Below are 44,835 nucleotides of genomic sequence, written 5' to 3' on the forward strand. Positions count from 1 at the left end.
TCTGTCCTCGGGCGGCACTGGGCCTCTGGGGCCGATCATCCCGTTCTTGTCATCGGCGCGGGATCTGCGTCTGAATGTGGTGCTGGCACGGCCGGTGGCGGGGGCTTCGCGGGCCCTGTACGACCAGTTGTTGCAGGCGTTGCGGGATACGGGGGCGACCGGCCTGATCATGGACGGTGACCGTGGCGAGGGCGTGCTGATCGGCGGGGTGCGGGCGGAGCATCTGCGGGCCGGGCGCGGCTGGTGGGTGCGTCGCGGCCGCAAGCCCCGCTTGGCTCAGGTCGGACATTTCACGCCGCCCGGCGAGTGAGCTTTATGGGCTCTTCGGGTTTTGGGGGCGTGGTGTTGGGGGGGGGACCTCGGGTGTGTGGGGTAGGGGGCGGTGATGTTGGCGATGACGATTCTGGTATTGGCCTGATTTCGGGATGGGGAGCTGTCTGGGTGGCCTGTCGTTGGCGCCAAGTGGCGTTAGTGGTGGCCCGAAGTGTCCGGAATCGGCACAAACGACTCCGACGTCGCGGGCAGCCGCAGGCAGAACGTTGGAATCATGCGGTATCAGAAACTGCCCCAGCGGTCACCGGCGGCCTTTGTGCCGATTTCGGACATTCCGCCCACCTGGAAGGCCGCCTGCATGCACACCACCCACCGGCAACCCACCAGCTAGACAGCGCCCAACACCGACGCACCCTCAAGCCGGAAGCGCCGCTTTACGGGCTCTTCGTGTTTGCAAGGCGTAGTGGCGCAGTGCCCCGTGGGTGCGCGGTTGGGGTGCCCGGCTACTTGATGAAGGGGATGCCGCGGAAGGGGACGACCTTGCCGCGTGAGGCCCGCACGCAGAAGGCGATGCAGATGATCACGTGGAACAGGGAGATGAGCAGCCAGGCCATCCCCAACGCGCCCCATGGGAAAAAATCATCCGTGCCACCGGGCAACGAGTCAGCGGGCAATACGCCAAACACCGTCAGCAGCGGAATGCCTGGAAAAACAATCGTGGCGAGTAGGTAGTTGATTCCCCAGCTGGCGGCGGCGGTGCCGTTGGTGCGCATGGGCTCGGGCCGCCTCCTACAACGCAAGCCGACAGCGATCATAGCGATGGACGCCACAACGGAACCCAGACCAGGAATCAGAACGAACACAAGCAGCCCGATGCACCACGCATACGCGTCGGTCGGCTGGAGTCGTGCCTGCGGGTAGTACGGCTGACCGTGGGGAGGGTACGGCACCTGCTGCGGCGTCCCGGGCGGGATCGGGTGCGGCGCCTGATATGCCGGGTATGGGCCGCCGGGTGTGGGCTGGGCCTGTGTTGGCGGCAGCGAGGCCTGCTGCTGGGGGTACTGTGGAGAACGCGGGTACTCGGGGTAGGGGCTGCTCACTGGTTCTGCTTCATCCAGTCCGGGGTCGCTTTGGGGTCGCGGGGGAAGAGCTGAAGCTCTTGGGCTACGTCCTCGGGAGTGTAGGGCGGGTTGAGGACGGGTTCGTGGTCGTAGTCGAAGTCGGAGACGAGCTGATAGTCCTGCTTGTTCATGGTGAATACGCCCCTGGTCCAGGCGCCGCCGCCCGGCCGGGCCATGGCGATGCGCACCTTGACGGCGGGTTCTACTACCTCCCTGGGCACGACGTTGTCCTCCCAGCCGCCGCGCCGCATCAGCCCGGAGGAGCGGAGTGCGCGGCTGCGCACGCCGGCGCGGGCGCCTACGGCCTGCACCTCGATTGACATCTCCTCCACGTGGGCGGAGCGCATCCAGCGTGCGCAGGCGTCGGACAGCGTCTCGACGGCCTGCATCTGTGCTTCGAAGGACCACTCGGTCATGAGTTCCTGCCTCTACTCTGCTCGGGTCAAACTGGCATCGGCGTTTACCAAAACGACACTACCGCGAAGGACAACGCACCGCAGCCCCGAGCGGGGTTGCACGCGTCACGATCGTCCGCAACGCTTTCCAAGCTGCGTTCCAGCCACTCCGGGGCGAGCTTGTGTCCTGAACCGGGACAAACGGCTCCTGGACACCTGTGCGCCTGCGCGGAGATCGTTGAAATCACGCGGTTCTGCTTCCGCTGGCTGAGGCCGGCACCGCCGTTTGTCCCGAATCCGGACACCAAAGCGGGTCTGCGGTCGCGTTGGACCCCGTCACCGCCGACGACGCTCACGGTCCGAGGGCGCGTGGCCGTGGAGGCGTGTGCGCCTGGAGCCCAGTCACAATCTATGACAATCACCGTCTACACCCGCCGGAGCCAATCCGCCGCCCGCATGATTCCAACGTTTCCTCCCAGGAAGTCAACGCCCCCGGGCGTGTTTTTCATGGATTTGGACGCACCAGGATTCCGCCGCAACTTGGGTCACTCGCTGCGCTCCCGCTCACGCTTACGACGACGCGCCTCACGCCGACGAGCATTACGCTCCTTACGCTTCTCATACACCGCCGCACGCTCAGCCAACCAATCCGGAATAAACTCATCATCACGCGGATAGATGTCCAACTCAATCGCATACTCACCAGCACCCGCCGGCACCGAACCAAAATCCGGCTCACGCATCCAATCACACTCCTGATGCAACACCCCATCAGACACATCCATCCACAACCGACACCACGTCCACGCCCCACGACCAGGCAACACCTGCGCAGCCCGCAAATCGGAGATCGTAGGCTCAGCGACACCATACGGAATGCGTCCATGATTCTTCGTCCCGTTTACGGTCAGCCACACCAAGATATCCTGAACCAGACCAATCCCCTGGATTTCTACGTCAACCCTATCTACCGACTCGGCTTTCAACCAGGCATAAATACTCGACTCAGCCTGCGCCATCAACTCACTCGCATTCGCGATCCCACGCAATTGCACCACTCCTTCAACACACAATTCCCGCTAAGCTACTTCATTGCCTGTTCACGAACGGCCTACTCCTCGGTACCGCCCGTTCGTCTACCCAGTGAACCGTGAATTTAGTCGGTACCCTGTCCACCGGGTTCACATCCCTCAGCCTGGTCACTGAGCCGGCGTTTGCGGGCGGCCCATCGTACTCGATACGGATATCGATGCTCCGATAGTCGCCCGGGTTGTCAGCAATCTTCTGCTCCAACTCGTAGAAACTACCCGGATGACTACCATTCGCCGGATCTGGCATCAGAACCAGCGGCAGACTGACGACCCAAACGACTCAGTCACCGCGCTCCCGCTCACGCTTACGACGACGCGCCTCACGCCGACGAGCATTACGCTCACGCCGCTTCAACTCCACCTCATACCCCCTACGCAACCAATCCGGAATAAACTCATCATCACGCGGATACCGCTCCAACTCACTCCAACAATCACCCGGCCCCGGACGCACATCACCAGAAGCACGACTGAAAACCGGCTCACGCATCCAATCACACTCCTGATGCAACACCCCATCAGACACATCCATCCACAACCGACACCACGTCCACGCACCCCAACCAGGAACCACCTGCGCACGACGAAGCTCGTCCGACAACCTCGCTACTTCACGAGGTATCTTCACAGATCTGCGCTGTTCTTCTACAGTCAGCCATGCCACGTGCTCTTGAACTACGCCGATCCCGAACATTTCTATCTCCATTCGTGATCCAATATCACTTTCTAGCCACGCACGTACTTCATTTTCCAAGTTGTCTAGTAAAGCGATTCTCTCTGTGCTCGCGCTCATCGCAGTGTCTACCCTTTCGCGTGTCGTCATCCACACTATTATACGCGTCTGTTGTCGAATGGAACGTGCTTTGCAACTCCGTTCTCGTCGACCCAATCAATCGCAAACTTTGTTGGCACTCTGTCTGTTGGCTTGACATCACCGAGACGAGTGACAGAATCCGGGTTCGTCGGAGGACCGTCATACTCAATAGTGATATCAATGCTCCGGTAGTCGCCCGGGTTGTCAGCGATCTTCTGCTCCAGCTCGTAGAAGCTGCCCGGATGACTACCATTCGCCGGATCTGCCATCAGAACCAGCGGCAGACTGACGAACCAACCGACTCAGTCACCGCGCTCCCGCTCACGCTTACGACGACGAGCCTCACGCCGACGAGCATTACGCTCCTTACGCTTCTCATACGCCGCCGCACGCTCAGCCAACCACCCCGGAACAAACTCAGGATCACGCGGATGGACATCAAGTTCAATCGCATACTCACCCGCGCCCGCATTCGAGTCCTCGAACATCGGCTCACGCATCCAATCACACTCCTGATGCAACACCCCATCAGACGCATCCATCCACAACCGACACCACGTCCACGCACCCCTACCAGGAATAGCCTGCGCATCGCGTAATTCATCGAACGGCAATCGTATGCCGTACGGCGGTATAGCCCTGCTCGTCACACCATTTATGGTCAACTGTGGATCAAACTGACCATACCAGCCGATGTTATTGATAGTTATTTCGATACGGCTGGCACCCTCTTGGAGAATCCAAGCTCTCATAGACTCTTCAGTTTCTTGAATGAGTCTTTGTGCGGACTGCTGTTCTCCAGGCATGCTAGTCATCTCCTTTATATTGTCCTTCACCGATTTCTAAACGTCTCCGGAGTCCTTGCCACCCCGTTGGCGTCCTGCGAGAGCACCCTCCACCGCGTCGGTACTCTGTCGACCGGGTTCACATCCCCCAGCCTGGTCACTGAGCCAGCGTTTGCGGGCGGGCCGTCGTACTCGATACGTATGTCGATGCTCCGGTAGCAGCCCGGGTTGTCAGCAATCTTCTGCTCCAACTCGTAGAAACTACCCGGACAATCTCCTCTCACCAAGTCTGCCGTCACAACCAGCGGCAGACTGACGAACCAACCGACTCAGTCACCGCGCTCCCGCTCCTGCTCACGCTTACGACGACGCGCCTCACGCCGACGAGCATTACGCTCCTTACGCTTCTCATACACCGCCGCACGCTCAGCCAACCAATCCGGAATAAACTCATCATCACGCGGATAGATGTCCAACTCAATCGCATACTCACCAGCACCCGCCGGCACCGAACCAAAATCCGGCTCACGCATCCAATCACACTCCTGATGCAACACCCCATCAGACACATCCATCCACAACCGACACCACGTCCACGCCCCACGACCAGGCAACACCTGCGCAGCCCGCAAATCATCCATTACACGGGTTACCTCGTAATCGATATCCGCAGACTTCCTCACTCCATCAATCACCACCCAAGATGTATGATGCTGCACTAAACCTATACCCACCATGTACGTGTCAACTCGCTCACCACCTACCTTTTCCAGCCAGCCAACAAGACCAGACTCAATCTCACCGAGCATCTCCTCAGCAGACATCTCATTCCTCATCGCGCCAACTCTCCCTATCTGACTTAGTGCGCAACATCATTTACGGTTGACGAACGGACGCCTCTGCACAGCGCCACCCTCATCAATCCAGTTAACAACGAACCTGGTTGGTACTCTGTCGACCGGGTTAACGTCCCCCAGCCTAGTCACTGAGCCAGCGTTTGCGGGCGGGCCGTCGTACTCGATACGTATGTCGATGTTCCGGTAGTCGCCCGGGTTGTCAGCGATCTTCTGCTCCAACTCGTAGAAACTACCCGGACAATCTCCTCTCACCGAGTCTGCCGTCATAACCAGCGGCAGACTGACTACCCAAACGAGTCAGTCCCCGCGCTCCCGCTCCTGCTCGCGCTTCCGACGACGCGCCTCACGCCGACGAGCATTACGCTCACGCCGCTTCAACTCCACCTCATACCCCCTACGCAACCAATCCGGAATAAACTCATCATCACGCGGATACCGCTCCAACTCACTCCAACAATCACCCGGCCCCGGACGCACATCACCAGAAGCACGACTGAAAACCGGCTCACGCATCCAATCACACTCCTGATGCAACACCCCATCAGACACATCCATCCACAACCGACACCACGTCCACGCACCCCGACCAGGAACAACCTGCGCCGCACGCAAATGATTCATTTGTACTGCCGCAACCTCATAGGGAATATTAGCTGGCACTTCGATACCGTTCACCACCAGCGTCCCGGTTCGAAGCTGCACCCGACCGATACCGACCATAATAATGTCCACTCGAGTTCCACGTGACTCTTCTCGCAGCCACTGCACAAGCCTAGCTTCAACTTCCCCCAACAGCTCCCGGGGGTTTCCTGCATTAGACACCGTCTGTTGCCTCCTCGCATATTGTCATCACAAACGTCCTCAAGATCGCCTATTATTAAACGGCAGATCCCATTGCACTCCGTTCTGATCCACCCAACTGACAGTAAACTCGGTAGGCACTCTATCGACCGGGTTCACGTCCCCCAGCCTGGTCACTGAGCCGGCGTTCGCGGGCGGGCCGTCGTACTCGATACGGATGTCGATATTGCGGTAGGCGTCGGGATTCTTCGCTATTTCATCTTCCAACGCCTTGAAGCTCTCAGCATAAGTGTCGCTGATGCCCCGGTTCCTTTCCTTCAGCATTGGCCACACATTGATGTCCTCCGGCGGACCCCCATACTCTGCTCCGGCCAAATGCCCGCCGTCATAACCACCACCCAGACCATCACCGTAGTGGCCGATACGCTTCTGCGCAGACTCAGACCGATACCGCGCGTCCTCGGGCACCCAATCCAGCCGATCCACCTGAAGACGCACGGTACGACCCCACTCATCGGTTGTGTAGTGGAACTTCCCATCCACCGTGTACGTCGCATTCGGCAAGGGGTCCTTCAAATCCGGGTTCATCGTAGTGGAGGTCCGCCCCAGCAGCGTCTGTCGCTGCACCGCCGAGTCCGCCTCCACATGCACAATCTCACCGGCGTCATTGGTGTAGTACTTACCACGCCCCTCCACCTCGTAACAGGTATTCGGGTCCAAGTCCACACCCTTGCCAAAGGGCTTAGTCGCCTTCGGCACCAGCGGACTGTCAGCATCAACCTTAACCGTCTGCTCCGTGCTGGGCCGGTGCTCCTGGTTGAACGCATCCTTGTCCGGGTCGTAGTCCGGCGTGCGGTCCCCGGCATCGGGAGAGTCCTTCACGTCCGGAGAATCCGCCCCATCCGGCGCCTGCCCATCGGGAGCCCTGCCGCCATCGGGGACCGCATCGCCGTCAGGCGTCCGCCGCGCCCCATCAGGTGTATCCGCATCAGGAGCGCGCCCGTCCGGACTCACGTCCCCGTCCGGGCTCCTGCCACCGTCGGGCGTCGCATCGGCATCAGGCCTACGGCCGCCCTCCGGCACGTCAACCCCATCACCACCACGGGTATGTGGAGCATCGGGCGTATCAGGAGCAGCGCTCACCTCCGGGGTACGCCGCGTGCCAGGCACGTCCACGTCGCTGCGGCCTAGATCAACCCCACTCACATCCGGAGTCTGATTACTCCCATCACCGTGGGTACGTGGGCTCCGCACCCCAGCGTCAACGTCAACCCCCACATCAGGCAAACCAGTACGGGCGTCAACATCAACATCCATCCCCGTGACACCATCCGCCCCAGCCCTCCGACCAGGCAGATCAAGACCAATAAAGTCCAAATCAACCCTGCCCAGAGCAACCCTGAGACCTCTGGCCAACGTCATATCCGCCACCACGCCCAACGGGTCCAGGTAGTTCAGCACCTTGCCCGCGGCGGCCGCCCAGCGCGCGACCCTACCCACCTTGGAGGCTCCGGAAGTGACCTTCGTCGCTATTCCAAGACCGGGCAGCGCGAACGAAGCGATATTGAACAACGCTCCGCCAAAAGCTCGGGCCGGGTCATCCTCCCACACGTCCCAGCAGACGATACCTTTGACGGTTTCCTTCCAGGCACCCGTGGCCGTCGGCGACGGATGCCACCCGCCGTAGCTGCCGTCCTGGTTCCAGGTGAAGCCGAGCAGCATGCTCATCCCCTTCCCAGTGGACGCAGCGCGACCCCAGTCGTGCGTTAATCCGTCACTGCCCTCGAACTCAGCCCCGCCCAGATTCAGCACGCCGTTGACCATGCCACCCAGGCCCTCACACACCAGCCCGTCCCACAGGAAGCGCTTCACTGCCACTCCCGCCTTCTTCGGGCAGGCGTCCTGGCGGTCCACCGGGCTGCCCCAGGGCATGCCCTCGGCGTCCTCGGGAATATCCGAGTATCCGTAACCCAGCTTGTCGTTGTCCCCCTTGGGGTTGGCGTGGTAGCCCTCCAGGCCGTCCAGGGCGCGGATGGCGTTGGCGCAGGTCCGCTCCGCATCCCACATATCCACCTGAATGCCGTTGGCGGTGGTGATCAGGCCATTGTTCTCATTGACCAGGTCCTGATCGTGGTCCCACTCCGGGTTGTCCTTGATCTTCGCCTTGAAGGCCAGTGCGTTCGCCTTCAGGGTCTGCGCGCGCGACTTGATGCCGGACATGGAGTCCGCGAAGGTGCTCAGGTAGCCGGCCATGCTCTCCAGAGCGGTGGCCAGCGTATCGGTGTTCGTCGCCACCGGGTCCATGGCCGAGTACAGGGTCTCCTGCTCGGGTGCCTTGTACACGTTCTGGATGCCGGCCCACTTGGTCTTAACGTCCGACCCGGTGGTGCGCAGGTCACCGGCCTTCGTCTTCAGGTTCGTCGCCGCCGAACTCAGCGACTCGACGTCGAAGTCGACGGCGGGGATCTTCGTCTCATCAAAGGGAGTAGCCATGGGGTCGATTCACTGCGTAGGGGTGTCACTTGGCCTGGCGCTGGAACTCCAGCGCGGAGGCCTCATCGTGCTGCTGGTAGGCGTTGACGGCGCTGACGGTGTTGTTCAGCACGTTGCTGATCGTGGTGGTGATGGACTCGAAGTCGGGTTTGTGCGTATCGATCCAGTCGATGAGCGCGCTGGCCACGAGTGGCGACTGCGTGAGTTCCACCCCTTCGGAGTTGGTGCCCATGCCGCTCGCCTGGTTGCACGGCGTGATCGCATTCTCCAGTTCGGTACCGACGCCGTTGAGCGCTGAGGAGAAGTCGCCCTCCTGCCCCGGGGTGGAGTCCACCAGCGCCCGCTCCGCCGACAGCACCTGCGCCACGCCGTCGGGGTCGATATCCCAGGATGACACCGCCGTCAGCCAATCTCATCCACGGCCCGGCGGGCACGCTGCAACGTGGACTGGGCTCCCTCATCCGTGGTCTGCATCGACTGCCGCAGCGTGGCGATAATCCCCCGCACCTCGCCCGCTGCGTTCTTCCAGCGCAGCTCCTTCGCCTGATACTCATCCGACACGCCCTCCGCCTGGTACTGGGACATGGCGGCCTTAACGTCGCTGTCACGCTGATTGATCAGGCTCTCAAGCCGGGAGGCGACCCGCTCGAAATTCGTCTGCACCTCCTGAGAGGCGCCGACGTCGTAGGACCGCTTATCGATCTGGTTGGCCATAGTTGCCCCCTCCTTGAGGACACGAGTCAGGTAATCGTCGAAGTCTTGACTGATCAACGCCGTTCGCACCGGCGCCAACCGGTGAGTCACGCCGAGCCGGGTCAGCGCGCGGAACCGAAGCGGGCGGAGTCGAAGCTCACCGAGCCCTCGGCGGACCGCGTGGTGTCCACCATCTCCTGCTCACCCTGAATGAAGGCGGCGTCCATGCCGCTGATGCCGCGCAGCACCGCGGCCAAGGAGGCGTTCAGCTCCGCCGAGACCTCATCCGTACGGGTCTTGAACCGGTCGAACGCAGCCCGGCCACTGCCGTTGAAGCGGCCCTCCAGCGGCTCCGCCGCCGCCACCAACTCCTTAACCAGCGCTCCCAGATCCTCGTTGGAGGAGGAGGTCTGCTTGGTCAGCGTCGTCAGCGTGGACGAGCCCATGTCGAACTTCATCTGTTACCCCCCTCGGGGAAGGAATCCATTGCAGGTGTCACGCAGCCCGATACGAGTGCCGATCCGGGACCGCCGGGGCCGCGGAACGGCTCCACCGGGTAGCCTTGCACTCCATCCGCAGTCACGCAAGAGTAACGTCTACCGCGAGTCGGCCGGCGCCCAGCCAGCCGTACCGGCACGGCCCGCAGTCAGAGCCGGCACGCGCATGCGCTGCCGACGACCCACCGTTCATTGTCCGACCCGTGAAGGAGCGCCGCCCACCCATGCCTTCCGGAACATTCTCACTGCCCGGCGCATCGCAGGCCGAACGGCCCACATTCAAGATGACGCACCCCATGATCGACGCCCAACTCGGCAACCGGGCCCGCATCACCAGCCTGCCCGGCCCCGTCGTCGCCCTGACCGAGCCACTGGCCGACCTGCTGCACCGCACCGCCACGAGCGCTCAGCGCACCATCCTGGTGGTTCCCGAGCACAGCGCCGTCACCCCCGCATTCGACCGCCTCACCGACGCCACCGGCACCATCGTGCTCATCAAGGAGAGCGGCAGTTACCGCGAGCTACGCTCCGGCCGCCTGATACCGCACCTGGCCCAGACCCTTGAGGTGCTGGCCGAAAGGCAGTTGAAAATCTCCCCGAGGCACATGGTGCAGCGAGATGTCCGTCCCAACCTGACCGTCTCCATCTCCGCCTACCACCCCGCCCGGCGCGCCACCCGACTCGGCGCCGTGGTCGAACTGGTCCGCGATCACCTGCTGCCAGACGCAGGACTGTCCTGGGGCGGATACGAGCCGGCCGGCGCATTCTGGGATCGCGACGCCCTGACCGGCTTCTGCCGCGCCCGCATGCCCACCGTCCACCTGGTGGTGGCCGGCCACGGCTCCGGCGGCATCCTCACCGGCACACTCACCGTCTCCCGCACCGACAACGGGCTGGAGGAGTACGCGGAGCTGAACCTCGCCGGGGCAACACCGGCCACCGGCTACCGCGACCGGGCCATGGCCCTGTTCCGGGCCCTGTCCACCCAGACCAAGCCCCAGTTCGCGCTCGCCATGCGCACCTATGCCCGCGCCGACACCTCCCTGCCGGTCACCATGCGCCGCCCGCCCACGCCCCTGGCCGTGCTCATCGGCGCACCGGGCATGCGGCAGCTCCATGCCGACGCCGCACAGGTGGCCTCGGCCCACGGCGGCGAGACCACCGGTTACGGCCGCCGCCGCGGCCTGCTGGTGCCCCTCGAATCCAATTTCGACGCCGACTGGCAGCCCCTGCTCGACCTGGTGCGCACTCTGGACGGCGACGCCGGGAACGTGCGCCGGGCACTGGGGACGGACACCGACACGCCCAGCAGCCAGGGCCCCGGCGCGCCGCGTCCATGATCCGCCTGCGCGAACATCACCCAGGAATGCAAGGATTCAAGGAGTAGCCGTGCCCCGCATGATCACCGCCGTCACCCAGGAGGTACCGGAGGTCCTCGACGTCGTCAGTCTGGCGCTCGCCCGCGATATCACCGCCACCTACACGCGCACCGCCAACGACTCCGGAGTCGTCATCTTCACCGAGTTCTCAGACCGCCGCCCCAGCCTGGAGATCATCCGTCCCAGCCTGGCGGCCGACGCACGCGAACTCAGCCGCATCCTGCAGGTGAACTTCCCCATCGACTGGGAGCCGCCCTACGTCGTCAACCAGTTCCTGGTGCCCTGGGAGGAGCGCTGCGACGTATTCACCCAGGTGCCCATCGACGTCGGCGTCATGTTCCACGGCGTAGCGGTCTGCGAAGGAGCCATCCTGCCCGTCCCGCAGCCCTGGTGGTGGCGGATCAACGAGCAGGGCCGTTGGAGGCCCACCCGGGCCGCCCAGGAGCAGTGGCGGCGCGCCACAGTCGACATCCGGTTCGGCCGGGGCGCCTATTGACGACGCATCCTCCACCCCGATCAAATCCCGCCTGCACCCCGCACAGCGGCGCCGTCCACTACGCTGAGGGGGTGAGTTCCTCCGCCGACCCCTACGCCGAGTACCGGCACCGCCTCAAGCACCGACAAACGATCGTGATCGGAGGCCTACTGACGGTGCTGGCCGCGATCACCGTCGTCTGCCTCATGGTCTGGAGCGGGATACTGCCGGCCATCTATGATCCGGGTTTCTCCTCCGCGGATGATGACGCGGCCCCCATCGTCCAGCCCTGTCCGCCCACTGACGCCACCACGGTGGAGATCACCTCAATCCCGGTCAACGTCTACAACGGCACCGACACCTCGGGACTGGCCGGAGGCGTGGCGGACACGCTGGGAGACGCGGGGCTCACCGTCAACAACACGGCCGACTGGCCCAAGGGCGATTACTCCGGAGAGATTCAGTTGACCACCTCCCCCGCAGGCCTGACCAACGCCTACACCCTCAAGCAGGTGTTCACCGGATCGGTGATTGTGCAGCTCGATGAGACGCAGGACGCCAATGACCCCACGGTCAGTGTGGTGCTGGGTGAGCGGTACTCCACCGGCATCCTGACCAAGGAGGAGATCACCCAGCTCAAGGCCGGTCAGGCGATCTCCGCCCCCGCCGACTGTGCTGCAATCACCCCCACCCCCGAGGCCGCCGCCGCACCCACCAACTAGGACGGCGGCCGCCAACCCGGCAGGCATGCACCGCGGTGGCGACGGTGACGGGCGCCGTCTGAGGTCCGTCACCCAGCGCTCACGCAGCCGCCCACCCGATCCGTGGCACGATGGCGTCATGAGCCAAGAGCAGCCCGACGTCGTGGACCCCACCCGCATCGTCCCGGCCGACTTCGTCTTCCCGGGCACCGAGCAGCTCAACCCGGGCGAGATCTTCGCCGGTCCCGGCTACCAGGCTCCACGTCAGCGCACCGACACGGCCGCCGTCGCCGCCCTGGTATGTGCCGTCCTCGGCTTCATACCCGGGCTGGGCATGCTCGCCTTAGGGCTGGGCTGCCTGGCACTGCGGCGCCTGCGCGGGGGCTACGGCACCGGCCACGGCCAGGCCTGGTTCGCCACCGTCGTCGGCGCCGCAACCACCGTCGGCTGGTTGTGGCTGTGGTGGATGATCACGCAGGCACCCTGACCCCTGCCCCCCGACGCCGTCCACGCCGACACCCAATGGGCGCGGCCGGCCCCACAGTCAGGTGGGGCGGGCCACCTGGAAGTGCTGCACTCGACGGCCACGAGAACCCGTATGGTAATCGCGTGAAGCCCTTCATCATGGTCTCGACGCGGCCTGAGCTGGAAGCCGCGCAAAGCGAGTACGACTCCTTCCTGCTGCAGGGCGGGCTGGAGCCGGAACTCCTCCAGCACGTCCTCCTTGAGGAGGTCGACTACTCCGACGCCTTCTCCGCCCAGGACGTCTCCGGCGTCTTCATCGGCGGCAGCCCCTACGACACCTCAACACCGGAGTCCGCCAAGACCCGCACCCAGCTGCGTGTAGAAGACCAGGTCCGGGAACTACTGGCTATGTCCCTCAAGGAGGGCGTACCCGTACTCGCCACCGGCTTCGGCCTGGAGGTGCTCGCCGGCTACCTGGGCACTCCCACCTCCCGCGAGTTCGGCGAGCAGCTGGGCACCACCGACGTCTACCTGACCGCCGCGGGCCGCGAGGATCCACTGCTGGCGGACATGCCGCAGACCTTCAGCGCCTTCGTCGGACATCACGAGGGCGCCGTCGAGGTGCCCGCGCATGCCACCCTACTGGCCAGCTCGGCGGACTGCCCGGTGCAGATGATCCGAGTCGGCAAGAGCGTCTACGGCACCCAGTTCAACCCCGAACTCGACGCCGAGCGCTTCGCCCAGCGCGTCTCGGTCTACTCCGACGCCGGCTACGGCGACCCCGGACTGGTGGACAACATCATGGCCGAGGCCCGCAGCTCGCAGGAGCACATGGCGGGCCGGGTCATCCGCAACTTCGTAAATCACTTCGGCAAGCAGGAGTAGGGGCGGCCCCAATTCCAGTCCCAGGATCGTTAGTGAGGCCACGTGCCGAGATCAGCGCTTGAAACCGTCGCCGAGTCGATGGCCGGTCACCGCACGCTCGCGGTCACTGGCGCCGGCATCTCCACCGACTCCGGCATCCCCGACTATCGGGGCATGGGCACTACTCCCGTGGAGCCGGTCGACTTCCGCCAATTCGCCACCGACCCGGTCTGGTATAGGTGGGTGTGGGCGCGCAATCACGCCACCTGGCGACTCTTGGACCCGCTGACCCCGACTCCGGGACACCTGGCGCTCGCCCGGCTGGAGGAGGCGGGGTTGTTGACCGGCGTAGCCACCCAAAATGTCGACCGGCTACACTCCCGCGCCGGACAGCGCACCGTGTGGGAGCTGCACGGCGCCTACAACCGGGTCGTGTGCCTGGGCTGCGGACGCACCACCTCCCGCGCCGCGCTCGATGAGCGCCTGACCGCCCTCAACCCCGACCACCCGCGCGAGACCGACCCGGCGCGCGTGGCCATCACCCCGGAGGCCGACCGGGCCGCAGCCGAGGCCTGCGACTTCACCCCCGCCATGTGCGAAGACTGCGGCGGCCTGCTCAAGCCGGACATCGTCTTCTTCGGCGAGGGCCTGCCCGCCGCCATGGATGAGGCCATGCGGGCCGCCGAGCACTGCGACGTTATGCTGGTGGCGGGCACCAGCCTGGCGGTGCTGACCGGCCTGTGGATCGTGCGCCAGGCGCTGGCGGTCGGCGCCGAACTGGTGGTGGTCAACCGCGGCCCGACGGCGGTGGACGAACTGGCCGCGGTGCGGGTGGAGGCCGGCACCAGCGAGTTCCTGGCCCCGTTGGCCGACCGGCTGATCGGCTGAGCGACGCCTCGTGGTCGGGTCTCAGACGGGCCTCGGTCAGGTGTCCAGGTCGGCGTATGCGTCCGGGACGTCGGCGACCGCCTCGGCGATGGGCGTCTGGCCGTCGCGGAAGGGGATCACCTTCCCGATGCTGGCGGGCTCGGCGAGCACTGCGGCAATCACAGCGGCGACGTTGGCGCGCGAGGTGGGCGCCTGTGCCCCGCCGTCGAAACGGCCGACGTCGATGCTGCCGGTCGGCTCATCCAGGGTCAGCAGGCCGGGGCCGACGATCGTCCACTCCAGGTCGGATGCGGCCAGGTGGCGGTCGGCGGCGAGCTTGGCCATGGCGTAGGTGCGCAGCGGGTGATCGGCCGGGACCGGGTCCTGGCCGTGAGAGGCGGCGAAGGAGACCATCACGTAGCGGGGCACGGAGGCGGCACGGGCCGCCTCCATCGAGCGGATGGCGGCGTCACGGTCAACGGCCTCGGTACGCTGCGGGCCGCCCTTGCCGCCGGCGCCGGCAGACCAGACGACGGCGTCGGCGCCGTCGAATGCGGCGGCGAGCTCCTGCTCGCTGGCATCCTCCGCGGACACCACCAGCGCAGTGGCACCGGCCGCCTCCACGTCACCGGCCTGTTCGGGGTCGCGGATGAGGGAGACGACGTCGTCGCCGCGCTCGGCCAGGAGCGGGGCGAGCAGCAGGGCTACCTTGCCGTGGCCGCCGACGATTACGATGCGGGACATTTTCAAACCTTCTTCCGTGCTAGCGGGCCGCGTTGCGCGCAGCCCCTCGCACTTGGGCGTCCGTGGACACTCGTCCACGGCAGGATTCATCCTGTCACCGCGAGCCGGGGGTGTCCACGCCACGGCCCGTCAACGCCCCTGGTTACGCCTCGGCCGAACGCGCCGGTTCAACGGGAATAGCGCGCCACGAAGTTCGACAACACCTTCCAGGAGTCGGACACGTCCTGACGGCGCACATCGTCCTGAATCTCCGGCAGACGGTCGTCGTCGAAGTAGCCGTGACCGGCGTAGAAGGCCAGCCGGTGAGCCAGATAGTCCCCGTCCAGTTCGGGATGGAACTGGGTGGCGTAAAGGTTGGTGTGCACCCGCAGCACCTGCACGGGGCAAGCCGCGGAAGAGGCGAGGACGACGCCGCCGGCGGGCGGGGTGGACACCGCCTCGGTGTGAGCCACGAAGGCCTGGAAGGACGCGGGCATCCCCTCCATCAGGGGGTCGACCCGGCCCGCCTGCGTCAACTCCACCTGCGGGTAGGAGACCTCCTCCCCGTAGGTGCCGTCGACCACGCCGCCCTCGTGTCTGGTGAGCAGACCCAGGCCGTAGCAGGCGCCCAGGAAGGGGAAGTCCGCATCCAGGAGGCGGGTGATCAGGGCATTGAGCTCGCCCTCGACGCGCAACTGCACCTGGCTCTTGGCGTGCTGCGGGGTGGAGGAGTTGAAGGGTGAGCCGCCGACGATGATGCCGGACCAGTCCGCTAAGTCGATGTCCGGCATGGGCACGGCTTCGAGGCGGTGACGGATCAGGGAGGACTCGTCGAGCCCGGTACGCAGCAGGAAGGCCTCGTACTCGGCGTCGGCGGGCTCGTCGTCGGCGCGGGCGGCCAGCATGAGGAAGGGTTTCACGAGGCAGAGACTAGATGATTGACGCCGCTCACGGCTCGCTCATCCCAGGGCGGCGATGACCCTCTCCACCGCGGTAAGGACCAGGTCGGGGGCGGGCGTCTGCCGGAAGTCGGTGGTGGGCGGCGCTGCGGCGCGTCGGCCGCCGCCCCGGCTCTCCGTGCCGGCCACGGCGTCGATCAAGGCCAGGGCCGCCACGCGCACTCCGCGGGAGGACAGGGCCATGGCCTCGGCAACGGTGTCCGTCACAACGACGTCGGCGCCCAGGGCCGCCAGAACACGGGCCTCCGTCGGGCTCGGGCGCACCGGCCCGGGGGTGAGTGCGGCGACGGCGGAGGAGCGCACGCCGTCCAGTCCAGACAGTTCAGCGGTCAGGGACTGATCCCAGGACGCCTCCACCGTCGTGTTAGCGGGGAACAACGGCATGCCGACCAGATTCAGGTGGTCACTTAGGGCGACGAAGTCCCCCGGAGCCGAGCCGCCGAGACTAACGGCGCGAGTGACCAGGAGGGCTGCCCGCACACCCGCGCCGGGGGCGATGCGGGCCAGGGCGGTGGTGCTCCGTGCGGGCACGCCTTCGAACAGGCTGGTGCGGCCGCGGGCCACAAGCACGCCGACGCCGTCGTGATCATAGGAGCACAGGGCGTCCTCCTGGCCGGAACCGACAGGTGCGGACACGCCGGGGAGGAACGACATGCGCACGCGCGAGGACGGCCTCCCCCAGGTCTCATCCAGTTCGGTCAGCAGACCGGACTCGGCGACCACGAGTAGATCATGCCGCTGCCGACCGGTGGCCAGGACGATTGAGGCGCCGGCGGGGTCTTCATCCCAAGCTCCGGCTGCGGGCTGTGTGGCCACGGCTGCCCCCTCTCGTTGTGCTCATCAGTATGTCCCGCGATGAGCCTACCCGGCTCATCGGGTTCCGGGCTCCGCCCGCACGGCGAAACGGGCAAATGATGCGTCCGCAACGCGTGACGGGGATTACAGGTGCTTCGGGTTTGGGGGTGTGGTGGTGCGGTACGGAGTGGCGGTGCGGCGCTCTGGAGCGCCGCCCGGTGGGGCTTCCTTGACGACCGACCGGCGCCCCGGAGAGCGTGTCCCGAGCCCGTCCGGCTCATGCGCCTTGGCGCGGCCGTCCCGCGCCGGGCATCGAGTACACGAGTTGACGTCGCAGACACGACTTCGCCTCCAGCACACGAGTTTTGGAGGTTTACAGGTGTTTAGCACGTGCATAACGCCAAAAACCCGTGTCGACGCCACCAACTCGTGTTCACGACGCCCTCCTGTCCCGCCATCTCAGGCACCTCGCCCACACCACCCTCACCCTGCTGGACAGCACCAGGTCTACACCTCATTCTCGCCGGACCCCTGGCCGAAAGAGACACCGACCCGAACGACCCGAACACCACCCCTCACATCCCAAACCCGCACCGAACCACCACAGATTACGGGCTCTTCCGGTTTGGGGGTGGTCAAGTCCTGTGCGGTGGTTGTGGTGGGGCTGCGGCAGAACTGTCGCCGATGCCCTGAGACCTAACAGGGGCCGGGGTGTCTGCTTGGCCGGTTGGGCGTTAACAACGCAACTTAACGTTCTGCTGTATTCCTCGGGGGCCTTCAGCAGACGGGTAACCGGCGTTGTTAACCCCTAAGTGGCGTAGCAGACCGGGAAGCGGCGTTGCAGATGGGCCCGCTTCCGGGCACCGGGGTGGTCGGCGGCCAGGTGCGGCCGGGTCCGGCACGGTGAGCCGGCGCGATTGAACCGGCACGGCTCACCACAGCACGGCCCATCGCATCCCTCGCCTCGCACCACGCGGCCACCACACCCACCAGCACCAAGGGCCAACCTGGATGGCCTGGTGGGGGTTGTTCGAGGACGCCGGTTAGCCGTCGACGACGCGGCCCGGCCCTCGAGGACGCCGCCCGGGAGGGCGTCCTCGGCGGCTAGGGCGTGTTGCGTAAGTGGGTGGGGTGGTCGGCGTGGTGTGCGGAACAAGGTGAGGCCTTCGGGGTATCACGGGTGGTGTGAAAACAGACCATGACACCGCCAAAGGCCTCGACCGTTGAGCATAGACGCCTACGCCCGTCATGACCTGACCGACGCCCAGTGGGAGCTGCTTGCGCCCCTGCTGCCGCGTGAGTCGGGAAGGGGACGGCCCCGGGTGTATCCGCTGCGGGACATGATCAACGCCATACGATGGAGAACCAGAGTCGGGGCGCCCTGGCGCGACATCCCACCCCACTACGGGCCGTGGTGGCGCGCGTACGCCCTGTACCGGGCCTGGCAACTGGCCGGGATATGGGAGCGCATCGAGTCCGCCCTGGTCGCCCAGGCCGACACCGCCGGCAAGAACCGGCTGGCGGGTGTCGGTGGACTCCACGACCTGCCGGGCACATGTGCACGCCGCCGGGGCCCGCAAGGACAGCCCCCAGCAGGTGGACGGGGACCCCGAGGACCACGCCCTGGGAGTCTCCCGGGGCGGGTGGTCGACCAAGGTTCATGCCGCCACCGACGCCGCCTGCGGCCTGCTGGCCCTGCTGATCACCGCCGGACAGGCAGCCGACTGCCCGATGATGATCCCCGTACTGGAAGAGATCCGGGTGACCCGTCCGGGGCCGGGAAGGCCCCGCACACGCCCGCAGATGGTGCTCGCGGACAAGGCCTACTCCTCAAAAGCGAACCGGGACTGGCTCAGAGCCCACCACATCAAGGCCACCATCCCCATCAAGGCAGACCAGGCCGAAAACCGCCACCGACGCGGCAGCGCCGGGGGCAGGCCGCCCGCCTTCGACCCGGCCGCCTACAAGGACCGCAACGCTGTGGAGCGCTGCTTCGGCCAACTCAAGCACAACCGAGCCATGGCCACCAGATACGACAAACTCGCCGTCCGCTACCAAGCCACCACCCACACCGCCAGCATCGACCACTGGCTCAAACGACCTACATAACACGACCTAGCCCACGTCGTGGAGGTTTAACCCGCGTCCTCGACAACCACCCGGCCAACGCCGAGAGCGCCTCTACCGGCCCGACAACGTCCCCGCCGGCCCGAAAACGACCTTGTAAGCCCGAACACGACCTGCACTGGCCGAACACGACCCCCACACCGCAGCCCGGGCCTAAGCCACCACCTCGCACACCACACCCACAAACCGGAACAGCCAGATTACGTAGCGCGAACACGGTGCACCAGTCCTGCACGTCACAGGCAGGACCGCGATCGACCGATTCGAACTGGGCCCACTCCACTCGCGCCCACAAACCGGAGCAGTCGAAGGCTTCTTCACAGCTTTGGCGGAGCCCCCATGCGATCACGACCTTTCCGCACAATCGCACGGAAGGCGCGGGAGTTTCGCGGCGGGTCACCCCTACGAGCAACCCTCTCAAATTACAGTGGCATGCCACATGCGGTACTACATGGAGCGTTCGTAATAGAAGCGCGAGCCGTACAACGCGACGAGGTTGACCCAGATACCGATGATTGCGACGGTGCCCAACTGGACTTCCACGTCTAGCAGCGCCAGGAACAGCACCCCCAGGAACAAGAACCAGTCCACCCTGCCGGTCAACGCCCAGGCCGACTTCCAGATGAGCTCGTCGCGCTCATCCTCGGTGCCGTCCAGCGCGCGCGAGTAGGAGCTGCCGCCGCGCCGACGCACCCACCAACCGATCAACCAGAAGGCGAAGATCGCCGCAGTCACACCCGTGACGTAGCCACTCAGAGAGTCCGCCTCGCGACGGCCGGGATTGTGCACAAAGGCGACCGCGAGAACTATCAGCAGGACGACAGCGGCGATAAAGGAGGCAATCCGCACCTTGCGGCGCCGGGACGCCTTGGCCGTCTCCTGCGGGAAACCCATGGCGGAAGGATTGGTGTCATCGTCCGCCGCCATGCGCTTGTTGGGCTTGCCGGCCTCGTCCGGTGTGCTGGGGCTCTCGGGCTGGTCGGACATGGAAGATCTCCTCGACTGCTTTTCCGAAGTAGCGGGCGATGGCGATGGCTAGCGGCAGGGAGGGATCGTAGCGGCCCTTCTCAATGGAGTTGATGGACTGGCGGGACACGCCGACGGCCTCGCCCAGCTGCGCCTGGGTGAGACCCTCGGCCTCACGCAGGGCGCGCACGTCGTTATCCATCACGATCTCCTCTGTCGCTCCAGCACAATGGTAGCGAAGGCCCTGGTGGTGGGCGGCGTCGGGCGCCACAGGGCTCAAGTGGCCCGGGATCGCGGCGGGCCGCCGCGGGAGCGGCCGACCCTACCGCGGCAAGGCGTGGTTCACGCCTCACCTTCGCCGGTCGTCTGCTCCCGAGCGGCAAAGGCCATCGCGTTGCCGGCGACGCTGACGAGCAGGACGGCGATGCCCACGCCGCTAAGCACGAGGCTTCCATCCGTAGAGCCGACCAGCTGCGCGACCATGGATGCGCACAGGCCGATCAGCATGAGGGTTGCCCACAGACCGACCATCTCCGGGGAGCCCGCAGACACCGCCACCGCACCGGAGCGACGCCGGGCACGGCGGCGAAAGTGCCCATACAGCGCACCCGCCAGCAGACCGCCGGCTCCCAGCCCGAGGCCGAGGTCGAGCACGAAGCGACGCTGATCGGGCAGGGCAATGGCGACCACGGCACCAACCAGGAACGCCGCGGCGGCGATCACGGTCAGACGGGTCCTCATCGTTTGCAAAGCCGGCCAGTTCATGTGGGTCTCCTTTCGGATCGATTTTCAGACGGGAGGGCTCGGCACAACGTCCGCGCAGCCGGAGCCGAGACCCAATGTCCAGCGCCCTTGACATGACTAGCATGCTTGACACCATCGTCCGTGTCAAGTTCGTTTGTCCATCACAGATGTCCGCTCGCCGTCAGCCTTACCGTGCGGTGCGGGCATGATGGGCGGGTGAAACAGACCGCGGACCCCGTCGCCCGGCTCCTAGCCGACCCGCCGGACCTGCCCGTCGTGGCCGCCCTGCCCAGGCTCCGCGCGCTGGTCACAACCCGCACCGACGCCGCACCCGCCACACCGGCCCCTGCCGTCGTGGTCACCGCCCCTCCCGGCACCGGCAAGACCACGCTGTTGCCGCCACTGGTAGCCGACGTCCTCGCCCGCCCCGACGGCGCCGGGGCTCCTCGCGAGCGCACTCCGAGGCGTGTCATCGTCACCCAGCCGCGGCGCGTGGCCACACGGGCCGCCGCCCGGCGCCTGGCATCCCTACTGGGCGAGGAGGTCGGCGGCACGGTCGGCTATGCGGTGCGCGGGGAGCGCCGCGCCTCGGCACGCACTCGCATTGAGGTGGTGACCGCCGGCCTGCTGCTGCGTCGCCTGCAGGGCGACCCGGAACTGCCCGACGTCGCCGCCGTGGTCCTGGACGAGGTGCATGAGCGCTCCCTGGAGTCCGATCTGCTGTTGGCGCTGCTGCTCGATGCGCGTGCCGCCCTGCGCGAGGACCTGGCCATCGTGGCGATGTCCGCCACCCTGGACTTGCAGCGCCTGCCCGCCCTACTGGGCGACGGCCTCGCGCCCGCGCCGGTGGTGGAGGTGCCCGGAGCGCTGCACCCACTGGATGAGGTCTGGGCGCCGCCGCCGTCAGGGGTGTCTCGGCTCGGACCGCGCGGGGTGCCGCGCGAGTTCCTGGCCCACATGGCCGCCACGGTGCGGCGCGCGCTGGCCGAGCGGGAGGGCGACGTGCTCGTCTTCCTGCCCGGTGCCCGGGAGGTCGACGACGTCGTCGCCCGGCTGCGCGAGAGCCTCCGCTACGACGATGCGTCCCCAGACTCAGGGCCCGGGGGCCCCACGCCCGCCACGATTCAGGTGCTGCCGCTGCACGGGCGACTGCCCGGACCCGCCCAGGACGCCGCACTCAGTCCCTCCCCCGGTACGCGGCGGGTGATCGTGTCCACCGATGTGGCCGAGTCCTCCCTGACGGTGCCGGGAGTGCGGATCGTCGTGGACGCCACGCTCGCCCGTGAGCCGCGCCTGGATGTGGCCCGAGGCATGTCGGGGTTGGTGACGGTCGGGGCGTCCCGGGCGGCCGGCATTCAGCGCGCCGGGCGGGCGGCACGCACCGGCCCGGGCGCCGTGTACCGCTGCTGCACGCCGGTGGATTGGGCACGGGCCGCCGCCGCGCCGCTCCCGAAGATCCTCACCGCGGACCTGACCCGCACCGCATTGGAGTTGGCCGTGTGGGGCGTGCCCGCCGGGAAGGGGCTGGCGTGGCTCGATCCACCACCCGCACCCGCCCTGGATGCGGCCAGGCTCGTACTCACCCGCCTGGGACTGCTCGACGGCGACGCCGTGACCGAGCTGGGCCGCGCCGTGGCCGCCGTACCGGCGCCGGTGCGTCCCGCCCGCGCCCTGCTGGCCGCCGCCGACGTCGTCGGCCTGCGGCAGGCGGCGGAGGCGACCGCACTGCTCACCGGTGATCTGCGCGCACCGCGGGCCGACCTCAGCGCCTTGGCCCGGAATGTTCGCGGCGGCACCGGTGCGGCCGCGTGGCGCGCCGAGGCCAGGCGCCTGGAGCATGCCGCACGTCGGCACCCGGCCGGAGGACACGCCGCCTCGCCCGACGCCACCAGTACCGGTCCCCGACCCGGTGCCGCCGGGGGCGGCGTCGGCGTGAACCCGGCGGATGTGCCCATCACCGGCTTGGGCGAGTTGGTCGGCCCGGGTGCGGCGGACGCCGTCGGGCTGGTCGTGGCACTCGCCCATCCGGAGTGGCTCGCCCGCCGTCGTGGTCCGGCACCGGCGGCTGGACGTCCGGCCGCCTACGCCAGCGTCGGCGGGACCGGCATGCGCCTGCCCGTGGACTCACCGTTGGCCGCGGCGGAGTGGCTGGCCATCGCCGAGGTCGACCGGGCCCCGGGCGCCGGCGAGGCGACCATTCGGGCGGCCGCGCCGGTAGATGAGACACTCGCCCTGACAGTGGCCGACTCCTGGTTGGCCGAGGAAACGCTTACCACCTGGGATGCGGACCGGCTGCGAGCGCAGCGAGTGCGGCGACTGGGCGCGATTGTGCTGGTCTCCTCCACGGCCAAGGCACCCGCGCCGGACCAGGTGGCGCAAGCCGTCGTCGAACGGTGCCGAGCCGAGGGGATCGGCGCACTGCCGTGGCGGGGTGCAGCCGTGCTGCGGGCCCGGTTGGCCCTGCTGCACCGGACGCTGGGCGAGCCCTGGCCGGATGTCGGGGAAGCGGCGCTCCTGGAGCGGGCGCCGCAGTGGCTGGTTCCGGGTGTGGAGGCGTTGGCGGCGACATCGGGCGGGCGCTTCGACCTGGGGCGCCTTGATGTGACGGCGTGCCTGCGCTCCCTGTTGCCCTGGCCCGAGGCAGCGCGCCTGGATGAGCTGGCGCCCGAGCGGCTGGAGGTGCCCTCGGGCTCCCAGGTGCGCGTGGACTACCTGGACGAGCAGGGCGAAGCACTGGAGCGGCCAGTACTGGCCGTGCGGGTGCAGGAGTGCTTCGGCTGGGCGGACACGCCCCGGATTGCGGACGGCCGCGTGGGCGTGGTCATCCACCTGCTCTCACCGGCACGGCGGCCGGTGGCCATCACCGACGATCTGCGCTCCTTCTGGCGACAGGGCTACCCGCAGGTGCGCTCCGATATGCGCGGCCGCTACCCCAAGCACGCCTGGCCGGAAGACCCGTGGACGGCACCCGCAACTCGGGGAACTGGGCGACGGCGCCGGGGCTAGCGACGCCACGTCATGCACACACGTTTCCCTCATGAACACGTGTTCTTCCAGGCTTGCACGTGCATAGCATCCGCAAAACTCCAAAACTCGTGTACGAGACGCGAACTCGTGCCTGCGCCCGCCCGGCAACCGCGCTCACCCCGGCCCCCTCCCTCGTCCCCCTTGGCATGCACCCCTGCGTACTTCCTAGTGATCTCCGCCCTGGCCTGCACCGGCCAATCCACCACCACATGCCCACCACGATCCGCAACTCTCGCGGACAGTACCTGGTTGGGGCACCGAACCACCTGGGCGGACACCCGAGAGGAGTCTCACCGGCGGGATGCACCCAAACACCGAAATCATTATCATGACACACGCCAGAACCACTCGACCTACGATGGCCGTCGTGTCGCATCCCGACGCGAGCCGCTAACCATAGCAGACCTTCAGACCAACACGAATGGTAGCAAGAATGCCACCCCCAACCAGACCCGACCACCGTCAACAATCCGACTGGTCACCCGCCGACGACCCGCGCAATCTGTGGATATCGGCCGAAGCGGCCAAGAACCGCATCATCCTTCGTACGGTCGCCGGCGGCGCCAAGTACGCCGCCACCCTTATTGACCACATGGCACTACCTGAAGTGCTAGGAACTATCGCCGGCAACGACTCCGTCGCCATAATCTGCGCGGACGAGAAGGACACCTCGAAGGTCCTCACCCAGCTCAAGGAGGGCTACCTGCAGGCCGAGCAGGCGCTGACCAGTCGCAGGACGACCCACCTCACGGACGGGCCCCGGTAGCGCCACAGACCCAGCATTCTCTTCACCCGCTACTGCGGCACACCGCCCCCGGCCTCCCGCGACACCGAACGCAGGAGGCCTACTCATGTCCGCCGACACCTCACGACGCGACTCACCTCTCGGGCACCCACAGCACCGACAACGGCACGTCAGTCACCGACCCGCCCATCCACCACAAGAGTACGCTAGGACTTTAGTCCCAGTAGCCGCGAGCGACAAATATCGCATGCAGCTAATAACGCACAAGCTCCCGGCTCAAGAGCGTTGAGATCTAGTGACTTCCGATGAATAGAGCAAATACCATTCACAGAAATAAATATAAATAGACGCGGCCCACCCGATTGAAGACCCCAGATCTTCACGCCTATCCTCGATCCTGTCGTCGGATAACACTTCCTTCAGAGAGGCGGGAGATGGCAACAGACGCGGTTCTCCGACCGGCGGAGGTCGAGAACGGGCCCAAACAGAGATCAGCAAAGATCTCCCTATCCGCACTCGTCGCCCTGGTAATAGGTTCCATGATCGGGGGCGGCATCTTCGGACTACCGTCGCAGATGGCCGCAGTCGCAGCACCGGGACCGCTCATCATAGGGTGGGTCATTACCGGATTCGGCATGCTCATGCTGGCCAAGGTGTACCAGACCCTTGCCGTGAAGCGCCCGGACATTGAGGCCGGCATTTACGGTTACGCCAAGGAGGGATTCGGCTCCTACATCGGATTCTCATCGGCCTGGGGCTATTGGGTGAGCGCCTGGATGGGAAATGTCGGATACCTGGTTCTGCTCATGAGTGCGGTCGGGGTGTTCCTACCGGGATTCGGGGAAGGCAATACCACCCTGGCGATCACGGTGGCATCCGTCATATTGTGGAGTTATCACGCGCTGATTCTCCGCGGAATTCACGAGGCGTCCGTCATAAACACCATTGTGACGATAGCGAAAATTGTGCCTCTGATCGTGTTTGCAATCATAGCGGTGGTCGCCTTCGACTTCGGCGTCTTCTCCGCCGATTTCTGGGGGCAGTCCACTGATCTCGGTTCCGCGCTGGAGCAGATCAAGGCGATGATGCTGGTCACCGTCTGGGTATTCATCGGCGTTGAGGGAGCATCGGTGTTCTCGGAACGAGCCAAGAACCGGACCGACGTCGGCAGGGCGACCATCATAGGTTTCGCCTCCGTTCTCACACTACTCCTGCTGATCAACCTGCTGAGTTACGGGGTCGTCGCCCGCGACAGGCTGGCTGAGATCCCCGACCCCTCGCTCAGCGGGGTCCTCACCGCGGTGGTAGGGCCCTGGGGCGCCAAGTTCATCGCCGCCGGCCTGATCATCACCCTTATCGGTTCACTGCTGGCCTGGTTCCTGATGTGCGCGGAGATCCTCCGCGTCCCCGCACAGGACGGGACGCTTCCGGCATGGTTGGGACGCGAAAACAAGCACAGCACGCCGGTCGGGGCCATGTGGCTGACCACTTCAATGGTGCAGCTCATGCTTCTGTGGGCCGGATTCGGCGGCGCCGGCTACACCGACCTCATTCTCCTGGCGTCTGCGCTCATCCTATTACCTTACGTTTTCTCCGCCGTCTTCCACCTGGTCGGTTCCCTGCGTTCGTCGAGTCGCATCGAGTATTCAGAAGTCGCCGTCGGCGCACTCGCGTCGGTCTACTCCATCTGGCTCCTGTACGCCGCGGGGCCGAAGTACCTCCTATTCGTCGGATTGTTCTATCTTCCCGGAACGCCCTTCTATATCGCGGCGAGAAGGAGGACGGGTGAAAAGGTATTCACTCCCGTCGAGACGGGCATCCTGATCGTCCTGGTGATCGCTTCAGCGTATGCGATATATGGCCTCACCACCGGAACATTGGCCATCTGACAGTGCTCCTCCGACAAGAAAGGAAATCATGAACACGAAAACAAACGGAGTCTGGTCCGAAGCGGGAACGCTCCACACGGTCATGGTCTGCTCCCCGGGACGGGCCCACACCTTCCTCTCGCCTCAGAACTGCCACGACCTCCTCTACGACGACACCATCGACGTCGACAAGGCACGCGAGGATCACGCAGCCTTCGTACAACTCATGCGCGACCGGGGTATCACGGTTCTCGAGTTCGATTCGTTGCTGGCAGACGTGCTGGATGTCGCTGAGCAGCGCAGCTGGTTACTGGATCGACGCGTCAACACCTCAACTCTGGGCGCAGGAATCACCGAGGAACTGCGCTCCTGGATGGATGAGCTTCCCAGCTCGGAACTGGCCTCCTACTTGATCGGCGGGCTGTCCTCGGACGAAGTGCCGCAAGATATTCTCGGCAGTTCCATCCTCCCGTATCACGTAGGCGCGGAGGAGCCGGAGATGTTCATCGCGCCACTCCCCAATTCAGTATTCACTCGCGACCCCTCAGCCTGGATCTACCAGGGTGTGGCCATCAGTTCGATGTACTGGTCGGCGCGTCGCAGAGAGACTCTGCTTACGCGCGCCGTCTACAAGTTCCACCCGTTCTTCACCGGGCGGAGCTTCCCCACCTGGTTCAACGGCCTCAAGCACGAGTCCGGCCACTCCTTCATCGAGGGCGGCGACATAATGCCGATCGGCAATGGTGTAGTGCTGGTCGGCATGGGTGAACGCTCCACCTACCAGGCGGTCAGCCACCTCGCGCACAACCTCTTTGAAAGAGGCGGCGCCACTAGAGTTATCGCCGCTCGCATGCCGAAGGACCGCAGCACCATGCACTTGGACACCGTCTTCACCTTCTGCTCCGAGGATGTTGTGAACGTGTACGAACCCGTGGTGAAGAAATTGACTACCTTCACACTGACCCCGTCTACAAGCGAACTCGGCGGTGTGCGCGTCCAACACGAAGAGGACCCGTTCATCGAGGTGGTGGGCAGGTCCATCGGTACTTCACTACATCCCGTGGCATCTTCCTACGGACGCATCGGCGCGGCGCGCGAGCAGTGGGACGACGGCAACAACGTAGTCGCACTGGAGCCCGGCGTCGTCGTCGCATACGACCGCAACCACGGCATCAACAGTAATCTCCGCGCGGCCGGCATTGAGGTCCTGGAGATCCCCGCCTCCGAATTGGGGCGCGGGCGCGGCGGCGGCCACTGCATGACGTGCCCGATCGACCGGGACGCCATCGAATACTGATCACGTGCCGGAGCAGACGCCCGCCCACGGTTCTATTCGCGCGATTCGCCAAACCCGCACCGGGTAGGCGGACGTGGAGACCATCCACGACGCATTCGGCTCTGAACACCCCACCGTCCTCCATCAGGCTGTTCACCACGTGCATACTATCGACGCCATGACAATCGTCACCCTAGGAGATTGACACATGAGACAGGCTTTGCAGAATGCGCCGCCCGGCAGAGCGGTGGCCTCCCTCGTCACCCCCGACACTCGGCTCGGTCGGTGATCCGGCCTTGGCCAGTCCCACTGAGTTCGTCGGCTAGGCATACGACGAGACCACCGCCAAGGCCCTTGCCGAGGAAAAGGGGTTCGTCTTGAAACAGGGTGGAGTTCACGGGCGCCGGATCATGGGTTCTACGCAATCCCAACGCACCATCGACACCCGCGTGGACCGTACGCCGCTGCCAGCCGGGACCGTGAAGATGTTCGTCGACGGCGCGCGCAGAGATTTCGACGGCCTCCGACAGCGCCGTATTGGCAGGGTGGCTCCCGCGCAACTGCGAGAACCGGATCTCGCGGCTGGTTGCATGGATCCGAAGGTCGAGGCCGTTCGTCGTTTCGTCAAGTCGACCGACGATATGGCTGCGGTTGGTCGACTTGACAACGCCTACAGCCTGTCGGTTGGCACAGCCGGCACCGTCATCACCCCGGTGTCGATTACGGAGGACCCGCAGGCCCTTGTCGGCCGGCGCTCTGAGGCGCCAGTGTGTTCGCTGTAGGCGAGCCGAGGCATCCGCTGGCCGGATGGCTCCGAACTACAGATGGCACCCGGGCCGTAGATCCAACACCCGCCTCTCATCGGACACTAGACAACCGTACTGAAATGAACTCCAGATCTCCCAAGGACCAGCCAGACTTCGCGGCTCGCACGCCCGCCGCACGACGACGCTGTATCGCAGACATCATCGTCAGCGTTCAGGTTCACAGCCAGCTCGAGCTGCAACAGCTACTCGCCCAACGAGGATTCTCCGTGTCTCAGGGCACACTGTCACGAGACCTGACCGAGATGCGCGCCCATAAGGTGCACAACACGTCTTACGGGAGCATTTACGTAATTCCGGAGGCCGGCGCACCAGGCCAGCTGTTCCAACGCGACGCCGTCATGGACACCCATCGTGAGCAGCTAACGCGGCGCGTCGAGCGGTTCATCGTATCGATCCGCACTGCTCACAGCGATGTGGTGTTGCAGACTCCACCCGGCGCAGCACAGCTGCTGGCGGCTGCGCTGGACGACGCCAGGCTGCCCGGAGTGATGGGGACCATTGCGGGCGACGACACCATCCTGATTGCCACGAAGAGCGAGAGCGCTGCACAATCATGTGCCAAGTACCTGTCATCACTGACCTCAGGCACATAGGCTACCGCTTCACCCACCTAGACGGCGCCCATAGGTCTGCCCGGCTGGGACTTCATCGGTGTCCGCAGGCTTGCATGCGTAAGCGGACACTGCGCGTGTCGGCGGCACCGGGGCCGGACGTCAAAAGATGCCGGCGTCCATGCGGTTGAAGCGCCACCCGGTGGGGTTGAGTTCGCTGCGGGCGGCGTAGTCCGGGACCACATACCCGACGATCTGCAGGTTCCAGGTCCCACGCGTGCCCCATACCGTCGCCCGGGTGCGGGCGCGGCCACGCACCACGGGAAAGCCGTCGATCTCGTCCGGCTCGGCGGACAGTATTTCGGAGGAGTGGTAGGTCAGGGTGCCGTCGCGGATGTCGCTCAGCCACTCCACCTTCGGCTGGGGGTAGCCGGTCATGTGGGTCAGGACGCAGTCCTCGGTGAGCAGGGCGTCGATCGCGGCCGTGTCCGCCGCGACCATGGCGTCGCACAGCAGGCGGTACAACTCGCTCGACGCCCGTCCGGAATCGGCGGAGTGCACGGGCGGATTCGGTGCGGTCATGGCTCGGATCCTAAAGGGCCTTGGCGTCGCGCAGGAGGCTCCGCTAAAACCCCCTTGGCATGCGGGCCGCGGCGCGGATCCCCGTATTCCTGCCAAGCACCCGCGAAGAACCGCGTGCCCGCAGAAGGGCGGGCGCGCATGCAACGGTCCCCGGTATCCGACTTCTCGCCTGGATACCGGGGACCGGTCTGGCGGTAGCGCTGGGATTCGAACCCAGGGTGGCTATGAACCACACAGACTTTCGAGATCTGCACCTTCGGCCGCTCGGACACGCTACCTGGCGGGAAGAGCCTACACGCCCGACAAGCCCAGGCGCACCCCCGACGGGCTGCGAAGTCGCTCACGACGCCCGCGAAGACGGGTCGGCGTCAGATCCGTATGCCACCCGGGGCGCAGGGTCCGGCCGATGCAGCATGCACCGCCGATTCGGCAGTCGATCACTCGCCGGGTTCTCCGCGTCGCCGCGGGGCGAAGAACTCCCGCAGCAGCAGTTCCGACTCCGTCTCTCGCAGCCCCGCCACCACCTCCACCTGGTGGTTGGCGCGCGGATCGCGCAGAATATCGCGCACGCTGCCGCAGGCCCCGGTCTTCGGCTCCCAGGCACCGAACACCACTCGCGCCAGACGGGCCAGCTGAGCGGCACCGGCGCACATGGTGCACGGCTCCAAGGTGACCACCAGGGTGCAGCCATCCAGATGAGACCGCCCCCGGGCGGCGCCGGCCGCTCGCAGGGCGCGGATCTCGGCGTGCGCCGTCGGGTCGTGCTCGGCCTCGCGCGCATTGGCGGCCTCGGCTATCACCCGGCCGTCAGGCGACAGGACGACGGCGCCCACCGGCACCTCTCCGGCCACCCCCGCAGCCCGAGCCAGCTCGAGTGCCAGGCGCATGGGGACGTCGTAGCGTTGGCGGACCATACCGGGGACACTCACGCCCCCACCCTGCCCCAGCACCGGCATACCGGTGCGCATCCCGCAGGAAATGTGGGAAGGATCTCCCGCACGGCCTCTTATCCCTGACCTCATGCGGCTGTCAAGCCCGACTGAAGGGGCCGTTTCAGTTGTTTTCACTTGCAAATCCACCGGATTCCTGAAAGATTCACAATCCCGTAAACATCACCACGGCCGTTTGGTCACGGCCGCGCGCGCACCCAAGCGCCACCAATGCACCCGATGCATCAAGGAGTGCCAGTGCCTGATTCGTCCAGCAATCATTCGATACCCGCAAGCACCACAGCCCCCAAGCAGCGTCGTCTCAATGTGGCGGTATTCGCCGTCTCGGCAGCAATCATCGCCACCATCGCCGGCGCGGCCATCATCGCCCCCGAGACGGTCTCCGCGGCCTTCAACGTCGCGGTGACCTGGGCGGGCCGCTGGTTCGGATCCTTCTACATCCTGCTGGTCACGGCGGCCCTGCTCTTCGTCATCGTCCTGGCGCTGTCGAAGTTCGGGACGATCCGCCTCGGGCCGGACAACTCCACCCCGGACTTCTCCACCTTCTCCTGGGCAGCCATGCTCTTCGCCGCCGGCGTGGGCACCGGCATCATGTTCTATGCGGTAGCCGAACCGGTGACCCAATACATGGCGCCACCCACCGGGGACGGGCAGACCGTCGAGGCGGCCCGCAACGGCATCGTGTTCACCATGCTGCACTACGGCATCAGCGGCTGGGGCCTGTACTCGATCCTGGGCATGGCACTGGGTTACTTCGCCTACCGGCGCCGCCAACCGCTGGCCGTGCGCTCCACCCTGCGCCCCCTGCTGGGTGAGAGGGTGAACGGCCGCTTCGGCGACGTCGTCGACGCCGCCGCCCTGATCGGCGGGGCCGTGGGCATTTCGGCATCACTCGGCGTGGGCGTGGTGCAGCTGAACGTCGCCCTGACCATCCTGTTCGGCCTGCCGCAGGGGACCAGCACGCAGATCGGCCTGATCGCACTGAGCGTCATCATGGCCACCATCTCCGCCGTCTCCGGGGTGGACCGCGGCGTGCGCGTGCTGTCCAACATCAACGTGCTGCTCGCAGTCGGGCTGGCACTGTGGGTGCTGGTCACCGGGGACACCGCCTTCCTGCTGGACGCGCTGGTGGGCAACGTCGGCGACTTCATCACCCAGTTCCCCGGGCTGACCCTGGAAACCTACGCCTACGACCGCCCCACCGAATGGCTCAACGCCTGGACACTGTTCTTCTGGGCCTGGTGGATCACCTGGGCCGCCTTCGTCGGCATGTTCCTGGCGCGCATCTCGCGTGGACGCACGGTACGAGAGTTCGTCATCGGCTCCCTGGTGCTGCCCTTCTCCTACGTGACCATGTGGGTTTCGATCTTCGGCAACAGCGCCCTGAACATGATCCGCTCGGGCAACCTCGACTTCGCCAGGCTGACCGTGGACGAGCCGCAGCAGGGTCTGTACATGCTGCTCGACCATCTGCCCGGCGGCAAGATCCTCATCGCGCTGGCCCTGTTCATCGGCATCCTGTTCTACGTCACCAGCGCCGACTCCGGGGCGCTGGTGATGGCCAACCTGTCCAGCCGTGCGCAATCGTCCTACCGCGGTGATCCTCAGGACGCCCCGCCGTGGCTGCGGATCTTCTGGGCGGCCCTGACCGGCGTGCTCACCATCGCCATGCTGGTGGCCGGCGGCATCCCCATCCTCCAGCAGGCGACGATTGTGATGGCCCTGCCCTTCTCCTTCGTGATCATCGCCGTGATGGCCGGGCTGTGGCGGGCCATGCGCACCGAGGCCAGCCGGGAACAGGCGCGGGGCATCGCCAACCGCAACCGCCTGCTCGGGGCCACGGGCACCGCCGCCGGCATGAACCGGATTCCGTGGCGCGACCGCCTGTCCCACACCTTCGACATCGTCTCGCCCGCCCGCGCCCAGCGCGCCATGTCCAACCGTGTGGTGCCGGCACTCGAGGCGGTCGCTGACGAGCTGCGCAAGGAGGACCTGGTGGCCGATGTCGTCGTCGCCGGCCCAGAGGCCCAGGATCCCGACGACGTGCGCAACTTCCTCGGCTCGGCCACCCTGGTCGTCACTGCGCCGGAGTCCCTGGCGCAGGCCGCCGCACCGGGCGAACAGGTGGCCGGCTCCCGGTTCCGGTATGCGGTGCGCATGGTGCAGGCGCCTGTGCCGGCCTTCGGCGTCGTCGTCCACGAGGCCGACGACCTCACGGTGCGTCTGGAGGTGCGTCCACGCGGCGGCGGTCAGGGCTACGACGTCATGGACTGGTCGCGTGAGCAAGTAGCCCACGACGTCCTGGACCATTACGAGCGCTGGCTGGAGTACCTTGGCGCCGCCGAGACCGTCTGATCCGGACCTGCGCCGTCCTCGAGCGCCGAGCAGCCCCTGTGCAGCGGGTGTTTCATTTAGGCTTGGGTCATGCGCCTGCACGTTGCCGACCACCCGCTCATCGACCACAAGCTCTCCGTCCTGCGCGATGAGAAGACGCCGTCGGCGGTCTTCCGTCAGCTCGTCGACGAACTGGTCACCCTCCTGGCCTATGAGGCCACCCGCGACGTGCGCACCGAGGAGATCCACATCAAGACGCCGGTGGCCCACACCACCGGTCGGCATCTGGCCGAGCCGCGACCGATCGTAGTCCCGATCCTGCGCGCCGGGCTGGGCATGCTCGAGGGCATGACGCGCCTGCTGCCCACCGCCGAGGTCGGGTTCCTGGGCATGACGCGCAATGAGGACACCCTGGAGGTGGAGACCTACGCCAACCGGCTGCCGGACGATCTGTCCGGCCGTCAGTGCTTCGTCGTCGACCCCATGCTCGCCACCGGGCACACCCTCGTGGCTGCCGTGAACTACCTACTGGAGCGCGGCGCTCGGGATGTCACCGCCATCTGTCTGATCGCCGCTCCGGAGGGCATAGCCACCCTGGAGGCGGCCATCGGTGACCGGGCCGAGGTCACCGTGGTCACCGCCGCCCGCGACGAGCGCCTCAACGAGCACGCCTACATCGTGCCCGGACTGGGCGACGCCGGTGATCGCCTCTACGGCATCGTGGACTGAGACCGCGGGGACCTTGACGCCGCGACGCCGCCGGGCAGGTGGGGAGCGCTACCCGCGGCTGCCGCTTCAACCGACCTCCCGAAGCATTTAGCATCGGGGCATGAGTTCCCCGACGGCGTTCCCAGGGCAGTCCGGCTCCGCACCCGCGGGACGGGACCGGCTCAGTCCGCGTTTGATCGGCGCCGCCGTCCTGGCGGGAGTGCTCGTATTCGCCGCCGTGCTGGGCGGCGGGATGGCTCTGGGACGCGGCACGGACTACTCCGTTCCTCTCGCCACCGACCGAGTCGCCCACGTCTCTCCGTCGCCGGACTGGGTCAAGGGCGCCGACCAGACCTGGACCACCACCGTGGCAGCCGGCGCCAAAGTCATGACCATGCCCGGCCACCTGCTCACCCTGGAGACCGGTGACGACCCCGCGCAGGCCACCCTGACCGCATACGCGCTGACAGAATCGGGCACGACCGAATCCTGGTCGACACAGGTGGACGCCTCAACTGATTCGGGCGACACGAGCGACGACTTCGACATCCCCATAAAACCCGCCTATCTCAAGTGGGGTGAGAACACACTAATTCACGACACCACCCTGTACGACCTGAACACCGGCGCGACCCGCAAGGCTCCCTGGTCCTCCTCCGACGGAATGCTGATCGCCGACGACATCGCCATCGCCTGCGCCTCCGGCGGCAAGTGCACCGCGTATCGGGAGGACCAGCCGGATACCTCGCTGTGGAGCGCGACCATGAAGTCCCCCGAGCGCTACTTCCAGTACGCGTCAAACTTCTACCAGACGGTGTTCGTGCGCGACGGGCAGCGGTATTGCATTCTCGGTAACCGCACCATCCACAACATTGACACCGGCGAACAGGTACCACTGACCATACCGGTCTCAGAAGAGGAAATCATGGGGTACGCCGCCCACGGGGCGAGCGATGGATGGATGGTTCTTCTGACCGAATTCAGCGGCAGGCAAGTCGTGTACGCGTATGGACCGGAGGGCGGTGAACCGATCGACTCCTACGAGGACACGCTCACACTGACCGGCGATCAGAGCCTTGTCCACACCGATGGGACCCGTACGCTGGCCTTCTTCAAGGAGCGCTTCGCCGCCGCTTCAGCCGAAACCATAGCCGGTATAGCCAACCGCGACGCCAACGAATGTTCCCAGTCGGTCGAGATCACCGACAAGCGCACGATTGAACTGACCCGATTCGACGACGACCTTGCCTGCCTGTCGGCGATACATCTCTCCGCGGACCGCAGCGTCATGACGGCGGGCCTCGCGGCCGCCGACGCCCAGGATGTCAGGACCTTCCGCCTGATGTACAACAGCGATAACGGGGAGCAGATCACCTTCCCGGGAATGGACACGAGCTCGGGCTCTCTCTTCGACCTGGTAGCCGCGGACTACGTCGTCGGCTACGACCCGGCCACCGGCACCCTCACCGGCTACCGTCCCGCCTCCTGAAGCCAACCGCACCCCCAGCCGGGCCAGGGACAGCGCGTCGAGTTCTCACAACCACCACCGGGCGAGGCACGCTCCACAGCACCCTCAAGTAAGTCTAGGCTCGCCTTGCTCACGATTTTCACGGTACGCTCCGGTGAGCCATCTGTGCGGCAACCGTTACGCAATCGAGGGATACCCATGCCACTGTCCCGCCGTCATCTTCTGCTCGGCTCACTGGCCCTGACCGCAGGCATCGCCTCCTGCTCCAACACAACTCCGACCACCCCCTCCCGCACCGCCGCCAGTTCCACGGGCACAGGCACCGGCACCCGCACCATCACCGATCATGGCGGCAACACGGTCACCGTCCCCGCCACCATCAACCGCGTCGCCATTGCACAGATCCCCGTGGAATCAACCTATATCGCCTATTTCGACGGATCTGCGCCCAACCTTGTGGGCATGATCCAGGCCCGCGTGGACGCCCTGCGCAACACCACGGCCGCCGAGATCGCCCCCGAAATACTGGACGTTGACACCTCGTACTACGACAACGGCGAACTCAACGTCGAATCACTGTTGAATCTCGACGTTGATGTGGTGCTCTACAACGCCTTCAACGCCTAGCATGCCCAGTTGTTCTCAAATGCGGGTATCCCCGCGGTCGGTTTCACCACAAACGGCGATCCCACAAGTGTCTACGCCGACTGGATGCATCTACTCGAGGACCTGTTCGACGAACCCGGCAAGATGGATGACAAGATCGCCGTCGGCACCGGCTATGGCGAAGATGCCGCAGCACGGGCCGCTCGGGTCGCCGACACCGAACGCCTCTCGGCACTCGTCCTGATGGGAGTGGGCGGTGGGCAGCTTACTGTGGCCGCAGGCACGGAGGGTCGGTTCGGTGACTCCTGGGCCGAGCGCATGAACTACACCGACGCTGCGGACGGAACCCAGGGCCGTGCGCTCCAAGTGACCTTCTAACAGGTCCTCGACTGGGATCCGGACGCACTATTAGTCACCGGCCGGGGCATGAGCAATCTGACCGCCGCCGTCGTACTCTCCGGCGAGATTGACGGCATCAGCTTCACCGAGCTGAGCTGCTACCGAAACCGGGCCGTCTACTCCACCGGTCTGCGCATGTGAAACTGGTTCACCCCAACCCGGATGCCCCACTGGCCGCCTACTGGACAGGATCGCGCCTGTATCCGCAACAGTTCGCGGATATTGACCTGCCGGTGCTGACTCTGCTCGTGCTGGCCTGCGCCATCGCCTCACTCCTCGCGGGACGCTACGGGATTGAGCCGGGTGAGCTACTGACAGTGTTGCGCACCCGCCTCGCGGGAAGCGGAACGGGATCCGGATCGACAGCAGAATCGGTCGTGTTCAATCTGCGGCTGCCCCGAATCACGGTGGCCATTCTCGTCGGTGCCGGACTGGCGGTGGCCGGCGCCGCCTTCCAGTCGCTGTTCTCCAACCCATTGGCAACACCGGACACGCTCGGCGTCGCCTCAGGAACCTGCGTCGGGGCGGTGCTCGCGCTGCTGGCCGGGTGGGGCATGATCGGTGTGCAACTGGGCAGCACTCGCCGTCGGACTGTTGACCGTGACGGTCACCACCACAGTCGCACGCACCCGAGACGGCGGCACCGACATGGTTATGCTCGTGCTAGCGGGTGTCATTGTGTCCGCCCTGGCGGCACCCGCCATCCTGCTGGGCTCCGGGGTGATTGTCGCATTGCGGTGGCGGCTGAATGTGCTGACACTGTCGGCGGATGAGGCGCAGGCGGTGGGCGTGGACGTGCGCACCTTGAGGTTACTGCTGATCATCTGTGCAACCGTGGTGACCGCATCGGTGGTCTCCATATGCGGGCAGGTGGGCTGGATAGGTCTGATAGGGCCGCATGCTGCCCGCATGCTCGCCGGCTCGAACAACCGCCACCTGATCCCTGTCTCGCTGCTGTTGGGGGCGAGCACCATGATCATCATCGACACCGTGGCGCGCACTCTTACGGCGGCGGAGATCCCCGTATCAGTGATAACCGCAATCGTCGGGGCCCCGTTCTTCATCACCTTGATGCGCCGTACCGTCGGGGTGAGGGCATGAACAAGAACGTTAAGGACTCTGCGGCCGGACGCCGGGAGATGCCGGAGGCGGCACGCCGCGCCGGACCGCGCCTGCGGGTGGTAGACGGGTCCTTCCGCTATCCCGGGGCTAAGGCGCCGATCCTGAATCACATCAGCACCGACGTCGATGACCGGCAGCTGCTGGCGGTGCTGGGACCCAACGGGGCCGGGAAGACCACGCTGCTGCGCACCATGCTAGGACTACAGCGCTGGACCACCGGAGTCACTTACTTCGACGGAGTCGAGCTGTCCACGCTGGCGGACATGCCGTGCAGAACCACGTCTGGCGGCCAGTTCCAGATGATCCTGATCGCCCGGGCACTCGTGGCGAAGCCGCAGGTGCTGGTCTTGGATGAGCCGGAAACGGGCCTGGACTTTCGCAACCAGCTCATTGTGCTGAATCTGCTGCGCTCACTGGTCACCGAGCGCAGCCTGAACATTGTGATGAACACCCACTATCCGGCACATGCCCTGGGAATCGCGGACCAGGTCCTGCTGCTGGACCGCGATTCCCAGGGCACGCTCATGACCTGCGCGCGAGGTGATGGATGAGGAGACCCTGGCACGGGTATTCGACGTCTAGGTATGCGTCGGGGAGGTTGAACACGACGGCGATCACCTCACCACCGTGATCCCCGTACGCGTGCTCTGACACCCGCCCGCCCCGCGCATTCTCATCTGAATGACCGGGGCGGGCCAGGCGACTCAGAAGGCGGGGATGACGGACTCGTCGGTCCAGGTCTCCTCGATGTAGCCGCGCAGCTTCTCACTGTTGAGCAGCTCGGCCAGCTTGACCAGGTGCTCATTGTCCTTGTCCGCGCTGCGCACCACGAGCTGGTTGGCGTAGGGGGACTCACCGCTCGGCTCCAGGACGAGGGCATCCTGGCTGGGGTTCAGGCCCGCACCGAGCGCGTAGTTGCCGTTGATGACCGCCAGCTCCGCGTCCGCCATCGAGGCGGGCACCTGGGCGCCGTCGACCGTGACCAGTTCGAACTTCTTGGTGTTCTCGGTGACGTCGAGGGTGGTGGGGCTCTCGACGTTGGGGTCGAGCTTGATCAGCCCCGCGGACTCCAGCAGCTTCAGGCCGCGGGCGGTGTTGGCGGGGTCGTTGTTGAGAAGGATGGTGCCGCCCGCCGCCGCCTGGTCAACGGAGCTGTAGCCCTTGTCGGTGTAGATGCCCATGGGCTCGATGTGCACGTCGGCGATGGCGACCAGGTCGTAGCCCTTCTCCTCGTTCTGCTGCTCAAGGAAGTTGGGCGTCTGGAAGAAGTTCGCCGCCAGGGAGCCGTCGCTGAGTGAGGCGTTGGGGATGTCGTAGTCATCGATCGACACGATGTCGAGCTTCAGCCCGGCATCCGCGGCCAGATTGTCCTGCACCCACTGGAGAATGGTGACGTGCGGCTCCGGAGTGGCACCGATGGAGATGGTGGCCGTGTCGCCGTCGACGCTGATGCCGCCGACGCCGCCGGAGTCTCCGGAGCAGGCGGCCAGGGTGAGGGCGAGCGCGGAGGCGAGGCCGCCGACCACGGCGCTGCGGCGGGAGATGGTCAGGCTCATGATGGTGATTCCTTGTCTTGTTGTCTTGGGCTCGTGAAATCAGTGCGGAAGTTGAGATTGAGGCGCAGACGCATGCGTGACGGGGACGCCGGCGTCTGAGGTGGTGCGAGCCAAGCCTTCAAGGCCTGCAGGCCCGGGACTCCGGCTGGTCGCGGCTCAGCGGTGGTCGACCAGCCGGCTGAGCATGTCGCCACACACCTGGATGACGGCAACCACGAACACAATGAGAACGACGACTATCACCATGACGTCGGAGGCGTTCTGCCGGTACCCGTACTGGATGGCCAGGTCCCCCAGGCCGCCGCCGCCGACGGTGCCGGCCATCGCGGTGTAACCGAGCAGGGTGATCAGGGTGACGGTGGCGGACTGAATGAGGGTGGGCAGGGCCTCGCGCACCAGCACGCCCCAGGTGATCTGGCTGCCGGAGGCGCCCATCATCAGGGCGGCCTCCACCTTGCCGTGGTCGACGTCGTTAATGGCCGTCTCCACCAGGCGGGCGTAGAAGGGGATGGCCCCGATGGTCAGCGGCACGCAGGCCGCCCCCCAGCCCAGAGAGGTGCCCACGAGCAAGCGGGTGAACGGAATGAGCGCCACCATCAGGATGATGAAGGGCATTGAGCGCCCGAAGTTGACGACCTGTGAGAGCACCTCGTAGACGGCCCGGTTGGCGTGCTGCCCGCGTTTGCCGGTGGTGACCAGTGCGAGTCCCAGCAGCATGCCGAACAGAATCGTCAGCAAACCGGAGACACCCAGCATTTGGAAGGTCTCCAACGTGGCGGGTCCAAGTTTGCGCTGTATGGCCGGGTTGTTGAACCAGGTGTCGTTGCCGCCTGCCGCCAGGGCGCGCGCTCCGGCGTTCACCGGGCCGGCTGCGGTGAACAGACCTGTGGAAGAGATCAGCGTGCTCATGCGCGCACCTCCGCGGTGACGCCCGCTTCACGCAGGGCGGTGAGTGTGCCCTCCGCCTGTTCGGCGGGGACGGTGAGGGCCAGACGACCCACCTGGGCCGAACCGAGCGTCTCGAACAGGCCGCCGGCGACGTCGGCGCCCCGATCGGCGGCGAGCGACAGCACCTGGGCGGCAGCGGGCCGGCCGGGCCGGGAGGTCAGGGCCACGTCGATGACGACATCGCCGCCGGACAGTGTCCCCGCAGGGACCTCGGGGGCGGGGACCAACTCGTGGGACAGGCGGGAGTCGACGTCGCGGACCACGTCCTCAATCGGCCCGGACTCGACCACGCGCCCCGCCTCCAGCAGGCTGACGGAGTCGCAGATCTGGCGGACCACGCTCATCTCATGGGTGATGATGACGACGGTGACACCGAGGCGGTCGCGCACGTCCCGGATCAGGGCGAGGATCTGGCGGGTGGTTTCCGGGTCCAGCGCGCTGGTGGGTTCGTCGCACAGCAGGACGGCGGGCTGGTCAGCCAGTGCCCGGGCAATGCCGACCCGCTGCTTCTGGCCGCCGGAGAGCTGGGAGGGGTAGGAGGAGCCACGGTCGGCCAGGCCCACCAGGTCGAGCATCCGCGCGACCGTATCGTGCCGCTGCCCCTTGGGCACCCCGGCCAGGGCCAGCGGGTAGGCGATGTTCTGTGCGGTGGTGCGCGAATCGAGCAGGTTCGCGTGCTGGAAGACCATGCCGATGGCGCGGCGGGCCTCACGCAGGTCCCGAGCGGACAGGTCGGTCATGCTCTTGCCCGCCACACGCACCTCACCGAAAGTGGGACGCTCCAGGCTGGTCAGGCAGCGCACCAGAGTGGACTTGCCGGCGCCGGAGGTGCCGACGATGCCGTGAATCGAGCCCGCCTGCACGTTCAAGGTCACGCCGTCCAGCGCGCGCACCGTCTTCCCACCCGGGAGCCTGTAGACCTTGTGGACGTCACGCAGGGAGAGCATGGGTTCCTGTGCCACCGCCTGAGCCGCGGAGCGCTCCCGGTCCCCGCCCGGCACTGGCCGGCCGGGCGTCTGGGATGCAGGTGTTTGCGTCACGTGATCCTCCATCGGTCCTGGCGTTAGCACCCTCTCCGTGAACGGGGGTTGCTGCAACGTCGACAAGCCAGGTCTCTCGGTTGCTCTGGATGGTCGGCGCCTACGGTAGACGGACGGATGCGCCCGGGGCAAGCCTCGCGGCGAAAACGCCGCGCGCGTCACGTCCGCACGGCGGCGTCGGCCCGCCCGACCGTCCGATCCCGTCGCCGCCTCCAGCCCGTCGCCGCCTGCACCGAGATCGGTAGAAGTTACGTGCCCAGATCGGTCGCTGTGGTGGCCTGTGTCCTGGCTATCCAGTCAGCGGCCGCTCACGTGAACGACGTCATGCACATGCACTACCGCCACGAACACGTGTTTGCGGCACGCACACGCGTTTTGGAGGTTCTCACGTGCTCTACACCTGCAAAGCTCGAGAAACTCGCGTATCGGAGGAGAACTCGTGTACGTGAGACGAACACATGCGTTTGGCGGAGCGAGCGACCCCGGCCGGGTCCACAAGCACCTGAACTCCGTTCACCGGTTCTTCCGGTTTTGGGGTGTGGTGTGGGTGCTTGGTGTTGTGGTGTGGGCTCCTGTGGTGGGTTTGCACACTCAAGGAGTGAGTCCGGGGGTGGATTCCGCGTGATTGTGCGGATTTGATCTGCGGCCCGGGTGTCATGACAGTGCTCTGGTGTGCAACGAGGGGCTCGTTGCACACCGGAGCCCTGTCACCAGATTCCGGCCGGAAAGCAGTTTCGGCGTGTTTGCAGGGGAAACCGGGGTTTGGGTGGGTTGGCGCCGATGGCTGTAGTGTGCAAGTCCGCGGCACCTACCCTTAACCACCACACCCTCGAGTCGGAAGAGCCCGCTCACCCGGCGGAAGGACCGCGGCCGGGTGCTGGCATAAGGGCTCACCGTTTCGCCGTCTCACCGTCTAAGGCGATGAGTCCAGGCTTCCGATGAAGGACTCGTCTCTCTACGCCGGCTAGCGCGTCTGCCCCACTATGCGTCGTAGAAGATGACGAAGCGCTTGCACCGTTACCGCACGCTGATGTTGAGTATGCGCGCTCGATTGCCATCGTCCATGACAGGATGCGGTCATGGCATCCACGACCGGAACGACGTCGGACCCGCAGCAGACGCTGCTCAATCCCCCATCACTTTCGGGGGAGGTGCCCGTTGTCGAGCCGGTGCCGGACATCCTGGGCGAGCCCTGGGTGGCGCGCACCATACCGGTGACCGACTCCCCCGCCGCACCGGGCGCGGACCACGCCGTATTCGTGCACCAGCGGGGGGCCGTCCCGGCTACGGGAGCCGACGATCCGGCCGGCGCCCCCCGGCATGAGCGAGCCGTCCTGTTCCTGCACGGGCGCAACGACTACTTCTTCCAGACCTGGCTCGCCGATGCGTTCCTGGTGGCCGGGTGGGAGTTTTATGCGCTGGAGCTGCGCGCCTGCGGCCGGGCAGGCGTGGACTACTGGTCCCCGCACGACGTGCGCGACCTGCGGGTGCACGATGAGGAGATTAGTGAGGCACTGCGGATCATCCGTCAGGAGCACGGACATTCCTCGGTGGTACTAAATGGGCATTCAACCGGCGGCTTGCAGGCGGTGATCTGGGCCGCCGACCACCCCGGATCGGTTGACGCCGTCACGCTCAACTCCCCATGGTTGCAGTTGAACTCCTCGGGACTGGTGCGCTCCTACGGCTCGGCCTTCATCGACGTGCTCTCCCGCCGCGACCCGGACCGCGTTATCGACAATCCCCGCGAAAGGCGGGAACTTGAGCCTGCCGCGGCGAACACTCCGCGCACGGTCGGGGCCGACGCCGCCACCGCCGTACCGGTGGACACCGATCCCGGGCCGATTGAGGTGGACATCTATGCCCGCACCTTGCACCGCCGTTGGGGTGGGCAGTGGGACTGGGATCTGGCTCTGAAACCATCGCCGTCGTTCCCCGTGCGGGCGGGCTTCCTGGCAGGCATTCGTAGGCTGCAACGGGAGGTGCACCACGGCCTGGGCATCGACGTGCCGGTGCTCGTGTGCTGCTCGACGACGTCGGGCGGGCCGGACATTTCCCGTGAGGAGGCACTGCGTTGCGACACAGTGCTGTCGGTGGAGCAGATCGTGGAGCGCTCCCGGTTCCTGGGTGAGGACGTCACCGTGGTGCAGATCCCCGGCGGTGTGCACGATCTGGCGCTGTCCCCCTCGCCTGCCCGCGAGGAGTACCTGTCCACACTCACCAGCTGGCTGACCGAACGCCTGGACTGAGCCGCGGCCAGCGCCACCTCTAGTGAGCCCCTAACGCCCGCCCGCTCTGCCTGCCATCTGCGCGAGCGCGGGGGCGAGGGTGTCGCTGACACGCTCGACGACGTCGAGGGTGTCCACGAAATCCGCCATGGTTCCGTACCAGGGGTCTGGTACGTCGAGATTCGGAGAGGGCGCGGATGTGGTGGCGGCGTGCTGCGCATCGGGGTCGAATTCGCGGAACATGCGGATGCGTTCCGGGTCGGTTCCCAAGCGCGTGGCGCGGCGTGTCAGGGCGCGGTGGTGTGCTGCGGTCATGGCGAGGATGAGGTCGGCACGGCGCAGTTCGGCGTCGGCAATGCGATGGGCGGCGTGTGTGGCGATGACCGCGGCGACGGCGCGGGAGGCTGCATCGGAGCCGACGCCGTATCCCGCCTCGGCCAGGACTCGCCGGGCGCGCGGATCCATGGGGTTACCGGATTCCTCGTCGGAGACGCCCGCCGAGGTGACGTTGACCGCGCCCGGGCATTTGGCGGACAGTCCCGCCACGGTGAGCCGGTCCACGAGCACCGCGTGGGCCATGGCGGAGCGGCAGATGTTGCCGGTGCACACCATGACGACGCCGTATGGCTCGGACGGGTCGTGCTGCGCGGGCAGTTGAGGTGTGAGCGAGCCGGTGTCCGCGGTGGGGCGTTCGTTCATGGCAGGAGCCTGGCCGACTCGGGGCGGGGTTTCAAGGCACCTCCGCTGTGCGGGCGTGGGGAACCGTGCTTGCCTGTGGTTCAAGGCGTATGGGGCTCTTACGTTGGTGTTTGTGGTGGCGCCGGTCAGTGGTTCCCGTGCTTCCAGTGAATCTGATGCTGCGCCGCAGGTGTCGCGGCCACCTGCGGCGAGACGGGGTTTCATGCTTTTCCCGTGTGCACTCGTGTGCCTGCCTTGGGCGACGGTTCGGAGCTTGATACCAGCCGGTTCGGCACTTACGGCGACGGTACATACGTGTACCGTACAACCTCCAGGTGAAGGTACGAACCCGTAAGGCGAACACACACTCAAACCCGAAGTGCCGCTTTGTTGACCCCTTGGACGCTGGCCGGCTGTCACGATCACCGAACGCACCTTGAGGTACGAGGTGCTTCCTGCCCTTTCAACGAAGTCATGCGGAAAAGTCGGGTCAAAACGTACCCATCTTTGTACTGTAGACCAAATCGCAACCTCAATGCCAACAACACCAGTCAGCGATTCCGAACAGCCGCTTTTCGTGTTTGCTGGTGGACTGGCGGAGTATTCTTACACGACGCCTGTTCGGAGTCTGCAACGCCGGTTAGCGGTCGGCTGAAGGGCTCCGAGCCATACAGCAGACGCCTACCTGGCATGGTAAACGGCACAGTGACGCAGTAGATATCCCCGAGGCCCAGAAAACCCGTACGAGCAAGTACCAGCAGGAGTTCCACACCGCCCCAGAAAACACCCTCATACCAGGAGGGTTATTCATGGGGGGCACCACCGGGGGTGTTATGAACACGCGTTGGCGCCACAGACACGCGTTTTGGACATATGCACGTGCTAAACACCTGCAAACCTCCAAAAACACGTGCACTCGGGCCGAACTCGTGTCTGCGAGGCCAGCACGTGTACTCGGGCCGGAGCCGTGTGCTCGGGCCCGTGGGGCGGGGCCGCCGCGTCGACGGGCATGAGGCCGACGGGGCTGACACTTCGAA

General features: G+C 65.8%; 46 protein-coding genes, 1 tRNA gene, 1 pseudogene and 1 riboswitch. Of the genes and pseudogenes, 22 read left to right on the forward strand and 26 right to left on the reverse strand.

Going from position 1 to position 44,835, the window contains the following annotated elements:
* Positions 1 to 310, forward strand: a 310-nt coding sequence (locus Q4A20_RS07325; protein ID WP_303121828.1) for a hypothetical protein, incomplete at its 5' end; no start/stop codon positions are given.
* 466 nt (positions 311 to 776) lie between these two features.
* On the opposite strand, the gene Q4A20_RS07330 is transcribed toward Q4A20_RS07325, so the two are convergent.
* From Q4A20_RS07330 to Q4A20_RS07390, 13 genes are all read right to left on the reverse strand, one after another.
* Positions 777 to 1,046 (reverse strand): hypothetical protein, encoded by a 270-nt coding sequence (locus tag Q4A20_RS07330; protein ID WP_303121831.1) that lies wholly within the window; start codon positions 1,044 to 1,046, stop codon positions 777 to 779.
* A gap of 323 nt (positions 1,047 to 1,369) precedes the next feature.
* Positions 1,370 to 1,810 (reverse strand): hypothetical protein, encoded by a 441-nt coding sequence (locus Q4A20_RS07335; RefSeq protein WP_303121833.1) that lies wholly within the window; start codon positions 1,808 to 1,810, stop codon positions 1,370 to 1,372.
* Between the two features lie 524 nt (positions 1,811 to 2,334).
* Positions 2,335 to 2,844 carry a hypothetical protein gene (locus Q4A20_RS07340; protein ID WP_303121834.1) on the reverse strand — a complete coding sequence of 170 codons (510 nt, stop codon included), beginning with the start codon at positions 2,842 to 2,844 and terminating at the stop codon, positions 2,335 to 2,337.
* A gap of 316 nt (positions 2,845 to 3,160) precedes the next feature.
* On the reverse strand, positions 3,161 to 3,703 hold the full coding sequence (locus Q4A20_RS07345; RefSeq protein ID WP_303121836.1) for a hypothetical protein: 543 nt from the start codon (positions 3,701 to 3,703) through the stop codon (positions 3,161 to 3,163).
* A gap of 293 nt (positions 3,704 to 3,996) precedes the next feature.
* Positions 3,997 to 4,500 carry a hypothetical protein gene (locus tag Q4A20_RS07350; RefSeq protein ID WP_303121838.1) on the reverse strand — a complete coding sequence of 168 codons (504 nt, stop codon included), beginning with the start codon at positions 4,498 to 4,500 and terminating at the stop codon, positions 3,997 to 3,999.
* A 26-nt stretch (positions 4,501 to 4,526) separates the two neighbouring features.
* A complete protein-coding gene (locus Q4A20_RS07355; protein ID WP_303121840.1) occupies positions 4,527 to 4,730 on the reverse strand; it encodes a hypothetical protein in 204 nt (67 codons plus the stop codon).
* A 78-nt stretch (positions 4,731 to 4,808) separates the two neighbouring features.
* Positions 4,809 to 5,303, reverse strand: coding sequence for a hypothetical protein (locus Q4A20_RS07360; RefSeq protein WP_303121842.1), 495 nt, complete (start codon positions 5,301 to 5,303; stop codon positions 4,809 to 4,811).
* A 48-nt stretch (positions 5,304 to 5,351) separates the two neighbouring features.
* The gene (locus Q4A20_RS07365; RefSeq protein WP_303121844.1) at positions 5,352 to 5,555 is read right to left on the reverse strand and encodes a hypothetical protein; all 204 of its coding nucleotides are present in this window, start codon (positions 5,553 to 5,555) and stop codon (positions 5,352 to 5,354) included.
* Positions 5,556 to 5,633: 78 nt separating this feature from the next.
* Positions 5,634 to 6,068, reverse strand: coding sequence for a hypothetical protein (locus tag Q4A20_RS07370; protein ID WP_303121847.1), 435 nt, complete (start codon positions 6,066 to 6,068; stop codon positions 5,634 to 5,636).
* Between the two features lie 129 nt (positions 6,069 to 6,197).
* On the reverse strand, positions 6,198 to 8,630 hold the full coding sequence (locus tag Q4A20_RS07375) for a DNA/RNA non-specific endonuclease (protein WP_303121849.1): 2,433 nt from the start codon (positions 8,628 to 8,630) through the stop codon (positions 6,198 to 6,200).
* A 25-nt stretch (positions 8,631 to 8,655) separates the two neighbouring features.
* Positions 8,656 to 9,027 (reverse strand): DUF6507 family protein, encoded by a 372-nt coding sequence (locus Q4A20_RS07380; protein WP_303121852.1) that lies wholly within the window; start codon positions 9,025 to 9,027, stop codon positions 8,656 to 8,658.
* Positions 9,028 to 9,032: 5 nt separating this feature from the next.
* Positions 9,033 to 9,344, reverse strand: coding sequence for a pore-forming ESAT-6 family protein (locus Q4A20_RS07385; RefSeq protein ID WP_303121855.1), 312 nt, complete (start codon positions 9,342 to 9,344; stop codon positions 9,033 to 9,035).
* Positions 9,345 to 9,445: 101 nt separating this feature from the next.
* Positions 9,446 to 9,781 (reverse strand): hypothetical protein, encoded by a 336-nt coding sequence (locus Q4A20_RS07390; protein WP_303121857.1) that lies wholly within the window; start codon positions 9,779 to 9,781, stop codon positions 9,446 to 9,448.
* A gap of 263 nt (positions 9,782 to 10,044) precedes the next feature.
* On the opposite strand from Q4A20_RS07390, the gene Q4A20_RS07395 reads away from it, so the two are divergent.
* From Q4A20_RS07395 to Q4A20_RS07420, 6 genes are all read left to right on the forward strand, one after another.
* A complete protein-coding gene (locus Q4A20_RS07395) occupies positions 10,045 to 11,160 on the forward strand; it encodes a DUF6177 family protein (RefSeq protein WP_303121859.1) in 1,116 nt (371 codons plus the stop codon).
* Positions 11,161 to 11,209: 49 nt separating this feature from the next.
* Positions 11,210 to 11,695 (forward strand): hypothetical protein, encoded by a 486-nt coding sequence (locus Q4A20_RS07400; RefSeq protein WP_303121860.1) that lies wholly within the window; start codon positions 11,210 to 11,212, stop codon positions 11,693 to 11,695.
* Positions 11,696 to 11,766: 71 nt separating this feature from the next.
* On the forward strand, positions 11,767 to 12,396 hold the full coding sequence (locus Q4A20_RS07405; RefSeq protein ID WP_303121862.1) for a LytR C-terminal domain-containing protein: 630 nt from the start codon (positions 11,767 to 11,769) through the stop codon (positions 12,394 to 12,396).
* A 118-nt stretch (positions 12,397 to 12,514) separates the two neighbouring features.
* Complete coding sequence (locus Q4A20_RS07410) at positions 12,515 to 12,862, forward strand: DUF4190 domain-containing protein (protein ID WP_303121864.1); 348 nt, start codon at positions 12,515 to 12,517, stop codon at positions 12,860 to 12,862.
* Positions 12,863 to 12,984: 122 nt separating this feature from the next.
* A complete protein-coding gene (locus tag Q4A20_RS07415) occupies positions 12,985 to 13,725 on the forward strand; it encodes a hypothetical protein (RefSeq protein ID WP_303121866.1) in 741 nt (246 codons plus the stop codon).
* 78 nt (positions 13,726 to 13,803) lie between these two features.
* Positions 13,804 to 14,592 (forward strand): Sir2 family NAD-dependent protein deacetylase, encoded by a 789-nt coding sequence (locus Q4A20_RS07420; protein WP_303121915.1) that lies wholly within the window; start codon positions 13,804 to 13,806, stop codon positions 14,590 to 14,592.
* Positions 14,593 to 14,628: 36 nt separating this feature from the next.
* On the opposite strand, the gene Q4A20_RS07425 is transcribed toward Q4A20_RS07420, so the two are convergent.
* The 3 genes from Q4A20_RS07425 to Q4A20_RS07435 form a co-directional block, all read right to left on the reverse strand.
* Complete coding sequence (locus Q4A20_RS07425; protein WP_303121868.1) at positions 14,629 to 15,315, reverse strand: NAD(P)H-binding protein; 687 nt, start codon at positions 15,313 to 15,315, stop codon at positions 14,629 to 14,631.
* A gap of 167 nt (positions 15,316 to 15,482) precedes the next feature.
* Positions 15,483 to 16,214 (reverse strand): glutamine amidotransferase, encoded by a 732-nt coding sequence (locus Q4A20_RS07430; protein WP_303121870.1) that lies wholly within the window; start codon positions 16,212 to 16,214, stop codon positions 15,483 to 15,485.
* A 39-nt stretch (positions 16,215 to 16,253) separates the two neighbouring features.
* Positions 16,254 to 17,069 carry a purine-nucleoside phosphorylase gene (locus Q4A20_RS07435; RefSeq protein WP_303121871.1) on the reverse strand — a complete coding sequence of 272 codons (816 nt, stop codon included), beginning with the start codon at positions 17,067 to 17,069 and terminating at the stop codon, positions 16,254 to 16,256.
* 1,202 nt (positions 17,070 to 18,271) lie between these two features.
* On the opposite strand from Q4A20_RS07435, the gene Q4A20_RS07440 reads away from it, so the two are divergent.
* Positions 18,272 to 19,157, forward strand: a protein-coding gene (locus Q4A20_RS07440) for an IS5 family transposase (protein WP_303121873.1) whose coding sequence is annotated in 2 segments (ribosomal slippage) — positions 18,272 to 18,556 and positions 18,558 to 19,157 — 885 coding nt in all. Because the reading frame shifts where the segments join, the coding sequence is not laid out codon by codon here.
* 465 nt (positions 19,158 to 19,622) lie between these two features.
* Here Q4A20_RS07440 and Q4A20_RS07445 read toward each other — a convergent pair.
* The 3 genes from Q4A20_RS07445 to Q4A20_RS07455 all read right to left on the reverse strand — a co-directional run bounded on the left by Q4A20_RS07445 (position 19,623) and on the right by Q4A20_RS07455 (position 20,906).
* Positions 19,623 to 20,162 (reverse strand): hypothetical protein, encoded by a 540-nt coding sequence (locus tag Q4A20_RS07445; protein ID WP_303121875.1) that lies wholly within the window; start codon positions 20,160 to 20,162, stop codon positions 19,623 to 19,625.
* The gene (locus Q4A20_RS07450; protein ID WP_303121877.1) at positions 20,086 to 20,343 is read right to left on the reverse strand and encodes a helix-turn-helix transcriptional regulator; all 258 of its coding nucleotides are present in this window, start codon (positions 20,341 to 20,343) and stop codon (positions 20,086 to 20,088) included. The genes Q4A20_RS07445 and Q4A20_RS07450 overlap by 77 nt, the downstream gene beginning before the upstream one ends.
* A 140-nt stretch (positions 20,344 to 20,483) precedes the next feature.
* On the reverse strand, positions 20,484 to 20,906 hold the full coding sequence (locus Q4A20_RS07455) for a hypothetical protein (protein ID WP_303121880.1): 423 nt from the start codon (positions 20,904 to 20,906) through the stop codon (positions 20,484 to 20,486).
* Positions 20,907 to 21,101: 195 nt separating this feature from the next.
* On the opposite strand from Q4A20_RS07455, the gene Q4A20_RS07460 reads away from it, so the two are divergent.
* The 6 genes from Q4A20_RS07460 (at position 21,102) to Q4A20_RS07485 (ending at position 29,221) form a co-directional block, all read left to right on the forward strand.
* On the forward strand, positions 21,102 to 23,891 hold the full coding sequence (locus tag Q4A20_RS07460) for an ATP-dependent RNA helicase (protein WP_303121881.1): 2,790 nt from the start codon (positions 21,102 to 21,104) through the stop codon (positions 23,889 to 23,891).
* 454 nt (positions 23,892 to 24,345) lie between these two features.
* Positions 24,346 to 24,678, forward strand: coding sequence for a hypothetical protein (locus Q4A20_RS07465; RefSeq protein ID WP_303121883.1), 333 nt, complete (start codon positions 24,346 to 24,348; stop codon positions 24,676 to 24,678).
* Between the two features lie 413 nt (positions 24,679 to 25,091).
* A complete protein-coding gene (gene arcD / locus Q4A20_RS07470) occupies positions 25,092 to 26,546 on the forward strand; it encodes an arginine-ornithine antiporter (RefSeq protein ID WP_303121885.1) in 1,455 nt (484 codons plus the stop codon).
* A 28-nt stretch (positions 26,547 to 26,574) separates the two neighbouring features.
* Complete coding sequence (locus tag Q4A20_RS07475; protein WP_303121887.1) at positions 26,575 to 27,822, forward strand: arginine deiminase; 1,248 nt, start codon at positions 26,575 to 26,577, stop codon at positions 27,820 to 27,822.
* A 356-nt stretch (positions 27,823 to 28,178) separates the two neighbouring features.
* Positions 28,179 to 28,583, forward strand: a complete 405-nt coding sequence (locus Q4A20_RS07480) for a hypothetical protein (protein WP_303121889.1) — start codon at positions 28,179 to 28,181, stop codon at positions 28,581 to 28,583.
* Between the two features lie 104 nt (positions 28,584 to 28,687).
* Positions 28,688 to 29,221, forward strand: coding sequence for an arginine repressor (locus Q4A20_RS07485; protein ID WP_303121891.1), 534 nt, complete (start codon positions 28,688 to 28,690; stop codon positions 29,219 to 29,221).
* Positions 29,222 to 29,341: 120 nt separating this feature from the next.
* Here Q4A20_RS07485 and Q4A20_RS07490 read toward each other — a convergent pair whose 3' ends face one another.
* The 3 genes from Q4A20_RS07490 to Q4A20_RS07500 form a co-directional block, all read right to left on the reverse strand.
* A complete protein-coding gene (locus tag Q4A20_RS07490) occupies positions 29,342 to 29,761 on the reverse strand; it encodes a nuclear transport factor 2 family protein (protein ID WP_303121894.1) in 420 nt (139 codons plus the stop codon).
* A 189-nt stretch (positions 29,762 to 29,950) separates the two neighbouring features.
* Positions 29,951 to 30,039, reverse strand: a tRNA-Ser gene (locus Q4A20_RS07495).
* A 159-nt stretch (positions 30,040 to 30,198) separates the two neighbouring features.
* A complete protein-coding gene (locus Q4A20_RS07500; RefSeq protein WP_303121917.1) occupies positions 30,199 to 30,648 on the reverse strand; it encodes a nucleoside deaminase in 450 nt (149 codons plus the stop codon).
* Positions 30,649 to 30,975: 327 nt separating this feature from the next.
* On the opposite strand from Q4A20_RS07500, the gene betT reads away from it, so the two are divergent.
* The 7 genes and pseudogenes from betT (at position 30,976) to Q4A20_RS07535 (ending at position 37,899) form a co-directional block, all read left to right on the forward strand.
* A complete protein-coding gene (gene betT, locus Q4A20_RS07505; RefSeq protein ID WP_303121919.1) occupies positions 30,976 to 33,066 on the forward strand; it encodes a choline BCCT transporter BetT in 2,091 nt (696 codons plus the stop codon).
* 69 nt (positions 33,067 to 33,135) lie between these two features.
* Entirely contained in the window at positions 33,136 to 33,774 is a 639-nt protein-coding gene (gene upp / locus Q4A20_RS07510) for a uracil phosphoribosyltransferase (RefSeq protein WP_303121896.1), read from the forward strand.
* 100 nt (positions 33,775 to 33,874) lie between these two features.
* Positions 33,875 to 35,242, forward strand: a complete 1,368-nt coding sequence (locus Q4A20_RS07515; protein ID WP_303121898.1) for a hypothetical protein — start codon at positions 33,875 to 33,877, stop codon at positions 35,240 to 35,242.
* A 177-nt stretch (positions 35,243 to 35,419) separates the two neighbouring features.
* Positions 35,420 to 35,848, forward strand: a complete 429-nt coding sequence (locus tag Q4A20_RS07520; RefSeq protein WP_303121901.1) for a hypothetical protein — start codon at positions 35,420 to 35,422, stop codon at positions 35,846 to 35,848.
* Between the two features lie 9 nt (positions 35,849 to 35,857).
* Positions 35,858 to 36,205 carry a hypothetical protein gene (locus Q4A20_RS07525; RefSeq protein WP_303121903.1) on the forward strand — a complete coding sequence of 116 codons (348 nt, stop codon included), beginning with the start codon at positions 35,858 to 35,860 and terminating at the stop codon, positions 36,203 to 36,205.
* 218 nt (positions 36,206 to 36,423) lie between these two features.
* Positions 36,424 to 37,327 (forward strand): annotated as a pseudogene (locus Q4A20_RS07530) (FecCD family ABC transporter permease).
* Positions 37,324 to 37,899: an ATP-binding cassette domain-containing protein gene (locus Q4A20_RS07535; protein ID WP_303121905.1), complete on the forward strand. Its 576-nt coding sequence runs from the start codon at positions 37,324 to 37,326 to the stop codon at positions 37,897 to 37,899. Before Q4A20_RS07530 ends, Q4A20_RS07535 begins: the two are co-directional and overlap by 4 nt.
* Positions 37,900 to 38,052: 153 nt before the next feature.
* Here Q4A20_RS07535 and Q4A20_RS07540 read toward each other — a convergent pair whose 3' ends face one another.
* From Q4A20_RS07540 to Q4A20_RS07550, 3 genes are all read right to left on the reverse strand, one after another.
* Entirely contained in the window at positions 38,053 to 38,904 is an 852-nt protein-coding gene (locus Q4A20_RS07540; RefSeq protein WP_303121907.1) for a MetQ/NlpA family ABC transporter substrate-binding protein, read from the reverse strand.
* A gap of 156 nt (positions 38,905 to 39,060) precedes the next feature.
* Complete coding sequence (locus Q4A20_RS07545; RefSeq protein ID WP_303121909.1) at positions 39,061 to 39,813, reverse strand: methionine ABC transporter permease; 753 nt, start codon at positions 39,811 to 39,813, stop codon at positions 39,061 to 39,063.
* A complete protein-coding gene (locus tag Q4A20_RS07550) occupies positions 39,810 to 40,853 on the reverse strand; it encodes a methionine ABC transporter ATP-binding protein (RefSeq protein ID WP_303121921.1) in 1,044 nt (347 codons plus the stop codon). Before Q4A20_RS07550 ends, Q4A20_RS07545 begins: the two co-directional genes overlap by 4 nt.
* Before the next feature lie 44 nt (positions 40,854 to 40,897).
* A riboswitch (SAM riboswitch) is annotated at positions 40,898 to 40,988 on the reverse strand.
* Positions 40,989 to 41,971: 983 nt separating this feature from the next.
* Here Q4A20_RS07550 and Q4A20_RS07555 point away from each other — a divergent pair.
* Positions 41,972 to 43,141 carry an alpha/beta hydrolase gene (locus Q4A20_RS07555; RefSeq protein ID WP_303121911.1) on the forward strand — a complete coding sequence of 390 codons (1,170 nt, stop codon included), beginning with the start codon at positions 41,972 to 41,974 and terminating at the stop codon, positions 43,139 to 43,141.
* 30 nt (positions 43,142 to 43,171) lie between these two features.
* On the opposite strand, the gene Q4A20_RS07560 is transcribed toward Q4A20_RS07555, so the two are convergent.
* Entirely contained in the window at positions 43,172 to 43,819 is a 648-nt protein-coding gene (locus Q4A20_RS07560; protein ID WP_303121913.1) for a low molecular weight protein-tyrosine-phosphatase, read from the reverse strand.
* Positions 43,820 to 44,835 lie beyond the last annotated feature (1,016 nt).

Origin of the sequence: Actinomyces sp. (genome assembly GCF_030530635.1) — a bacterium.
In the GTDB taxonomy this organism is placed as follows: Bacteria; Actinomycetota; Actinomycetes; order Actinomycetales; family Actinomycetaceae; genus Actinomyces.

Coding starts and splice junctions, on each gene's coding strand:
- Q4A20_RS07330 (WP_303121831.1), bottom strand. CDS start 1,046: ATGCGCACCAACGGCACCGCCGCCGCCAGCTGGGGAATCAACTACCTA.
- Q4A20_RS07335 (WP_303121833.1), bottom strand. CDS start 1,810: ATGACCGAGTGGTCCTTCGAAGCACAGATGCAGGCCGTCGAGACGCTG.
- Q4A20_RS07345 (WP_303121836.1), bottom strand. CDS start 3,703: ATGACGACACGCGAAAGGGTAGACACTGCGATGAGCGCGAGCACAGAG.
- Q4A20_RS07350 (WP_303121838.1), bottom strand. CDS start 4,500: ATGCCTGGAGAACAGCAGTCCGCACAAAGACTCATTCAAGAAACTGAA.
- Q4A20_RS07360 (WP_303121842.1), bottom strand. CDS start 5,303: ATGTCTGCTGAGGAGATGCTCGGTGAGATTGAGTCTGGTCTTGTTGGC.
- Q4A20_RS07375 (WP_303121849.1), bottom strand. CDS start 8,630: ATGGCTACTCCCTTTGATGAGACGAAGATCCCCGCCGTCGACTTCGAC.
- Q4A20_RS07385 (WP_303121855.1), bottom strand. CDS start 9,344: ATGGCCAACCAGATCGATAAGCGGTCCTACGACGTCGGCGCCTCTCAG.
- Q4A20_RS07390 (WP_303121857.1), bottom strand. CDS start 9,781: ATGAAGTTCGACATGGGCTCGTCCACGCTGACGACGCTGACCAAGCAG.
- Q4A20_RS07395 (WP_303121859.1), top strand. CDS start 10,045: ATGCCTTCCGGAACATTCTCACTGCCCGGCGCATCGCAGGCCGAACGG.
- Q4A20_RS07410 (WP_303121864.1), top strand. CDS start 12,515: ATGAGCCAAGAGCAGCCCGACGTCGTGGACCCCACCCGCATCGTCCCG.
- Q4A20_RS07420 (WP_303121915.1), top strand. CDS start 13,804: ATGGCCGGTCACCGCACGCTCGCGGTCACTGGCGCCGGCATCTCCACC.
- Q4A20_RS07425 (WP_303121868.1), bottom strand. CDS start 15,315: ATGTCCCGCATCGTAATCGTCGGCGGCCACGGCAAGGTAGCCCTGCTG.
- Q4A20_RS07445 (WP_303121875.1), bottom strand. CDS start 20,162: ATGTCCGACCAGCCCGAGAGCCCCAGCACACCGGACGAGGCCGGCAAG.
- Q4A20_RS07450 (WP_303121877.1), bottom strand. CDS start 20,343: ATGGATAACGACGTGCGCGCCCTGCGTGAGGCCGAGGGTCTCACCCAG.
- Q4A20_RS07455 (WP_303121880.1), bottom strand. CDS start 20,906: ATGAACTGGCCGGCTTTGCAAACGATGAGGACCCGTCTGACCGTGATC.
- Q4A20_RS07465 (WP_303121883.1), top strand. CDS start 24,346: ATGCCACCCCCAACCAGACCCGACCACCGTCAACAATCCGACTGGTCA.
- arcD (WP_303121885.1), top strand. CDS start 25,092: ATGGCAACAGACGCGGTTCTCCGACCGGCGGAGGTCGAGAACGGGCCC.
- Q4A20_RS07475 (WP_303121887.1), top strand. CDS start 26,575: ATGAACACGAAAACAAACGGAGTCTGGTCCGAAGCGGGAACGCTCCAC.
- Q4A20_RS07485 (WP_303121891.1), top strand. CDS start 28,688: ATGAACTCCAGATCTCCCAAGGACCAGCCAGACTTCGCGGCTCGCACG.
- Q4A20_RS07490 (WP_303121894.1), bottom strand. CDS start 29,761: ATGACCGCACCGAATCCGCCCGTGCACTCCGCCGATTCCGGACGGGCG.
- Q4A20_RS07500 (WP_303121917.1), bottom strand. CDS start 30,648: ATGCGCCTGGCACTCGAGCTGGCTCGGGCTGCGGGGGTGGCCGGAGAG.
- upp (WP_303121896.1), top strand. CDS start 33,136: ATGCGCCTGCACGTTGCCGACCACCCGCTCATCGACCACAAGCTCTCC.
- Q4A20_RS07515 (WP_303121898.1), top strand. CDS start 33,875: ATGAGTTCCCCGACGGCGTTCCCAGGGCAGTCCGGCTCCGCACCCGCG.
- Q4A20_RS07520 (WP_303121901.1), top strand. CDS start 35,420: ATGCCACTGTCCCGCCGTCATCTTCTGCTCGGCTCACTGGCCCTGACC.
- Q4A20_RS07535 (WP_303121905.1), top strand. CDS start 37,324: ATGAACAAGAACGTTAAGGACTCTGCGGCCGGACGCCGGGAGATGCCG.
- Q4A20_RS07540 (WP_303121907.1), bottom strand. CDS start 38,904: ATGAGCCTGACCATCTCCCGCCGCAGCGCCGTGGTCGGCGGCCTCGCC.
- Q4A20_RS07545 (WP_303121909.1), bottom strand. CDS start 39,813: ATGAGCACGCTGATCTCTTCCACAGGTCTGTTCACCGCAGCCGGCCCG.
- Q4A20_RS07555 (WP_303121911.1), top strand. CDS start 41,972: ATGGCATCCACGACCGGAACGACGTCGGACCCGCAGCAGACGCTGCTC.
- Q4A20_RS07560 (WP_303121913.1), bottom strand. CDS start 43,819: ATGAACGAACGCCCCACCGCGGACACCGGCTCGCTCACACCTCAACTG.